Origin of the sequence: Novosphingobium capsulatum NBRC 12533 (assembly GCF_001598375.1) — a bacterium.
Classification (GTDB): Bacteria; Pseudomonadota; Alphaproteobacteria; order Sphingomonadales; family Sphingomonadaceae; genus Novosphingobium; species Novosphingobium capsulatum.
Map to the genome: position 1 here is coordinate 1 of NZ_BCYV01000004.1, position 57,671 is coordinate 57,671.

The following is a 57,671-nucleotide window of genomic DNA, read 5'->3' on the forward strand; positions in this document are numbered from 1 at the left end:
TCGGCCTTGGCCGCCATCGTTATTCCAACCCGGGCGACCTTGGCCGCCGTTGTTGTTCCAGCCGGGACGGCCTTGGCCGCCGTCGTTGTTCCAACCGGGCCGGCCGGGGCCACGATCCCCGCCGGGCGCATTGCCCTGCCAACCGGGCTGCGGCGGCTGGCCAGGCTGCGGCACGGCATGGCCGCCGCGCCAGCCACCGGGCTGGCCTTGCCAGCCGCCTTGCGGACCACGCGGGGCCTGCTGGGGCGCCTGCTGCTGGGGCTGCATCTGCGGCATCGGGCGCGGTTGCCCGCCACCCTGGAAACCGCCCCCGCGCGGTTGGCCACCGCCGGGGAAGCCGCCGCCATGCGGCTGGCCACCGCCACGGTTTTCACCGCCGCGGTGATCGCCATGATCATCGGCAAAGGCCGTAACAGGAACGGCGGCTGCCAGCGAGGCAACGGCCAGCGCCGCGCCGATCTTCGTTGTCCATTTTCTACTGGCGGCCATGGCCGTCTCCCTTTCGAACGTGTTTTCAGGAAATGTCGCGCGATGGCATTGGTTTCCCATCACTTGCCAATAGTGATAGAGCATTGCCGCTGTCACATCGCTGAACCGAATGGATAGCCCGCCGTTCATATTGGTAACGCCGTTGATAAAACGGCCCAATCGTTCATCTTTGCAATCTCGCATTGTCCGCGCCACACCATCACTATGAATAATCTGGATGAAATTCTTGGCGATGCCCAGGCGCGGCTCGATGCCGTCGTCGCCGATCGGCATGCGGCCATGCATTGTCCCGTGGTGGGCACACCCGATGGCGAGATGCGGATCATGGTATTGCGTGCAGTGGCACCTGATTTGGCAGCGCTGCGTTTTCACACCGATGCACGCAGCCCCAAGGTGGCGACGATCGCCCGATACGGCCGTGCCAGCGTGCTGGCCTATGATCCGGCGGCGCGCGTGCAGTTGCGCCTGGCCGGGTCGGCACGGATCGAGCAGCACGGCGCCTTGGCCGATGCCGCCTGGGATGCTGCGGCGGTGTTCAGCCGCCGCTGCTATCTGGCCACGCATGGCCCGGGCGCACCGCTGGCAGAGGCAGGCAGCGCGCTGCCTGCCGATCTGCTGGGCCGCCGGCCAACTCTTGAGGAAACCGAGGCCGCGCGCGATGTTTTCGCGGTGCTGGTGATGGAGCCTGATACGCTCGACTGGCTCAGGCTGGACGCGCAGGGCGGGGTGCGTGCGCGCTTTGAGCGCGGGGAGCAGAGCTGGGTGGGGAACTGGGTGGCGCCTTAGTGGCGCTTGGGTTCCACCACCCCCAAACCCCCTCCTCTGAAGAGGAGGGGGCTTTTAGATCAGCGTCTTAACTCCCCCTCCTCTTCAGAGGAGGGGGGCGGGGGGTGGTGCGAAACCTAACGCAGCCTGATCAGCGCGTCAGCTTCTTGTACGCCAGGCGCGTGGGACGATCGGCCGCATCGCCCAGGCGGCGGCGCTTGTCTTCTTCGTACATGGCAAAGTTGCCTTCGAACCATTCGACGTGGCTGTTGCCTTCGAACGCCAGGATGTGGGTGGCCAAGCGATCGAGGAAGAAGCGGTCGTGGCTGATGACCACGGCGCAGCCGGCGAAGTTTTCGATGGCTTCTTCCAGCGCCGCGAGCGTTTCCACGTCGAGGTCGTTGGTCGGTTCGTCGAGCAGCAGCACGTTGCCGCCCTGCTTGAGCATCTTGGCCATGTGCACGCGGTTGCGTTCACCGCCCGAGAGCTTGCCGACGTTCTTCTGCTGGTCCTGGCCCTTGAAGTTGAACGCGCCGACATAGGCACGGGTCGAAGTGTCGAACCCGTTGACCTTCATGTAGTCGAGCCCGTCGGAGATTTCCTCCCACACGTTCTTCTTGGGATCGAGATGGTCGCGGCTCTGGTCGACATAGCCCAGGCGCACGGTCGAGCCGATGTCGATCTCACCGGTGTCGGGGGTTTCCTGGCCGGTGATCAGCTTGAACAGGGTCGACTTACCCGCGCCGTTCGGCCCGATCACCCCCACGATGCCGCCGGGCGGCAGCATGAACGAGAGGTTTTCGAACAACAGCTTGTCGCCATAGGCCTTGGAAATGTTCTTGGCCTCGATCACCTTGCCGCCCAGGCGCTCGGGCACCTGGATGACGATCTGGGCCTTGCCGGGCGAGCGGTTTTCCTGGCTGGCGACCAGTTCCTCGAACTTCTTGATACGCGACTTCGACTTGGTCTGGCGGCCCTTGGTGCCGGCGCGGATCCATTCGAGTTCGTCGTTGATCGCCTTCTGGCGGCCGGTCGCCTCGCGGTCTTCCTGCTCCAGGCGCTTGGCCTTCTTTTCCAGGTAGGTCGAGTAGTTGCCTTCGTAGGGGAAGTACTTGCCCCGGTCGAGTTCGAGGATCCAGCCGACCACGTTGTCCAGGAAGTAGCGGTCGTGGGTGATCATCAGCACCGCGCCGGCATATTCCTTGAGATGGTTTTCCAGCCATTCGACGCTTTCAGCGTCGAGGTGGTTGGTCGGTTCGTCGAGCAGCAGGATCGACGGCTTTTGGATCAGCAGGCGAGTCAGCGCGATGCGGCGCTTTTCACCGCCCGAGAGGCTTTCCACCGACCAGTCGCCCGGCGGGCAGCGCAGCGCTTCCATCGCGATTTCAAGCTGGTTGTCGAGCGTCCAGCCATCGACCGCGTCGATCTTGCCCTGCAGGTCGCCCATTTCGTCCATCAGCGCGTCGAAATCGACGTCTTCTGGCGGATCGGCCATGATGTTGGAAATCTCGTTGAAGCGATCGACCAGGTCGGCCACTTCGCGCGCGCCTTCCTTGACGTTTTCCAGCACGGTCTTGGTGGGATCGAGCTGCGGCTCCTGCGGCAGGTAGCCCACGGTGATGTGCTCACCCGGCCATGCTTCGCCCGTGAAGTCCTTGTCGATGCCGCCCATGATCTTCATCAGCGTGGACTTGCCGGCGCCGTTGGGGCCGACGATGCCGATCTTGGAGCCCTGGTAGAACTGCAGGTTGATGTTGTTGAGCACCGGCTTTTGCGCGCCGGGGAAGGTTTTCGTCATGTTCTTCATGACGTAGGCGTATTGGGCGGCCATCTGAGGGTCCTTGCGCGAGACAGAACGTTTGGCAAAACGTGCGAAATTGTCCCGCGCTCTACAGGGCGCGCCCAAGTTGGGCAAGCACTTGGGGATGCCCGGCGCCAGGCTGGTCAAGCGGTGAGACAGGCGATGTCCGCAGGCGGGGTTGCCTCACCAGCCAGGCCCAGCGCTGCCGCGTCGAGCACTTCCCAGGTCTCGTTGGCGCGGCAACGGATCGTCGCTGCGGGCAACTGCCGCGAGGTGGCCTGGGTGCGTAGCGCCTGAAGCGGCACGCGCTCGACCGAGCACAGCATATCGACCAGAAAGGCCCGGCGCTGGCCGGCCATGCCGACCACCACCATGATCGCTTCGTCCACGGCCGCGGTGCGCGAGCAGCCAAGGCGCGCGGCGAGATCGAGCACGGGCGTTGGCCGGTCGCGATGCAGGAACACGCCCGATAATGGAAATTGCCCGGCCAGCGGCAAGAGCGGCTGTTCGCCCGGCAGCACCGCTTCCACTGCGCCCAGCGGCAGGGCATAGCGCGCCTCGCCCAGGCGAAAAGTGAGCCAGGCATTGGCCGTGCTGGTGGTGCCGGTGGCAGCGGGCAATCCGCGCAGGCGCTGGTGCCCATCGGTATCCTCGGGCGCGACCGGCACCTGCATGGCTGCCACTTCTGCCAGGCGCGGATCGCCGGTAATCGCCGTCGCGGACAGGTGCAGCACCGGCTGGCCGCCCAGGTCGACCAGGGCATGGGCGCCGCCAGTGCCGGCAATGCCGATCGCACCCAGCGCGGCGCCGGCATGGCGCGGCAATTGGCGGATGTCGTCCACCCCGTCGATCAGCAGCGCGGCCCGGGCGCGGGTGCCGGCTGCGCTATCTGCCGGGCCGACGTGGATGACCACGGCGGCGCTGCGCCCCGGCGTGCGGCCGAGGCTGCCAATGCCGGCCAGGCGCAGGGTGTCGACCGCCGGCACAGCCACGCCGTTCCACGCCAGCGACCCCACCCACAGCGCGTTGGTCACCGGTGGCGGAGCAAGGGCGGATTCGGGCAGCGTGGCGACGATGGCATGGGCATCGAGCGCCAGGCGCTGCCCACCGGCGCGGAACACCAGGCAGGTCACCTTGTCACCCGCGCCATGGCCCAGGCGGTGTTCCTGGCGCTGCCCGGCAAGGCTGTCGGGCACCAGGGGCAGGCCCGGCATGGCGGCGAGTTGCGCGGTATCGAGCACGACCCCGCGCGTGTCGCCGTGCAGGAAGCCAGCGGCGGCAAGACGGTGGAGCGGCGCGTCGTCAGGATAGTGCAGGGCGCCCAGCGCGCTTTCGGGCAGGCGGGCAATGCCTTCGATGCAATCGAGCAGAAGGCCGGTAACGCCGCCTTGGTGCCGCACGATCGCGACGATGCCATCGTGCACGCATGCCGGGGCCAGGCCCAGCATCAGCCCCATGTCGATGACGGGGATGATCGCCCCACGCACCGCGATGGCCCCGGCCAGATCGGGCCGGGTGATCGGAAAGGGCAAGAGCTGCGCCGGCCGGGGTACCACCTCGCGGATCGCTGCGGTCGCCATCGCCAGCGTGATGCCGGCTACCTGCAACAGGCCATAGAGGCGCGAGGTTGCGGCTGGCCCGGCCGGTTCAGGCGGGGTCATGGGCGGCGGCGGCCAGTTCCTGGATCAGGGTGACGATGTGGCGCGCCACCTCGTCCTGGGCCAGGGCAGAGCGGGTGATCACTTCGATCGCAGAGCTGGTGTCACCCACGCTGGCGGCGATCGCACTGAACGCGCTTTGTGCAGCCTGGGCGCGCTCGGTGCCCATGCCGATGCGCACCAGGCTTTCCTCGATCAGCCGGCTGATATCGCGCGCAGCGGTGCTGCTGCGTTCGGCCAGCTTGCGCACCTCGCCCGCCACCACGGAAAAGCCGATGCCATGCTCGCCGGCGCGCGCTGCCTCGATCTCGGCGTTGAATGCCAGCAGGTTGGTCTGCCCCGCGATTTCGGAAATGACGCGCACGATCTCGGCAATCCCGGTGGCCGATTTCTGGATCAGTTCGATCGATTCGAGCGCAGACTTGAGCGCCACGCCGCCTTCATCAGCCTTCGTCTCGGTCAGATTGGCCAGCTTGTTGGCGGTTTCGGTGCTGCGGTTGATTTCCTCGATGGTGCGGCCGAGGCGATCGGCCACGCCGGCGGTTTCCTGCGATCGCGCGGCGATTTTCTGCTCCAGGCGCACCTGCTCGGTCACGTCCGTAGCGTATTTGACGATGCGGCGCGGCTTGCCGCGCAGGTCGAGCACGGGATTGTATGTCGCCTGGATCCACACATCGCGGTTGTGCTTGCCCACGCGGTGAAACCGGCCCGACTGGAATTGCCCCTGGTTGAGCGCAATCCAGAAATCGGCATATTCGCGGGTGCGGACAAATTCGGGCAGGCAGAACATCGCGTGATGCTGGCCCAGGATCTCGCGCGGGGAATAGCCCATGACCGACAGGAAATTGTCGTTGGCGCTGACCACGTTGCCATCCAGATCGAATTCCACCACGGCCATGGCGCGGTCGATCGCTTCCAGCTTGGCTTCGTATTCGGCGGTGGACAGGCGCTCGGCGGTGATATCATAGGCAATCTTGAGCACCCGCTCCAGCTTGCCATCGGCACCGCGGATCGGGGTGTAGGAGGCGCGCACCCAGATATCCGTCTCGTTCTTGCCCACGCGCTTGTAGGCGCCATGGCACACCTGGTCGCGGCGCAGGTCGGCCCACAACTCGCGATAGGCATCCGAGGCGGCCGTGTCCTTGTCGCAGAACAGCGTGTGCGACTGGCCCATCACCTCGGCCAGGGTATAGCCGGTCAGCTTGAGATAGTTTTCGTTGGCGGCCACCACTTCGCCATCCATGGTGAATTCCACCAGGGCCACGGCGTGATCGAGTGCGCCGAGCTTGGCCTGCGCGTTGAACCGCGCCAAGCCATCGCGGCTGATGTCGATGCCCACCGCCAGGATGCGCGTGGGCAGCCTTTCGGCGGTATCGAGACGCGTGAACGCCAGGCGCACCCACACCGGCGGACGATCCTGCACCGCCAGGCGCAGCGCGGCAACCTGGCCCTGGCCATCGGTCAGGCGCTGCCAGAAGGCCGGCTCCGTGCTGGGGTCCTGCAAACCCTCGTGGCAAAGATTGTGATAGCGCCGCCCGACAAGGTCTTCGGCCGGCTCGCCCAGCAGATGGGCAAAGTTTTCGTTGGCGCCGATGATCACGCCGTCGCCGGTGAACTCGCACAGCAGCAGCGCGCGTTCGATCGCGTCGTTGCGCTGCACGGTCGCGTTTTCCTGCGCGCGCTTGCGATCGGTGGCGGAAATCGGTGTCTGGTCCGTCATGGCCTGAAAACCCCCAGTTCAAAACCCCATCCCCGGGGGTCGCGCGCGTTGTGCCGTGTGGGTGGTGGTGTAACCAGGCCATGGTTGATCGCGCTTGTCCCCGCGCCTGCGCATTGCCACGCAGTATCGGCCACAGGATGCCATGCGCAATTCCGGGCTTGATTATGTCAATTGAATAAGTAGACAAACAGGGCAAATGCCCAGCGACCAGAGGATGCCATGAGCGACACAACGCCAGAAACCCGCACGCCCCGTCCCGAAACCCTGGCCCTGCATGCCGGCTGGCGTGCCGATCCGGCCACCGGCGCGGTGGCCGTGCCAATCTACCAGACCACCTCGTATCAGTTCGACAGTACCGAGCAGGCCGCCAACCGCTTTGCCCTCAAGGAACTCGGGCCAATCTATACGCGGCTGGGCAATCCGACGACCGACGTGCTGGAACAGCGGGTGGCGGCGCTGGAGGGCGGGGCCGCTGCGGTGGCCGTGGCATCGGGCCAGGCGGCCTCGACCTATGCCGTGCTCAACCTGGCGCGGGCGGGTGACAATATCGTCAGTTCCACCGATCTCTACGGCGGCACCTGGAACCTGTTTGCCAACACGCTCAAGGATCTGGGCATCGAGGTGCGCTTTGTCGATCCGGCCGATCCGGAAGGGTTTGCCCGCGCGACCGACGACCGTACCCGCGCCTATTACGCCGAAAGCCTGCCCAATCCCAAGCTGGTGGCCTTTCCGATTGCCGAAGTGGCGGCAATCGGGCGCAAGCTGGGTGTGCCGCTGATCGTCGACAATACTGCCGCCCCGCTGCTGATCCGCCCGTTCGACCATGGCGCGGCAGTGGTGGTCTATTCCTCGACCAAGTATCTGGGCGGGCATGGCACCTCGATCGGCGGCCTGATCGTGGATGGCGGGAATTTCGCGTGGGACGAATTTCCCGAACGGCAGCCGCTCTTCAACCTGCCCGATCCCAGCTATCACGGCGCGGTGTGGGCGCGCGACATCAAGCCGCTGGGGCCGATCGCCTATGCCATCCGCGCCCGCGTGATCCTGCTGCGCGACATGGGCGCGGCGCTGTCGCCGTTCAACGCGTTCCAGCTAATCCAGGGGATCGAAACGCTGCCGCTGCGGATCGAGCGGCACAGCCAGAACGCGGCGGCGGTGGCGCAATGGCTTTCCGGCCATGCCAAGGTAACGCGCGTGATCCATCCCTCGCTGGCCCAGGGCCGCGCGGCAGACCTGGCCGCGAAATATCTGCCGCACGGGGCAGGGGGGCTGGTCGGCTTCGAACTGGCCGGTGGTGCCGATGCCGGGCGGGCGTTCATCGATGCACTCAAGCTGTTCTACCACGTTGCCAATATTGGCGATGCGCGCAGCCTGGCGATCCATCCGGCGTCTACCACCCATTCCCAGCTTTCTGCCGAAGAGCAGGCCGCTGCCGGGGTCAGCCCCGGTTATGTGCGCCTGTCGATCGGCATCGAGCACATCGACGATATCCTGGCCGATCTGGAACAGGCACTGGCGGGGGCGTGAATCGCATGTTTTGAACAGGCTGGCGGTTGACTTCGCAGGGGGGCGCGCAAATGTGGCGCACCCCCAACTCCTTCCGGGATTTGCCGATGCGCTCGTTGACCGCCCGCCTTTCTGCCGCCGCCGCCGTTCTCTCGCTTGCGCCCGCCATGGTGCCCACCCTGGCCCACGCCGCGGCGCCTGCACCCGATGTGGCCTGGGATCTGGTGCGCGACCTGACCACGCAGGTCGGCCCGCGTCCCGCTGGCAGCCCGGCCGAGGCCCGCGCCCGCGAGTGGGCCGCCGCCCGCCTCAAGCAGCTGGGCTTCCAGAACGTGGCAATCGAGCCGTTCACCATGCGCGCCTATCGCCGCGGGATCGACAAGGCCGAACTCGTCGGCTTTGCCGCGCAGCCGCTGGCGATCACCGCGCTGGGCTATTCCGGCGCCACGCCCGAGGCGGGCATCACCGCGCCGCTGGTCTACTTCCCCTCGCTCGCCGCGCTGGAAGCGGCGCCCGATGGTTCGCTGTCCGGCAAGATTGCCTTTATCGATCATGCCATGGCGCCAACCCAGGATGGCAGCGGCTATGGCCCCTATGGCAACGTGCGGCGCAAGGGGCCGGGCGTGGCCGTGGCCAAGGGCGCGCTGGCGGTGGTGATCCGCTCTGTCGGCACCGACAAGCACCGTAACCCGCACACCGGGGTGATCAGCTGGGCCAAGGGCGTGAAGCCCATTCCCGCCGGCGCTGTTTCAAATCCCGATGCCGATCAGATTGCGCGGCTCGCCGCCACCGGCCAGCCGCTCAAGCTGCACCTGACGCTGACCGGCCAGATCATCGACAATGCGCCTTCGGGCAACGTGGTGGGCGAATTGCCAGGTCGCGATCCTTCGCTGCCGCCGGTGCTGGTGGCGTGCCACCTCGATAGCTGGGATCTGGGCACCGGGGCGATCGACGATGGCGCCGGCTGCGCCATCGTGGCTGGCGCGGCGCTGGGCGCGCAGACCAGCGGGCCCGATGGCGGCAAGCCGCTGCGCACGATCCGCGTGCTGTTTGCCGGTAGCGAGGAAGTGGGCGGCTTTGGCGGCGAAGCCTATGCGCAAAAGCATGGCAAGGAGCCGCATGCCCTGGCGATGGAAAGCGATTTCGGCGCAGACCGGGTATGGCGGGTGATCACCAATTTCGCTCCGTCAGCCGATGCGGTGAAGGCGCGCCTGCTGGCCGCGCTCAATCCGCTGGGCGTGGTGCCGGGCGATGGCACGGCCAATGGCGGCGAAGATGTGGGCGCGATCATTGCCGCGCAAAAGCTGCCGGTGGTGGACCTGAACCAGGACGGCACCCGCTATTTCGATCTGCACCACACGCCCGATGATACGCTGGACAAGATCGATCCGGCCACGTTGGCGCAGAACGTGGCCGCCTGGCAGAGCACGCTAGCGATCATCGCCAACGAGCCTGGGCCGATCGCCGCGCGTTAAGCAGCGCGCGCTGGCCCGCCAGGGCGGTGATCAGCCTGCCTGGTCAGCCCTGGCGGACAAGCGTTTCGGGGAACAGCACCACGGTGGTTACGCCGGGATTGGCCGCCCCGTCGGCGCCGCTGCGCACGCGGTGGCTGCCGCCCAGCTGCGCCACCAGCCCGGCAATGATCGCCGTGCCCAGTCCGCGCCGGGTGCGCACGCCACCCGGGATATGATCGGCCGGATCGGTGGCCGGCATGCCGCGGCCATTGTCTGCCACGGTCAGGCACAGCCGGGCATCATCGACCCGTTCCAGCCGCACGTCGATGCGCCCGGGCTGGCCAGGCGCAAAGGCATGCTTGAAGCTGTTGGCGAGCAGTTCGGTCAGCAGCAGCACCAAAGGCAGCAGGCGGCCCACCTCTAGCCGCACATCCTCGGCCACCACGTCCACGTCCACCGCATCGGCATCGGCCATTTCGCGCGCCAGGTTCACGGCTGAGGCCAGGATTTCGCTGATCGGCTTGGTCTGCACGGCCGGATCATAGAGCTGGCGATGCACCCGGCCCATCATCTCGATGCGCTGGTCCGCGCGATCGATCAGCGGCAGCGCGAGCGCGGGGTTGCGTTCGATCTGGCGTCGCTGCAGCCGCAGCATCGAGGCGACAGAGGCCAGGTTATTGGCCACGCGGTGCTGCAATTCTTTGAACAGCAAGGCTTGGTTTGCCGCCATCTCGGCCAGGCGCGCTTCGCTTTCCTCCAACTGCCGCTGGCGGCGGGTGAGGCCATCGATCAGCACGATGTCTACCGCCACCACGCCGGTGTAGAACAGCATGGCCGTGGCAACCTGGGTGTTGATGGCAAAGCTGAATTCGGGCGGCACGAAAAAGTACCACGCCGCAAGGCCACTCAATATGGCGCAAACCATGCCAGGGCCGCGCCCGGCAATGAACGTGGCGATGATGACCGCAGGAAAGAACGTCAGGAACGGAAAGCCGGGCGGAAACAGATCATCGGCCACCCAGCGCAGCGACAGCGCGAGCACGAACAGAAGCACGCCCACGGTATAGCGGGTGGCAGGTCTGCAGGCTTGCAGGCCGCGGATGGACCAGAGCGGGGGGCGCGGCGCAGACGTCATTCCTTCCAGCATTGCCCGATGGCGCACCCCAGCGCAACCGTCGGCTCGACACGGCTGTCCAGCCCGTCCTAAAGGGCATGAGGCGTGGGCGATGGCCGCAGTGCATCACCGCGCGGCGCGCAAGTGGCATGGAGAGCATGGGATGGCAGAAGGCAACAGCGGGATCGGCGATGTGCGCGCAGCAGCACAGGCGCTCGCGCCCAAGATCGTGTCCTTGCGCCGCGCCATCCATGCCGAACCGGAACTGGGCCTGCACAACCCAGCCACGCGTGACAAGATCCGCGCCGCCCTGGCGCATCTGCCGCTGGAATGGGCGCAGGGGCCATCGACGACGGGATTGGTTGCCACCTTGCGTGGCGGGGCCGTGCCGGCTGGCGCGGATCGGCCCTGCGTTCTGCTGCGTGGCGATACCGACGCCTTGCCCATGCAAGAGGAAACCGGGCTCGATTTTGCCTCCACCATTCCCGGCGCGATGCATGCCTGCGGGCATGATACCCATGTCGCGATGCTGGCCGGTGCGGTGGAACTGCTGGCCGCGCGGGCGGAAGGCCTGGCGGGCGATGTGCGCTTCATGTTCCAGCCCGGAGAAGAAGGGCACCATGGCGCGCGCTTCATGATCGAGGATGGGCTGCTGGGCGATCCGCTGCCCGATGCGGCCTTTGCGCTGCACATCATGCCCAACAGCCGGCATGGCCTGGTGGCCGGGCGGACCGGCGCGCTGATGGCCTCGGCCGACCAGTTCGAGATCGTGGTGGAGGGGCGCGGCGGTCATGCCTCGATGCCGCACGATGCGCTCGATCCCGTGCCGGTGGCGTGCGAGATCGTGAGCGCGATCCAGGCCATGGTCACGCGGCGGTTCTCGGTGGCCGATCCGGTGGTGGCCACGGTGGCGCGGATCGAGGCGGGCAGCGCGCACAACGTGATCGCCGATCGCGCGCGCATGATCGGCACCTTGCGCACCCTGTCGCCCGGCAACCGCACGCGTCTGCGTGAGGCGCTGGAAACCTGTGCCACGCATGTTGCCGCAGCCCACGGCCTGACCGCGCAGGTCACGCTGCACGAAGGCTTTCCCGTGACGATGTGCGATGCCCGCGCAGTGGCTTTGGGCGAAGCGGTGGCCCGCGATCTGGCCGGGCCCGAGGCCTTTGTGCGGCTGGACCACGCCATCATGGCCGCCGAAGACTTTTCCTATGTGCTCGAACAGGTGCCCGGCGCCATGTTCTTCCTGGGCGTGGCGCATGAGGGGGCGGACTGGCGCCATGCCTGCGGGATCCATTCCACCCGCATGGTGGTGGATGAAGCGGCCCTGCCGACGGGCACCGCCCTGCTCGCCGGGTGCGCGCTGCGCTATCTGTCGCAGGGTTTTGCCGGTTTGCAGGTGTAGCGCAAAATTTTCGCTATCGCGGGGAACCGCTCCCGGCCCTGGCGCATTTTGCCGCCATTAAGTGGCATTCTGCCATGGGTCGAGAGAACATCAGGAACAAACGTTTGTCGAGTGACAGGGCAGATCAGGCGCCGGAGCGCCCGGACGAGGCCACGAAGGCGGGTGAAGCCGCGAGCGGCGACGACAGGGCGTTTTACGATGCCGGCGGCGCTGGGCAGTCTGCTGGCCCGCAACGTGCAAGCCAGGCCGGTGGCGCCTATGACGACAGCGCCGAACGGTTCCTTGCCAACCATCCTGACGATGCTTTTATCGGTGCCTCTGGCGTGCTGTTCGAGCAGGCCATGGCCCAGACCCGCATGGCCGTCTGTCTGTGCGATCCGCATACGCCCGACGCCCCGATCGTCTTCGTCAACCGCGCGTTCCGCTGGCTGACGGGCTATGAAGAACATGAGATCATTGGTCGCAACTGCCGCTTCCTGCAGGGGCCGGGAACCGATCGCAGCGCTGTTGCCCGTATTCGTCAGGCAGTCGAAAACGAAGACGTGGTGGTGGTGGAACTGCTCAATTATCGCAAGGACGGTTCAGCGTTCTGGAACGCGCTGCACCTGGGCCCGATCTATGACGCGCAGGGGCGCCTGATCTATTATTTCGGCAGCCAGTGGGACGTGTCCGACGTGCGCGCCGCCCGCGCCGACGAACGCCACGCCCGCGAATTGGCGCGCGAACTGTCGCACCGCATGAAGAACATGTTCGCGGTGATCGGCGGCATCGTCAACTTTACCGGGCGCAGCCGCGGAATCGAGGTTGAGGCGCGCGAGATCAACGATCGCATCCAGGCCCTGGGCCGCGCCTATGAAACCACGCTGGACGAGGCATCGAGCGGGTCGATCGAAGTCGGCCAGGCGATCCGTTCGGTGCTGTCGCCTTATGACCCGGATGGAAAGCGCATTCATTTCAAGGGCAACGGGTTACGCAGCGATTTCTCCGCAGTTTCCGTGCTTGGCCTGTCGCTCCACGAACTGGCGGTGAACGCGGCCAAGCATGGCGCGCTCAGCAGCGATGGTGGCGAGGTTACGGTTGCCTGGCAGAAGAACGGTTCCAGCGAGGCACCCACGATCGTGATCGACTGGATCGAACAGGGCGGGCCGGCGGTAAACCCGCCCGAAAACAACGCGGAGGCGCCCACCATGGGGATCGTCGACCGCATGCTGCACATGGCAAGGGGCAACATCATGCGTGACTGGCATCCCGATGGATTGAGGGCAAGGCTGCGCGTTCCCCTGCGCGAGGACGCAGTCTGATGGGCCAGTCGTGTTGCCCGAATGATGGTTGTCGCGTGCTGGTGCTCGATGACGAGCCCCTCATTCTGCTCGATCTGGAATTTGCGGTGGAGGACGCAGGTTGCGTTCCGCTGACCGCGCTTGAACTGGCCGAAGCGCTGGCAATTGCCGAGAGCGAGCACATCGTCGCGGCCATTCTCGATGTCTCGCTCGCTCATGGCCAGACCTGCGCGCCGGTGGCCAAGGCGCTGGCGGAACGTGGCGTGCCCTATGTCCTGCACACCGGTGATCTTGATCGCATGGATGAAGCCGTGCGCAAGCTAGGCGGCGTGCTGGTGCCCAAGCCCACACCGGCGGCGGTTGTCGTCAGCCGCGCCCTGGAAGGCGTGACGCAGCGCCAGGGTGCCTGAGCCTAGGCGTATCCGCGCTCTGGTTTAACCGCACGCAAGTTTTGCTTGGGCTGGTGTTTTTCCCGACCAGCCCCTATCTCGCGCGCCATCGGAAGGAGTTTCCATGGCGACGACGCACAAGACCCGCATGCTTATCATCGGTTCCGGCCCGGCAGGCCTGACGGCGGCCATCTATGGCGCGCGCGCCGGGATGGAGCCGATCGTGGTGCAGGGGCTGCAGCCCGGCGGGCAGCTGACCATCACCACAGATGTCGAAAACTATCCCGGCTTCCGCGACGTGATCCAGGGCCCCTGGCTGATGCAGGAAATGGAAGCGCAGGCGCAGCATGTCGGCACGCGGATGATGTGGGACACCATCACCGATATCGATCTGGCCGGCCCTCCGTTCCGCGCCGTGGGCGACAGCGGCGATATCTATGAAGCCGATACCCTGGTGATCGCCACCGGTGCCCAGGCCAAGTGGCTGGGCGTACCGGGCGAACAGCTGCTGTCGGGCAAGGGTGTTTCGGCTTGCGCCACCTGCGACGGGTTCTTCTATCGTGGCAAGAAGGTGGTGGTGATCGGCGGCGGCAACACTGCCGTGGAAGAAGCACTCTACCTCACCAACCATGCCGAGCATGTCACGCTGATCCACCGTCGCGACAGCTTGCGTGCCGAACGCATCCTGCAACAGCGCCTGCATGCCCATCCCAAGATCAGCGTGTTGTGGAACAAGGCCGTGGCCGCGTTTTCCGGCGATCCGATGGCTGGCGGCCTCAAGGCGGTGGAACTGGTCGATACGGTGACCGGCGAAGGCAGCCGCGTGGAAACCGACGGCGCGTTCGTCGCCATCGGCCATGCGCCGGCCACCAGCCTGTTTGCCGGCAAGCTCGCGCTCGATGAAAGCGGCTATATCGTGGTTGAACCCGGTACGCCCAAGACCGCCATCCCCGGCGTGTTCGCCTGTGGCGACGTGATGGACCACACCTATCGCCAGGCGGTGACGGCGGCGGGCACCGGCTGCATGGCCGCGCTCGACGCCGAACGCTTTGTGGCAGAGCTGGACTTTGCCACCGGGCAACTGACCCAGGCCTAATCGCCCAGCGCGGCAAGCACCTGGTGCAACAGCCATTCCGGCGCATCGGCAAAGGAATGGCTGGTACCAGGGTGGCCGATCACGCGTGGATCGGCGCCCCAATGGCTGGCAAACAACTGCGCCGTGCGATCACCCTGCGCCAGCAGGATCGTGACCTTGCCGCAATAGCTGGCCAGCGCGGCGCGCATTTCTTCTGCCAGCGCTGAAGCCGCCTGGGGCGCGGCGGCGGTGCGCAGCCCGCCCGCCAGCTTGCCCAGCGCCACCTTGCCGGCCAGCAGGCGGGCCCATTGGCGCGGATCGGCCAGGCGGCGCAGATAGTGGCGGCGCAGGGCGGCGGCAGAATGAACCGGCGCCTTTTCATTTTCTCCGCCCACCGTCCAGGGATTGGCCAGGATCAGCCCGTCGAGGCCGGGCAACGTGGCGGCATGGAGCATCAGCGCGCTGGCGGCATCGCAATTGCCCAAGGCGACCACGCGCTTCACATGTGGCGCGGCGGCGCGGAATGCGGCCAAGGCGGCGGCAATATCGGGGCCACTGGCCCGAAAACCCCGGTTTTCGCCTTCGCTATCGCCCACGCCGCGCCGGTCGAAGCGGAACACCGGCACGCCTTCGCGGGCCAGTGCGGCGCCAAGCCAGGCCTGGCCGCCCCAGGCGCCACTGCGAATCTCGTTGCCGCCCGATACCAGCAACAGGCCGCTGGCGCCGCTGGCCAGGCCCATGTCGAGCGTGCCCAGCAACTGTGCGCCCTCGCACGAAAAAGGGATGACGCTACGGTTCATGCCGCCAGGTCTGTCACGATCCGCGCGGCCAGCGCGGCGGCGAGCGCGGGGGCCGGGGCCGGTTCCTGGCGCAGCCACGGCGCTGCACCGGTCACGCCCAGATCGCCGACCGCGAGCACCTGATGCCCTTCGCCCTGGCTGCGCGCGCCGTGAAGCCCGGCGATCAGCGCCGCGCCACAGCGGTAGCCGCCCAGCATGATGCCTGTGGCCCGCCCGGTTTCCAGCAGCGTGGTGGCGGTGGTGTCCTCTCCCTGTGCCCGCGCAGCGAGCATGGCGGCGCGCAGCAGCGGGCGCAGCACGGCATCGCCATCGAGTGGCGCCAGCGCCCAGCCGGGCAGGGTGGGTGGCGCGACCAGTGCCCCGCCGCGCAGCGCCAGGACATGGCTGGCGGAGAAATGACGCGCCGCCGCCGCCATGGCCGCGCGCCAGGCGTTGAGGCTTTGCGCGGAAAAATCCTGCACGCTTTCGCCGCAGCCGGGCAGATCGGGCAGCATCGCTGCCACGCCCGCCGCGCCCAGATCACGCAGCAACGTGGCGAGCATGGCCCGCGTGCGGTTCATTTCATCAAACAGCGGCGGCACGATCAGCAGCCGCGCCAATGGCGCAGCGCCATCGGTGGCCAGGGCCCATTCGCCGTCCGCCCCCGATCCGGGGCAGGGCCAGCGCAGCGGGCCGAGCGGTTCAGCCACGGCCCTGCTTGCGCGCGACGAAGGCCAGCAGCGCGCCATAGGTTTCGAGCAGATCGCCGTCGATCTCATCCTCTTCGAGGATGAAGCCGAAGCTGTCTTCCAGCGCGGTGAAGAGGCCCGCCACCGCCATCGAATCGAGTTCGGGCAGCGCGCCGAACAGCGGCGTCTGTGCCGTGAACGCGGCCACCCGCGCCGGGGCCAGCCCCAGCACATCGGCGAGAAGCGCGCGCAGATCGGCGTCGAGCGAAGCGGGAAGCGTGTCGGTCATGCCTGGCGCCTTACCCATCGCCCGGCGGCGGGGCAAGCAGCGCGCGCCCGGCCAGGCGGCGGGCCAGCCCACGCGCCAGCGCCGGCCAGTGGCGCCATGCTGTGGGATGCTGCGCGCGCAGCCGCCAGCGGGTGCGGGTTTGATCCATCCAGTCTGCCTTGTAGGGATCATCGCCCGTGCCGAAATCGATCGCCGCGACGCGATCATGGTCGATCACGTGGGCAAACAGCGCGGCCGACAGCAGCGTTCCAGGCGACGCGGCGCGCGCATCGTCGCGGTGGGCGAGCTTGTGGATGAACGCGGTGCCGTGCTCCACACTCCACAATTGCGCGGCCACCGGCTGCCCGTCGATTGTTGCCAGGCCCAGCCGCAGCGCGCCGGCCGCGCTTTCGGCCTGGGCAAAGGCGCGCAGCAGCGCGGGATCGCCCTCTGCCGGTTTCCAGCTGGCGGCATAGACTGCCTCATAGGCGGCCCAGTCGGCCGGATCGAAGCGGGTGGCGACGCGGCACTCCACCACCCCGCGCGCGCCCTTGCGCCGCACCGTGGCGCGCAGGGCGCCGGGGCGGGTGGCCCACCACTGGGCAAAATCCTGTCCCCAGAGCACGAGGTGCCGGTTGACGTGGGCCGGTTCGACCGTGGCAATCCAGCCAGCGGCGCGGAATGCGCGCGCCATCCAGCCGGCCTCTGGCGCGGGCAGCGGGGCAAAATCGATCGCGCCGTGGCGCGCCAGATCGCGTGCGATGGCGGCCAGCAGCACTTCGGCGCGATCGGCCGTGGTGGTGAGCGGGCGCGCCCAGAAACTGTACCAGTTGGTGCAGGCGGCAAGCCCCTGGGGCGTTGCCAGCAGGGGCAGGGCAAGCAGCGCGCCTTCCCCGTGGGCCGCCAAGCCCGGCTCTTCCGCCACGGCCAGGAACGCACGCCCCGGCGCACGGGCGGCAATCAGGTCCAGCCAGTCTGCCCGGTCAAACGGTCCGCCAACAGCCCCGCGCGCCATCAGCGCGGCAAGGCGCGGATGGTCTTGCACTTGGGCAAGTTCGGCATGATAGACCCGGCAGGCCACGCTTTGCCTGGTTCCCTTTCCTTGTTCCGTCAGGAGTGCCGTGACGCCTTTGCCCGACCCTGCCGTTCACCCGCTGGACCATCTTGCCCTGCGCGGCAAGCGTGATGCGCCCGCGCTGGTGCTCAAGGATGAGGTGCTTAGCCACGAGGGGTTAAATCGCCGTGTAGGGCAATTGGCGAGTTGGCTGGCAGCGCAGCCGGGAGTAGAGCCAGGGGCGCGGGTGGCGACGTGGCTGGGCAAGGGACTGATCGCCTGCATCATGCCCTTGGCGGCGGTGCGCGCGGGGCTGGTGCATGTGCCGATCAACCCGGTGCTGCGCCGGGCGCAGGCCGCGCATATCCTGGCAGACAGCGGTGCGGCGCTGCTGCTGGGCAATCTTGGTCGGCTGGAAACCCTGTTGCCTGGCGATGCCGCAGCCGCCACCGCCCATGATGAAGTGGCGGTGCTTGCCGCGCTCGATGCCCAGCAACCGATGCCACCCTCGGCAGCGCCGCCGCACAGCCTGGCGGCGATCCTCTATACCAGCGGTTCCACCGGCAAGCCCAAGGGCGTCATGCTCAGCCAGGCCAACCTGTGGCTCGGCGCGATCAGCGTGGCGCATTACCTGGGGCTTGCGGCCGACGATCGCGTGCTGGCGGTGCTGCCGCTGGCGTTCGATTATGGCCAGAATCAGTTGCTGTCGGCCTGGGCGGCGGGGGGCTGCGCCGTGCCGCTCGATTACCTGATGCCGCGCGATGTGGTGCGCGCCGTGACGCGCCACGGCATTACCACGCTGGCCGGGGTGCCGCCGCTGTGGCTGCAACTGATCGAATGCGCCTGGCCGGATCACGCCGCGCAAACCCTGCGCCGGCTGACCAACAGCGGTGGGGCGCTCACCCCCGATCTGGTGCGGCGCCTGCGCACGCTGTTTCCCGCCGCGCGCCTGTTTGCGATGTATGGCCTGACCGAGGCGTTCCGCTCCACCTATCTCGATCCAGCGCTGATCGATGCGCACCCCACCGCGATCGGCACGGCGATTCCCTTTGCCGAGGTCATGGTGGTGAGCGATGCCGGCACCGCGGCGGCCGACGGGGAAGAGGGCGAACTGGTGCACGCCGGGCCGCTGGTGGCGCAAGGCTATTGGCAGGATGATGCGCGCACGGCCGAGCGCTTTCGCCCGGCGCCGGCTTTTTCGCAGATGGGCGGCGTCGCGGTGTGGTCTGGCGACAGGGTGCGGCGCGATGCCCAGGGGCTGCTCCATTTCGTGGGCCGGCGCGACGCCATGATCAAGACCTCGGGCCACCGCGTCAGCCCGCAAGAGGTGGAGGAGGCCGCGCTTGCCACTGGCCTTGTGGCCGAAGTGGTGGCGCTGGGCCTGCCCGATGCGGCGCTGGGCCAGGCGATCCACCTGGTCTGCCGTGCCACGCCCGGCGCGGGGGAAGACGATGCCGCGCTGCGCGCCGCCATGGCCCAGGATGTGCCGGCCTTTATGCTGCCGCGCGCGGTGCACTGGCGCGCGGCGCTGCCGCTTTCGGCCAATGGCAAGCATGATCGCGCCGGGCTTTACGCCGATCTTTACCATGCCTTGACTGGCAGGGCATAAGACCCCGGCAGATGAAACCGCTTGGCCCCATTCCCCCGCATTTCCCCGTCCAGGGGGCAGACCTGATGATCGCCGGGCGCCCGGCGCGCGCCTGGGCGCAGGAGCACGGCACGCCGCTGTTTGTCTATGACGCGGCCGTGGTGCGCGCGCGCGTGGCAGAACTGCGTGCCGCGCTGCCGCCGGCCGTGCGGCTGCACTACGCGGTCAAGGCCAATCCCTTTGGCCCGCTGCTGGCGCTGCTGGCGGGCCTGGTTGACGGGTTTGACATCGCCTCTGCCGGGGAACTGGCGCTGCTCGCCGCACAGGGCATCGATCCGGCGCGCGCCGGGTTTGCCGGGCCGGGCAAGCGCGATGCAGAGATTTCCGCCGCGATCGCCGCCGGTGTCACGCTGCATTGCGAATCCGCGCGAGATGTGGAGCGTGCCCTGGCGCTCGGCGCAGAGGCAGGGCAGCGGCCCCGCCTGGCGATTCGCGTCAATCCCGATTTCGACCTGCGCGGTTCGGGCATGAAGATGGGCGGCGGCGCGCGGCCCTTTGGCGTGGACGCGGAAAATGTGCCGCCGCTGGCCCGCCGCATCGTGGCCGCCGGGGCAGACTGGCGCGGTTTTCACATCTTTGCCGGCAGCCAGGCGCTTGATGCCGAGGCGGTGATCGCCACCCAGGCCGCGACGCTCGACCTGGCGCTGCGCCTGGCGCAAGAGGCGGGCGTACCGCTGCCGGCGCTCAATCTGGGCGGCGGTTTTGGCATCCCCTATTTCCCGGGCGATACGCCGCTCGATCTGCCCGCCGTGGGCGCGGCTCTGGCGCAGGAGTTGGAGCGCCACGCCGCGCAGCTGCGCGACACGCGGCTGGCGGTGGAACTGGGCCGCTATCTGGTGGGAGAGGCCGGCGTCTATCTGGCGCGGGTGATCGAACGCAAGGAAAGCCGGGGTGAGGTGTTCCTCGTCACCGATGGCGGGCTGCACCACCAACTGGCTGCCAGCGGCAATTTCGGCACCGTGGTACGGCGCAACTATCCGCTGGCGCTGGCCACGCGCATGGATGCCCCGGCCGATGAGGTGGCCAGCGTGGTGGGGTGCCTGTGCACCCCGCTCGATCGGCTGGCAGACCGTGCGGCCTTGCCTGTGGCGGCCGAAGGCGATGTGGTGGCGGTGTTCTGTGCCGGTGCCTATGGCGCCACGGCGAGCCCGGCGGCGTTTCTGGGGCATGGTCCGGCGACGGAAATCCTGGCGGAAAGCGCCGCACACACGGTGGGTTAATCTTTGCCCGGGCACCCGTCCCGAATTGGGACCGGGCGACCAAGCGCCTTGTCGGGAAAGCCCGTTGGCAACAAGGATAACCGTATCTTCACCCTTTTTGTCGATAGCCGATGATGAAGGTCGCAGGTCTCGATGGTCCCGATAGGGGACACTACGTGGGCCGGCGCAAGAGCCAGACAAAGGAATCGATTGCGATGCCGTTCCATTCCGGCCCAGCCCTGAACGCCGCACGGCCCGCAGGCCCGCGCAGGCGTCTTGCCCGCCTGGGCCTGGGAACGGCGTGCCTGTCGCTGATGCTCACCGGTTGTGCCGGCGGCGCCCATGGCCCGCAATTGCCGCCCGCCGCGTTCGTGGCGCTGCAGGAAGGTCCGGGCGAGGAATACGTGATCGGCCCGCTCGATGAATTGACCATTTTCGTGTGGCGCAACCCTGAACTGGGTGCCTCGGTGCAGGTGCGGCCCGATGGGCGCATCACCACGCCGCTGATCACCGACATGCCCGCCGTGGGCAAGACGCCCTCGATGTTGGCCGAGGATATCAAGCTGCAGCTGTCGCAGTATATTCAAGAACCGATCGTCTCGGTGATCGTCAACAAGTTTGCCGGCACGTTCAGCCAGCAGGTGCGCATCGTGGGCGCCACCGAAAAGCCGGCCTCGATCCCCTATCGCGCCAACATGACGCTGCTCGATGCGATGATCGCGGTGGGTGGGCTTTCGGAATATGCCGCCGGCAACCGCGCGCGGCTGGTGCGGTTTGACAAGACCACCGGCAAGCAGACCGAATATGCCGTGCGCATCGGTGATCTGTTGCGCAAGGGCGATACCAAGGCCAATGTCATGCTGATGCCCGGCGACGTGATCATCATTCCCGAAAGCACGTTCTGACGATGGCGCGGGGGCACCACACCAGGCCGGCACCGCACCTGCGGGAGCGCGGCGCGGCATGACCAACATTCTCGATGAAGTGCGCATCGCGCTCTATGGCATCTGGCACCGCCGCTGGCTGGCGTTGGGCGTGGCCTGGCTGGGCTGGCTCGTCGTGGCGATGGTGCCCAATTCCTATGAATCCAAGGCGCGCATCTTCATCCAGATCGATGATGTCCTGTCCGACCAGATCGGCATCGGCGGCAATGCCAAGCAGGATATCGAGCGGGTGCGCCAGACGCTGACCAGCACGGTCAACCTGGAAAAGGTGGTGCGCGCCACGCGCCTGGGCGACAAGGTCACCAACGACAAGCAGATGGAATCGGCCGTGGCTGGCCTGGCCACGCAGATCAAGGTGGTGAGCCAGCAGGACAACCTGTTCGAGATCAGCGCCACGTCGGGCCGTGGTTCCTATACCGATGCGCAGAATGCCAAGCTGGCGCAGGACGTGGTGCAGAAGATGATCGACATCTTCCGCGAGGAAAACCTGGCCGGCGGGCGCGGCGAGATGACCGACAGCCTGGCCTTCATGGACCAGCAGCTGGCCGATCGGCAGAAGGACCTGGAAGCGGCCGAGCAGAAGCGGCAGGAGTTCGAGGCGAAGAACGCCGCGCTGATGCCGGGCACCGGTTCGGTCACGGCCAAGCTGGAAGGCGCGCGCACCGAATTGCGGGGGGTGGAATCCGATCTTCTGGCTGCGCAGAGCGCGCTCGCCTCGATCAATGGTCAGCTTTCCGGCACGGCGCCCACGATCACCATTCCCGGCGCGCAGGGTGGCGCCCATGGCGCTTTGGCCCAAGCGTTGGCAGACCTGGCCTCGATGAAGGCGCGCGGGCTGACCGACAGCCATCCCGATGTCCTGGCGGCCAAGGCGCAGATCGCCAGCCTGCAGCGCCAGGCCGCCGCCGAAGGCAAGAGTGGCGGCACGCCCAACCCGGCCTATGCCTCGCTGCAGTCGATCAAGGCTGATCGTGAGGCCAGCCTGGTGTCGCTGCAATCGCGCAAGGCCTCGTTGCAACAGGAAATCGGCCAGCTTACCGGCCAGCAATACAGCGAGCCGGCGGTTGCCGCCGAAGCGGCGCGGATCAACCGCGATTACGATGTGCTCAAGGACCAGTACGACAAGCTGCTGCGCGATCGCGAGCAGCTGCGCCTGCGCGGGCAGGTGGAAAGCGAGCACAACTCGGTCAAGTTCGACGTGATCGATCCGCCGAGCACGCCGCGCGGTCCCTCTGCGCCCGATCGGCCGCTGCTGCTGATGCTGGTGCTGGTCGTCGGGCTGGTGGCGGGCTGTGGTGCGGCGTTTGCCATGGCGCAGCTGCGTTCGAGCTATGCCACCACCGGCCAGCTGGAGCGGGCCACGGGCATGATCGTGCTGGGTTCGGTGTCGCTGACCCAGACCGCTGCGGCGCGGGCGCGGCAGTGGAAGCAGCTGAAACTGTTCGGTGGTGCCACGGCCGGCCTGGTGCTGGTATTGTTCGTGCTGCTGGCCGTGGAATTCATGAAGCGGCGGATGGTGGCATGAGGGTGCAGGACATGACGGACCAGAGCAACACGCCCCAGCCGCCCAAAGATGGGACGCCGCCAGAAGGCGGAACGCCGCAGGATCGGCCGCGCAAGGCCAGCCCCTCGCTGATCGAGCGGGCGGCCGGGACGTTCGATTTCCGCCAGCACTTGCGCGCGCCTGTGCTGCCGCCCGTGCCGCCGGCACCTGCCGCTCCGGTGGCTGCGCCGCCAGCGCCCGCCGCTCCGATGGCCGAGCCGGTTCAGCCCGAAGTGCCTGCGCCCGAAGCCGTAGAGCCAGCACCCGCCGCCCCGTTCGCACCAGAGGGCGCGCAGGTGTTCGTTCCGGCCAGTGCCGATACCGCGCCGGCTGATCCCGGCACGCCGGCGCCCTTTGCCAATCCGGCGCTGGAGGGCATTCCCTCGCGCCAGCGCTTCAAGAAGGCGCCGCAGCCGATCGATCGCCGCCTGCTGCGCGAGCAGTGCCTGATCGAGCCGGAGGGCCAGGTCAGCGCGCTGTTGGAAGAGTTCCGCATCGTCAAGCGGCAGCTGCTGTTGCAGGCCGCCGATTCGCGCGCCGGCCGCACGGCCCGCCATGGCGAGCGCATCCTGGTGTGTTCCGCCCATCCGGGCGAGGGCAAGACGTTCTGCGCGGTGAACCTGGCGCTGTCGATCGCGGCGGAGAAGGACAACGAAGTGCTGCTGGTCGACGCCGACTTTGCCAAGCCTTCGGTGCTGTCCACCCTGGGGCTGCCGGGCGGGCCGGGGCTGATGGATGCGCTGGCCGATCCCGAGGTGATGGTGGAGGAATGCATCATTCCCACCGATATTCCCGGTCTTTCGGTGCTGCCGGCGGGCAACCAGACCGGCTCTGACACGGAATACCTGGCCTCGGTCCGCACCCGCGCGATCCTTGACCGGCTGACCGCGCAGTCGCCCAACCGCATCGTCATTTTCGATAGCCCGCCGGCGCTGGCGGCTTCGCCGGCATCGGAACTGGCCATGCACGTGGGCCAGGCGGTGATGGTCGTGCGCGCCGACGTAACCGGCGAGGCTGCGCTGCGCGATGCCGTCGGCATCCTGTCGGGCTGCGCGGACATCAAGCTTCTGCTCAACGGCACGCGGTTTTCGCCCACCGGGCGGCGCTTTGGCACCTATTACGGATACAAGGAATGAAACGCGCGCGTTCCCTTATCCTGGGCGGCCTGCTGGCTGGCTCTTGCCTGGCGGGCGCGACGGCGGCCGAGGCACAGGTTCTGCCCTATCAGGTCGGCAGCGACGATCGCCCGGCTGCGCCTGCCGGTGGCGGCAGCGATGGCCACGGCAGCGCACGCGGCGTGGGTTCGGGCGTGCGCACCACGATCCGTCCCTATCTGGAAGTGACGCAGAACCTGCTGGCGCAGATCACGCCGGGCAACGACGTGGTGACCTATACCGCGCTGGCCGCCGGGGTGGATGCCACGCTGGCCGGGCGTCGCACCCAGGGTCAGATTTCGGTGCGCTATGAACGTCGCTTTGTCGAAAAGGGGCAGGTGGGCGATTCCGACACGATTTCGGGCCTGGCGCGCGTCTCGCACCAGTTGATCCCGCGCACGCTGAGCATCGACGCTGGCGCGCTCGCCGCGCGCACACGGGTGGAGGCCAATGGCTCCGCCTCGCTCAATCCGCTGTCGGTCAACGATGCGATCAGCCAGGTCTATTCGGTCTATGCCGGACCGAACCTGACGACCCATGCCGGCGACGTGGCGATCAATGCCAACTACCTGGCCGGCTATACCAAGCTGACGCAGAAGAACGCCTATCAGCCTGCCGCTGGGCAACCGCGCATCGACCTGTTCAACCATTCGCTGATGCAATCGGCGCAGGTTTCGGCCGGGACCAAGGCCGGCACGGTGCTGCCGGTCGGCCTGGTCGCCAGCGCCGGGTGGGACCGTGAAGATATCTCCAACCTCGATCAGCGCATCGACGACAGGCGCGCCGGCGTGCAGGCCACGCTGCCGGTCAGCCGCACGGTGCAACTCGTGGGCGACGTGGGCTGGGAGCATATCCGCGTGTCCTCACGCGATGCGCTGCGCGATGCCAGTGGCAACCCGGTGATCGGCAGCGATGGCCGCTATGTCACCGACAAGAGCCAGCCGCGCCGCATCGCCTATGACAGCGACGGGCTGACCTGGGACGTGGGCGTGATGTGGCGGCCGAGCCGGCGCACGTCGCTCTCTGCCTTCATCGGCCGGCGCTATGACAGCACGACCTATTTCGGCAGCTTCTCCTATGCGCCCAACACGCGCAGCTCGCTCAACATCTCGGTGTTCGACGGCATTTCCGGTTTCGGATCGAGCCTGTCGAACGCGCTGCGCCAGGTGCCGACCGATTTTGCTGCGGGCGGCGCGACCGGCTGCGGCATCGGGGCGACGGGCGGTTCGTGCGTCAACGGCGCGCTGTCGTCGGTATCGTCCTCGGTCTTCCGCCAGCGCGGGGTGAGCGCGACCTATGGCTTTGCCATGGGCCGGCTGCGCCTGGGCGTTGGCGCGGGCTATGTCCGCCGTCGCTTCATTGCCGCGCCGGGCACGGTGCTGGCCCAAGCCAATGGCACGGTGGACCAGAATTGGTACGTGACTGGCGGGGTTTCGGGCCAGTTGGGCCGCGATGCCAGCTTCAGCGTGGCGGTTTACGATGCCTGGTACGATAGTGGCACCGCGCTGTTGGGAACGACCAATTCCTATGGCATTTATGCATCTTACTATCGCCGCCTGGCCGATCGTCTCACCGCAACGGCTTCGGTTGGGCTTGACGGGGTGAGCCGCGATCTGGCTGCGGACCAATTGGAAGCGACAGGCCTCATCGGCCTGCGCTACACGCTTTGACGGTTCTGGAGGCGTAACGCCGATGTACGATGACTTTTACCGCCTTTCGGCCCGTCCGTTCCAGCTGACGCCCGATCCCGATTTCTATTTCGAAAGCGCCACGCACAAGAAGGCGCTGTCATACCTGGGCTATGGCCTGGCGCAGGGTGAGGGCTTCATCGTCATCACCGGCGAGGTGGGCGCGGGCAAATCGACCCTGGCGGCGCACCTGCTGGCCAGCATCGACCGCGCGCAATTGACCGCCGCGCAGATCGTGACCAGCAAGCTTGATGGCCAGGAACTGGTGCACATGGCCGCGCGCGCGTTTGGCCTGGATGTGGCGGGCCATGACAAGGCCGCCGCGCTGGCCCGGATCGAGGCGTTCCTGCATGACGAGGCCCGCGCCGGGCGGCGCTGCCTGCTGGTGGTGGACGAAGCGCAGAACCTGAGCGTGGAAGCGCTCGAGGAGCTGCGCATGCTGTCGAACTTCCAGCTGGGCGCGCATCCGCTGTTGCAGATCCTGCTGCTGGGCCAGCCCGAATTCCGCACGCTGCTGCAGCAATCGCCCCGGCTGGAGCAGTTGCGCCAGCGTGTGATCGCCACGCACCACCTGGCGCCGATGGAGCCCGAAGAAGTCGGCCCCTATGTCGAGCATCGCCTGGTGCGCGCGGGATGGAACGGCAACCCGGCGTTCGAGCCGCGCTTCTTTGCCGATCTTGCCCGCGCCAGCGGCGGCGTGCCGCGCCGGGTGAACCAGATCTTGAGCCGCGTCTTGCTGGCCGGCGCCCTGGAGCAGGCGAGCCGGATCGAGGCCGGGCTGCTGCATGCCGTGCTGGATGACATGGCGTCTGACAGCGCCGTTTCGGTGGAAAGTGCGCCGGCGCCCGCCGCTGCGCCGTCTGTCATGCCCGAGGCGGCATCGTCGCAGGCACTGGGGCTGACGGCAGATACCTTCCACGGTGAAGGGCAGGGCCAGGCCAAGCCCGAGGGCGACGGCAGCCGCACCACGCGCCACGATTTCGATCTCGCCGCGATCGAGGCGGCCATGGCCAGCCGCGACGAGCAGATCGCCGAACTGCAGCAGGCGGTGATCGAAGTGGCCGAAATGCGCGCGGCCCACGGTGACGAAGCCGCTGCGGCACAGGCCGATGGCACGGCGCGCACCGAGGCGCTGGAAGCCGCGCTGAGCGATGCCGCCGCGCGCATCGGCGTGCTGGAGCATCGCCTGGCCGAGCAGGAGCAGGCCATTCGCCACGTGCTGACCATGCTGATCGAATGGTTCGAGACTGACCGCCCCAAGCGCGCGGCCTGAACGAAAGCAGCCCATCCATGTCTGCGCCTGTCATCAATGGCCTGTCGGTCGATGTTGAGGAATGGTTTCAGGTTGGCGCCTTTGAAAAGGTGATCGACCGCGCCGCCTGGGATGGGCTGGATTCGCGGGTGGAGCGCAACGTCCAGACCATTCTGGCGATGTTTGCCGCTGCCGGCGCCAAGGGCACGTTCTTCACGCTGGGCTGGGTTGCGCAGCGCCATCCCACGCTGGTGCGCGCCATTGCCGATGCCGGGCACGAGGTGGCCAGCCACGGCTGGGATCATCAGCGTGTATTCACGATGGACGCGGCACAGTTTGCCGCCGATCTGGCGCGCGCGCGCGATGCGTTGGAACAGGCGAGCGGGCAGGCCGTGACGGGCTATCGCGCACCGAGCTTTTCGATCGATGCACGCACGCCCTGGGCGCACGAAGTGCTGGCGCAGGCCGGCTATGCCTATTCCTCTTCCGTGGCGCCGATCGTTCACGATCACTATGGCTGGCGCGAGGCGCCGCGCTTTGCATTTCACCCTGTGCCGGGCAGTGCCCTGCTGGAAATTCCGGTGACGACGGCCGAAGTGGCCGGGCGGCGCATGGCGGCGGGTGGTGGCGGCTTTTTCCGCCTGCTGCCCTATGGCGTGTCATCCTGGGCGGTGCGGCAGGTCAATGCTGCTGGGCGCCCGGCGGCGTTCTATTTCCATCCCTGGGAAATCGATCCCGATCAGCCGCGCCGCGCCGATGCACCCTGGCGTTCGCGCTTTCGCCATTACACCAACCTTTCGGCCATGGCCGGCAAGCTGGAGCGGCTGCTGCGTGATTTTTCGTGGGGGCGGATGGACGCGGTGGCGCGGGCCGAAGCTGCCTGGGTGGCCAGCCGTGACGCCGCGCTGCCCGCAGCGGCGGCGGCATGAACGCGCCGTTCCGCCTGGCCGCGCCGCAAGTGCGCGAGGCGCAGGCGGCCGACCTGGACGCCTATGCCCGTTTTCTGAGCGGGCAGGATCAGGCGACCGTTTTCCATGATCCGCGCTGGCTTGATGGCGTGGCGCGCGGCAGCGGCCATGCCAGCCGCCTGCTGCTGGCCGAGCATGCCGGCGTGATCGTCGCGGCGCTGCCGCTGCATGCCGTATCGTCATGGCTGTTTGGGCGGGCGCTGGTCTCGACCGGCTTTGCCGTGGGCGGCGGGGTGGTGGGCGACGAGGCCGCCGCGCCCGCGCTGATCGGCGCCGCGCAGGATCTGGCGCGCCAGCTCAACAGCCCGACGATCGAGCTGCGCGGTGGGGTGTTGCCGCAAGGCCCGGATTGGCATGTGAAGCACGACAGCCACGCCGGCTTCGTCATGCCGCTGGCGGCGGACGATGCCGCGCAATTGCAGGCCGTGCCGCGCAAGCAGCGCGCCGAACTGCGCAAGGGCCTGGCGCAGCCGCTTGAAATCCGCACCGGCAACAGCGCGCAGGATCGCGCCTGGCACTATCGCGTCTATGCGCAATCGGTGCGCAACCTGGGCACGCCGGTGTTCCCACGCCGGTTGTTTGCCAGCGTGCTCGATGCCTTTGGCGATGATGCCGATATCCTGACGGTGCTGCACCAGGGGCAGCCGGTGGCGAGCGTGCTCAGTCTTTATCACCGTGGCGCGGTGATGCCCTATTGGGGCGGCGGGGTGTTTGCCGCGCGGGCCCTGCGCGCCAACGACGTGATGTATCACGCGCTGATGAACCACGCGCGGCGGCGCGGCATGACGCACTTCGATTTCGGCCGCTCCAAGGTAGATTCGGGCGCCTATCACTTCAAGCGCAACTGGGGCTTCGTGCCCCAGCCGCTGTCCTATGCACAGTGGACTGCCGATGGGCAGGCCCCGCGCGACGTCAACCCGCTGAGCCCGCGCTACCAGGCCAAGATTAGCTTGTGGCAGAAGCTGCCACTGCCCGTGGCCAACCTGATCGGGCCGCTGATCGCGCGCGGACTGGCCTGACGGACATGGGCGAAATCCTGTTCCTTGCGCACCGCATCCCGTTTCCGCCCGACCGGGGCGACAAGATCCGCTCGCACCACATCCTCAAGGCCCTGGCTGCGCTGGCGCCGGTGCACGTGGCGTGTCTCGCCGACACTGCCCAGGACATGGCGCACGAAGCGGAACTGGCGGCCGTGGCGGCAAGCCATTGCCTGGTGCGGCGGCGCGGATCGCTGATCGGCGCCGGGCTTTCGGCCGTGCTTTCTGGCCGGCCGATCAGCCTGGCGGCATTCGCTTCCACCCGGCTGGCGCGCTATGTGAAGCAGGTGCTGGCGACGCGGCCGATCTCGACGATCTTCGTGTTTTCCGGGCAGATGGCGCAATATGTGCCGGCCTCGTTCCAAGGCCGGGTGGTCATGGACTTTGTCGACGTGGATTCGGCCAAGTTCGGCCAATATGGCCGGCGCCCTGGGCTTGGCGCGCCGGTCTATCTGCGCGAGGCGTGGCTGCTGCGCCGCTATGAGGCGCGGATTGCGCGGCGCGCCACCACCAGCCTGCTGGTGAGCGAAGCCGAGGCCGATCTGTTCCGCAGCCGCCTGGGCCGGGGGCCGATGCCCGATGTGCGCGCCTTGGGCAATGGCATCGATACCGCGCTGTTCGATCCGGCGGGTATTCCGATGGCGCCCGAACTGGTCATGGGCGGGCCGCAGATCGTGTTTACCGGGCAGATGGACTATCCGCCCAACGTTGAGGCGGTGGTCACCTTTGCACGGCAGGTCATGCCGCTGATCAAGGGGCGCTTTCCCGGCGCGCAGTTCAATGCAGTGGGCCGCGCGCCGACCGCGCCCGTGCTGGCGCTCGATGGCGTGAACGGCACGCGGGTAACCGGCGCGGTGCCCGATGTACGGCCCTGGCTTGCCGGGGCTGATCTGGTCGTGGTGCCGCTGAGCCTGGCGCGCGGGGTGCAGAACAAGGTGCTGGAGGCGATGGCCATGGCCCGGCCGGTGCTGCTGACCCCGCAGGCCGCCACCGGCATTGCCGCCATGGATGGGCGCGACTTTGCGATTTCGCCGGCCGACCCGGAAGAACTGGCGGCACGCGCTGTGGGCTTGCTGACCGACACGGTCCGCGCCGATGCCCTGGGCCGTGCCGCCCGTGCGTTCGTCATCGCGCAGTGCGGGTGGGACAGGGTGCTGGCGCCGTTGCCTGGCTTGGTTGGCCTTGATCGCCGGTTTGGCCGCCGTGCGGCTTGAAAACCCCTCCGTCGGGCCTGCGGCCCGCCACCTCCCCACGAGTGGGGAGGATCACGTATCCTCGCTCGCTGTGCGCGATGGAGCGGCCACCGGTGTTGTGCCGTGGGCGATGCTGGGCTTGTGCTGGCTGGGCCTGATCGGGCTGTTTCGGGCCGACTGGGCGGCGATGGCGGGGCAGTGGTGGGACAGTTCAACCTATAACCACATCCTGCTGGTGCCGGCGATCCTGGCTTGGTTGGTGTCGATGCGCTGGCCGGCGCTGCAGCAGATCGCCCCGCAGGGCTGGTGGCCGGGACTGGTGCTGTTTGCCGGGGCGGCGTTCCTGTGGATGCTGGGGGACTTCGCCGGTTTCTCCTTGGTGACGCAGGCAGCTTGCGTGTTGATGTTGCAGGCCAGCTTCCTGGCAATCATGGGGCCGCGCCTGGGGGCGGCGCTGCTGTTTCCGTTGGCCTATATGCTGTTCCTGGTGCCGTTCGGGGATGAACTGATCCCACTGCTGCAGATCGTGACGGCGCGGATCGTCATGGTGCTGCTGCACCTGGTGGGCATTCCCGCCGCGCTCGATGGCGTGTTCATCACCACGCCGGCCGGCTATTTCAAGGTGGCCGAGGCCTGTTCGGGGGTGAAGTTCCTGATCGCCATGGTCGCCTATGGCGTGCTGGTGTGTCAGGTGTGCTTTCGCCGCTGGCCGCGCCGCATCGCGTTCATGGCCATGGCCCTGATCGTGCCTATCCTCGCCAATGGCGTGCGTGCCTGGGGCACTATCGTGATTGCCGGTTGGCGCGGTATCCAGTTTGCCGCCGGGTTCGATCACGTGTTTTATGGCTGGGTGTTCTTTGCCGTGGTCATGGCGCTGACGATGCTGGCCGGCTGGCCGTTTTTCGATCGGGCGCGGGATGATCCGCCGGTGTCGGTAGCCGCCATCCTGGCCGATCGACGCCTGGCCTGGGCGGCGCGGGCACGCGTGGGGCAGGGGCTCGCGCTGGGTGTGCTGGCCGTTATGGCGCTGGCGTTCGTGGGCTGGGGCGCGGCGGCCGGTCGCCTGGCTGCGCCACTGCCAGCCCGTATCGACCTGCCGGCCGTTCCCGGCTGGCACCGCGTGGCAGCGCCGGGCGACTGGCCCTGGCAGCCGCGCCATGGCGGCGCCGATCATCGCCTGCTCGGGCGCTATGCCGATGACCGGGGCCACGTGGTGGACGTCTCATTCGCGCTCTATGCCGGGCAGGGCGATGGCCGCGAGGCGGGTGGTTTTGGCGAAGGGGCCGTGCCGCCGGGCAGCGGCTGGGCCTGGGAAAAGCCAGCGTCGGGCATCGCGGGTGGCAAGGGTGACATGATCCAGGCGCCTGGTCCGGTGCACCGCCTGGCGATGACCTGGTACCGTACCGATGGCTGGCTGGGCAGCAGCAACATGGCGCTCAAGCTGTGGAACATTGCTGACCGGCTCTTGCTGCGCGCGCAGCCCACGGCCACGCTGATCCTGTCGAGCGAAGACAATGCCGGGGCGCCCGCCGCGCCGGCCCTGGCCGCTTTCGTGGCGGCCACCGGGCCGCTGGATCGCTGGATCGATACCGTTTCGCGCGGGCAATAGGGGGCTGGTTTTCAAGGCATGTGCGGCATTGCGGGGATCTTTCACACCCAGGGGATGAAGCCGGTCGATCCGGAGCGGCTGCGCGCCATGGGCGATGTGATCGCGCACCGCGGCCCCGATGGCCATGGCGTGTGGACGGCGCCTGGCGTCGGCCTGGGCCACCGCCGCCTGTCGATCATCGACCTGGCCGGATCGCCCCAGCCCATGGCCAGCGCCGATGGCGCCGCTGTGCTGGTGTTCAATGGCGAAATCTACAACTACCAGGAACTGCGCCGCGAATTGGCGAGCCTTGGCGCGCAGTTCCGCACCGATGGCGATAGCGAGGTAATCCTGGCCGCCTGGCAGCAGTGGGGCGTCGATTGCCTGGCGCGGTTCAACGGCATGTTTGCCTTTGCCCTTTATGACCAGCGCGCCCGCACGCTGTTCCTGGCGCGGGACCGGCTGGGGGTAAAGCCGCTGCACATGGCCACGCTGGCCGATGGCAGCGTGATATTTGGATCGGAACTCAAGCAGTTGCTGGCCCATCCGATGCTGCGGCGGACGATTGATCCGCTGGCGGTGGAGGATTACCTCGCCTGGGGCTTTGTGCCCGATGGCCGCGCGATCCTGGCCGGGGTGGAAAAGCTGCCGGCCGGGCATTACCGCCTGCTGCGTCATGATGCACCGCCGCCGCCCAGCGTGCGCTGGTGGGATGTCTCGTTTGCCGAGCGGGACAAGGCCAGCCAGAAGGACCTCGAAGCGCATCTGCTGCACCGGCTGCGCAAGGCGGTCACCTCGCGCATGGCGGCCGACGTGCCGCTGGGCGCATTTCTTTCGGGCGGGGTGGACAGCTCCACCGTGGTGGCGCTGATGGCCGAGGCCAGCCGCGACCCGGTCAAGACCTGCGCGATCGGTTTTGACGTGGCCGCGCTTGATGAAACCAGCTGGGCCGGCGCAGTGGCGCAGCGCTTTGCCACGCAGCACCATGCGCGCACGGTATCGTCCGACGATTTCGAGCTGGTCGACCGGCTGGTGGCGATGTTTGACGAGCCCTTTGCCGATGCATCGGCGCTGCCCACGTTCCGCGTGTGCGAGCTGGCGCGGCAGCATGTTACGGTGGCGCTGTCGGGCGATGGCGCGGACGAGGCCTTTGCCGGCTATCGCCGTCAGGTGTTCCATCACCGCGAAGAGCAGGCGCGCGCGCTGGTGCCGGCGGGGCTGCGCCGCCCGGTGTTCGGTGCGCTGGGCCGGTTCTATCCCAAGGCAGACTGGGCGCCGCGCCCGCTGCGCGCCAAGGCCACGTTCCAGAGCCTGGCCGAAGATGGTGAAACCGGCTATGCCCGCGCCTTGGCGGTGACCGCGCCAGAGGCGCGCGCCGCGCTGTTCAGCCCGGAGTTCCTGCGGCTGCGTGGCGATTACCGGGCTGAGACGCCGCTGATCGACCTGATGCGTCAGGCGCCGGCGCGCAGCGGGCTTGACCGCGCGCAATATGCCGATCTCAAGTTCATGTTGCCCGGCGATATCCTGACCAAGGTCGATCGCACCAGCATGGCTGTGAGCCTGGAGGCGCGCGAGCCGCTGCTTGACCACCGCCTGATCGAATTTGCCGCCGGCCTGCCCGAGGCGATGCGCGTGCATGGCGCCACCGGCAAATGGCTGATGAAGCAGACTATGCGCCGCTATCTGCCCGATGATGTGCTGTTCCGGCCCAAGATGGGCTTCGTTACGCCGATCGCCGCCTGGCTGCGTGGCCCGCTGGCGGGCGCAGCGCGCGCGATCGCCACGGGCGGCGCACTCACCCGCACCGGCTGGTTCGATGCCACCCGCATCGCCACGCTGGCCGAATCGCATATCGCCGGAAGGGCCGATAACAGCCGCGTCCTGTGGCAATTGCTGATGCTCGACCGCAGTTTGGCGCGGCTGGATACGGCTTTGTCGTCATAGCCTTGGCGGGCACATGGTGCCCTGCCTGTTACCATCGGTGGTAAACGGTAAGGTGATCTAAACCATTTCGGACTAGCCCCGTAGGGTAATCCAACTGCGCCGATGGTCCATGCGAAAGTTTCTACGATCACCGATCGGAATATCGCTGCTGCTGAGCCTGGCGCTGTGCCTGCCTTGGCTGGGCTTTGGCGACATCGTTGCGCACCTCTATTGGAACACTGTTTTTCGTGGCGGCCGAGAGCTGGCGCCCCGGTCCATCGTCGTGCTGTCGATGGACGATCTGCCGGTTTTGGGAACACGGGAACAGGCAGAAGTCCTCGCGAAAGTGCGGCGGTATATGCCGCGCACCGTCTTTTTCGATACCAAGGTGCCCTTTGGCATAAACCGCGGCGATGACGCCCAGCTGGTGTCGGCTATCGACAGTTTTGGCGATGACATCGCCTTCGTCGCTCGTGCCGACCAAATGGGCAGGTTTGAGGCCGACGCGTTTCATTTCCCCAGCAAAGACCTGGCGCGCAAGCACAAGATCGTAGTTTCGGCATGGAACGACAATTTCATGCATGTGGCCGAATATGGGCCATATTCCGTCACTCTCGGCGGACGGGTTTATCAGTCCACGGCCGCGGCTTTGGCGGGCCTACGCGACGCGCCGAGAGCCGGCTCCATCTATCCTGACTATTGGGTTGATCCAAATTCCATCCAGACGATCGCCGCCGCCGACCTCATGGCCGGAAAGATCGAACCCACTGCCTTGAGCGGCAAAACTGTTGTCGTCTCCGCGTCAGGCCAGGGGTCGTTGGTGCGATATTTCGGGCGCGGTGTGGTTCGCCCGATTGCGTATGACATCGCCGGCGCAGCGGCGCTGGAAAAGCCGATCATGTGGAACATTACGTTTATCCCACTGTTCGGTATCGTGGTCTGCCTGGTCGTGTTTGGGCATCGGGCGCCATCGCGTTTGCGCAAGGCGCTGTATTACGGTGTCGCGGTGATGATCACGTTGGCGCAGCCTGCCATCTTGCGCAATGCGGGGATCATTTCTGACCCCAGCGCAAGCCTCCTGTTCATCATCACGTTCAGCGCAATCCGAGGCTGGCAAAAGCGGATTCGGCGCGTTCAGCACACCAGTGTCTCCGGGTTGCCCAACCTTTTGGCAATGTCGTCAGCCAACCTGGGTATCGGGTCTGACGTAGTGGTTGCAGTCGTCGCCCGGTATGAAGAAATCCTGGCGACACTCCCGCGCGAATTGCATGGCGAATGCGCCAACCAGATCGCGCGGCGCCTGTCGGTTGGATCGGGGGCTGGGCAGATCTATCATGGTGACGGCGGGCATTTCGCGTGGTGTGAAGAAGCGCGTCCGATCGATGTGCAACTCAACCATTTGCACGGTCTGCGCGCGCTGTTTTCTGCGCCGCTGCAGATCGGCACGCATACCTTCGATACCAACATCCACTTCGGCCTTGATCGCAACGAAGGGCTTGATGCGCTAACCCGTATCAACTCCGCTCTCGCCAGCGCGAACGAGGCGTTGACCAACGGCCGTCCGGTGGAAGTGTTCGAGGCGCACCGACTGGCCGAGGCGCCTTGGGAACTGTCATTGCACGCGCGCATCGACGAGGGGCTGCGCAACGGCGACATCTGGTTGGCGTTCCAGCCACAGTGGGATTATCGCACTGGGCGCATTTCCGGCGCCGAGGCGCTGATCCGCTGGAACCACCCCACGCGTGGCTACATCGCGCCCGATGCCTTCATTCTCCAGGCCGAGCGGGCAGGGCGCATCGACGCGCTGACCTATTGGGTGCTGGAAGAGGCCATCACTGCCGCGCAAGCCGTCAATGCCCTGGGCTCACGCTTTCAGATGAGCATCAACCTGTCCGGGCAGATGGTGGATAAGCCCGATCTGGTCGAGAATTTCCGTGAGATCGTCACGCGCCGTGGCATCGACCCTGGCTTGCTGACGATCGAGATCACCGAGACATCAGGCATGAACAACCGGAGCGATGCGGTGCGCAACATGTCGCGCTTGCGTGATCTGGGTTTTCGCCTGTCGATCGACGATTTTGGCACGGGTGAAGCCAGCCTGGCCTACCTGGCCGATCTGCCCAGCGACGAACTCAAGATCGACCGGCGCTTTGTCTCGCGCTTGCTCAGCAGCGACCGTGACCGTGCGATCATCACCAGCACGATCGGTTTGGCCCATGCGCTGGGCCAGGCGGTGGTGGCCGAGGGCATCGAGGACGAGGCGACGTTCCACCTGCTGGCGGCGCTCGGCTGCGATCATGCCCAAGGCTATTACCTCAGCAAGCCCCAACCATTTGACGTGATGTTCCGCGATTACCAGGCGCGCCTGATGCGGCACAGCAGGGCTGTCTGATCCTCCCAGCCACCTAAGGCAGCGTTCCCGTCTCCCTTGCCTGGGCGCATCAGGTGTCCTCATTCTACTCCCGACTCGAGCGGCCTTGTTCGCGCGATCGGCGCCTATCCCATTGGTAAATCTTGTCTCGCTGCGCTTAAGGGCAAGCCCTGGCTGGCTCATCGGCGCGCGGGCACCTCCGGTTGCACAATTCCCTGCAAATCTATGGGCTTGGCTGTTCCGAAACGGGACGGCTGCAACGGTTTGCGCCGAATTTGCAATTGTTTACTTCTTGTTAACCAAGGAGCTTAGTGATATTCAAAGGCCTCTAACCGTGGATGGAGGTTTTTATGTTGGTTCGTTGGCTGTTCGGCTAATGCCGATAAAGGAATGCGCTGTGGATCTGGAAAATTCCTAGTTGATGCTCCAGTCCGGCAGCTCATCCTATCAAAAGCAAAAGCCCGCGATGAATAATCGCGGGCTTTCGTATTTTCGGGATATGTAAATTTTTCTTCGGTCAGGTTCACTCGTTGCCGTGGCCAAGGGCCAGATAGTCCTGGCTTTGCATTTCCATTAGTCGACTGATGGTCCGATCGAATTCGAACCGGCCATCGCCCGATTCGTAAAGGTTAATGGGCTCGGCATCGGCCGTCGCGATCAGCTTGACCTTGTGTTCGTATAGCGCGTCGATCAGCGTCACGAAACGCGCCGCCTCGTTGCGTTGTTCCGGCCCCAGGCGGGGGATGCCGACGATGATTACCGTGTGATAGGCATGGGCGATCGCCAGGTAATCCGACGCGCCGCGCGGCTGCGCGCACAGCCGCTTGAAGCTGAACACGCCGACGCCCTTGAGGCTCTTGGGAACATGCAGCGTGCGTCCGCCGCCCAGATCGAGATCGGCGCTGGGCACGTTGGCGCTGTCTTCCGGGGCAAAGTCGGTCATGCGGAAGAACGCCTCGCGCACTGCTTCGGTGGCTGCCGGGCCATTGGGCACGTGCCATGTGCCCACGCCCTGCAGGCGCTGCAAGCGATAGTCCACTGGGCCATTGAGCGCGAGCACGTCGAGCCGCTCTTCCACCAGCGCGATGAACGGCAGGAAATGCTCGCGGTTGAGCCCGTTCTTGTACAGCTCTGACGGAGCGCGGTTGCTGGTGGTGACGATGACCACGCCGTGTTCCACGATCAGGGCGGTGAACAGCCGGCTCATGATCATGGCGTCGGCGCTGTTGTTGACCACCATTTCGTCAAAGCACAGCACGTGGCATTCGGCCGCGATGCTGGCCGCCACCGGCACGATCGGATCGCCGCTTTCGCTCTTGCGCGCCTCGCGCAGGCGCGCGTGCACGTCGAGCATGAAGGCGTGGAAATGCGCGCGGCGCTTGGCGGTGACGGCCAGGTTATCGTGGAACAGGTCCATCAACATCGATTTGCCGCGCCCGACGCCACCCCACATGTAAAGCCCGCGCGGCACAGGCGCCTGCTTGCCACGCAACAGGCGGCCGAACAGGCCGGGGGCTGGCGGCGGGTTTTCCAATTCCTGCTGCAACTGGTCCAGGCGGTTGGCAGCGGCGGCCTGCTCTGGATCGGGGCGCAATTCGCCCGAGGCGACGAGTTGGGCATAGCGCTGGGAAATGCGGGTCATGATAAAGCGACGGGCCTTGGGAAAAGCGAAACGCCGGCCGGGGGAACCGGCCGGCGTTCGGGAATGACGCGAAGGGAAAAGGCCAAACCTGGCGCGTCAGATCGCGCGCTCGGCCTGCATCTTCTTGATTTCGGCGATGGCGCGTGCGGGCGAAAGGCCCTTAGGGCACACGTTAGCGCAGTTCATGATCGTGTGGCAACGATAGAGGCGGAAGGGATCTTCCAGCTCGTCGAGGCGCTCGCCGGTCATTTCGTCGCGGCTGTCGGCCAGCCAGCGATAGGCCTGGAGCAGGATTGCCGGGCCGAGGAACTTGTCGGAGTTCCACCAATAGCTGGGGCACGACGTGGAGCAGCACGCGCACAGGATGCATTCGTAAAGGCCATCGAGCTTTTCGCGCTGTTCCGGGCTCTGCAGGCGCTCCTTGCCCGAGGGCGTGGGCGACACGGTCTGCAGCCAGGGACGGATCGAGGCATATTGCGCGTAGAAGTGCGTGAAATCGGGGACGAGGTCCTTGATCACCTGCATGTGGGGCAGGGGGGTGATGCGGATTTCACCCTTGAGGTCTTCGATCGCGGTGGTGCAGGCCAGGCCGTTGCGGCCATTCATGTTCATCGCGCACGATCCGCAGATCCCTTCTCGGCACGAACGGCGGAAGGTCAGCGTCGGGTCCTGCTCGCCCTTCATCTTGATCAGCGCGTCGAGCACCATCGGGCCGCACTGTTCGAGATCGATCTCGAACGTGTCGTAGCGCGGGTTCTCGCCGCTGTCTGGGTCATAGCGATAGACCTTGAACTTCTTGATCTTGCCGTTGGTGGCGGCCGCGTGGTGGCGCGCCTTGCCGGTGATCGTGGAGTTCTTGGGGAGCGTGAAAGTCGCCATAAAACCGGGTCCTGCTGCACTGGGCCGCTGGCCGGCAAGGCCAAGTCGGCTTCAACGAGTCGTCCTTAGCGCAAACGCAGCATGGGGCAAGGGGAGAAAGCCGGTCTTGCCCCATGGTATGCTTGCCCGGAAATGCAGGAGCGCGGGCGGTGGTGCGCACCGGGCACGGCGGCAAGTAGCAATCTCATCCGTGTTGGCATTATTTGCCGGGCCGCAGGATGGACTATCGCATGCAATCCGCATAACTCTGAAAACATTCGGATTAGGGGGCAAGATGCGGAACGGGGGAATGGTGGCGGCGCAACGGCTGGGGGCAGGCGTTGCGCGGTCGGGATCGGTGCTGGCACTGGCGCTGGCGACAAGCATGATGGCTGCTGCCCCGGCTGCGGCGCAGACTGCGGCAACGCCGGCATCGGCTCAAGCCTCTGCTGCTCCTGCACAGAAGGCGGCGTCTGCCCCTGTGCTCGATGCAGACGCGTTTGCCCAGATTCCGTTCTTTGCAGATGGGGCGCTATCGCCTGATGGGCGGCGCATTGCCGGTAAGTTCGGCATGGGCGGCACCCAGGTGATCGGCATTCGCAACTTGTTCGATCCCCAGGAAAAGCCGATGAACCTGGCTGTGCCCGACCAGACCGAGGCCGATTGGGTGCAGTGGGTTGGCGATGATTATCTCCTGGTGAAGCTGCGCGCGCTGCTGCCGATGCCGGACTCGGCCGACCGCACCTATGTCAGCCGGCTGATCTCCATCGAACGCAAGACCGGCAAGGTCACGCGGCTGTTGTGGACGCTCGCCGGCCAGAATGTCGCCGACGTGATCTGGGTTGCCCATGACGGCACCCCTGAAATCCTGCTGTCCGCGCAGCATTCGATGTACCTGGACGAAGGGTTCTTCCCGTCCGTGCACCGCGTCAATCTGGCCACCGGGCGTGAGCATGTGGTGCAAAGCTCGCGCGACGGCGTGCTGAGCTGGCAGGCGGACGGCAACGGCGTGGTGCGCAGCGGGGTTTCGGTGACCAAGTCGGGCCGGATGTCGCAGTTGTACTATCGCGGTGCCGACCCAAGCCAGCAGTTGCGCACGATCGACCGCGCCAGCAGCAAGGCCCACGAATCCCTGCTCGATCCGATCCTGTTCGTGCCCGGCACGGACAACGCTATTGCCGTTTTGACGGGTGATGATGGACGCGACCGGCTCTATGAAATCAACATGCTGACCCAGCAGACGGGGCGCGTGCTGTTCGAGGCGCCGGCCGGCACCGAAATCGCGCGCACGCTCCTGTCGCAAGACCGCTCTGCCGTGCTGGGCGTGACGACCTCTGACATGCCCGATCGCGTGCACTGGCTGGACAAGGACATGGCCGACCTTCAGGCCGCGTTCGACAAATCGGTCGAGCCGCAGAAGGTCAGCGTCGAGATTTCCAGCCTGAGCGCGGATCGCCGCGCCATGCTGTTGACTCTGGCCCGGCCCGACAGCCCCGGCGCGCTCTATTACTTCAGCCTTGATGGCGGGATAATGCAACGCGTTGCCGTGTTCAACGACAAGCTCAAGCAGGTGCCGGTTTCGCCGGTCAAGACCGTGCATTACAAGGCCCGCGATGGTTTGAGCATTGAGGCAGTGGTGACCACGCCCAAGGGGCGCGAGGCACACAATTTGCCCGTAGTCATGCTGCCCCATGGTGGCCCCTGGGCGCAGGACGTGGCAAGTTGGGACTATCTGGCGCAGTATATCGCCAGCCGGGGTTATCTGGTGATCCAGCCCAACTTCCGTGGCTCCACCGGCTATGGCGCCGATTTTCTGCACAAGGGCTGGGGGCAGATGGGCCTGGCGATGCAGGATGACATCACCGATGGTCTGGCCTGGGCCGTGAGTGAAGGCTTGGCCGATCCCAAGCGGGTGTGCATCGTCGGCGCATCCTATGGCGGCTATGCCACGATGTGGGGCCTGGCCAAGGACCCCGATCTCTATCGCTGCGGCGTTTCGATCTCGGGCGTGGCCAGCCTGCGCCGCGAGGTGAACGACTTCGGCAACGATTACATGGAAGGCAAGTATTCCGACGCTTGGAAAGCGATGGCGCTTGATTTCGCGGCGGTTTCTCCGCTCAATGCGGTAGATCGGATCAAGGCGCCGTTGCTGCTGATCCATGGGCGCAAAGACGTGACCGTGGCGGTGAGCCATTCCGATGCCATGGCCGGCCGGATGCGCGCGGCGGGCAAGACGGTGGACTATGTAAGCCTGCCCAAGGCCGATCACTATTTCACCCGGCTTGATGATCGCAAGGCGATGCTTGACGCGATCGGGGCGTGGCTGGCCAAGTACAACCCGTCGTAATTCCGATCATCCGGCCTTGTGGCGGGCTTCGGCCCGCTGCTTGACCACGGCCAGGACATTGTCCTGGATATCGCCGAGCAGCAGTTCGCCCCACCAGCGTGCGTAGAGATTGACGTGGGTCATCGCCACGTAGTTGGTGGTCAGCGTCAGCCGTGTCGTCCCATCGGGCAGAGGTGTCAGGCGATAATCGCCAGTGTCGATCTTGAGGAACGGGCCGTCGGGCGCGATGTGCTCGTCGGTGTGGTGCTGGAGCGAGCTGTTGGTGAAGGCAAAGCGCCAGGCCAGCCGGTGGCCGGGTTGCCACGCGGTCACCCGTTCCTGGAAATCGATGCCCTCGCTCCAATAGGCCGTGCGCACGCCACCCACGCCGGGGCGATCGAGCACCGTGGCGCGAGGACGGGGCAGGCCGAGCACGCTTTGCGAAAAGGTCCAGCGGCCTTCGTCTTTGCCGATGTGGGTGTTGCTGACGGCATAGGGCCAGATTTCGGCGGGGCTGGCGTTAACAATGACCGAGCGGGTCAGCGTCACTGTATCGTGCGGGACGGGGATCTGGCTTTCAACGCTGCCCGCCAGCAGCGGCAGGAATAGCAAGGACGCGTGGAAGCTCGCCGCATCGTCACGCCGACGGCGCATCCTGCGCACTGAGAAGGCGCCAATCAGCCCGAAGATCAGCCAGATCGGTGAGAGCATTACCAGGCAGATAATGCCTTCGCCCAGGAACGCGGCCGAGCCAAAGATTGCCAAGCCCACCAGGATCGGTGGCACCGATACATAGAAATTCCTCGAGCGGGTGCCGGCCGGATCGCCGACATAGCAGATCAGCGCACAGAGATAGGCCGGAAATACGGCGAGAAACCACAGGCTGGCAAAGGCTTGATTGCCCGCCCGGCTGGCGCTCATCAGCAAGTAGGCGCTCAGCGCGATGACCAGCGCCAGGGAAAAGCCAGCGATGATCCGGCCCTTGAGCAGGGCGACGGGGGCGCGATCGTCTTGAGGTTCGGCGGGCATGGCTGGGACCTTTTCTATGTTCAGGCAATTCTGAAACGAAAGAAATCGGTATATGGGTAAGATGGTAGCCACGGCCCCGCCGCCGTGGCCGTTGTGCGCGGTGACGGGGTCAGGTCTGGTCGGTTTTGCTGCCGCCGCGCCCGCTGACAAAGCGCAGCAGGCTGACAACCTTGGCGCCCATGCGGATCAGCGTCATGATCTGGGCAGGTGGGACGTTGAGCATCTGCTGATACCAGCCATCCACCGTGTTGACGAAATCGTGCATCGCCACCAGCCGCTGGCGCACCTTGGCGCTGATGCGCGGGTCATCGATATCCTGCATCGCCGCGCCGATTGCCGCGACCATGGGATCAATCTCGCGCGCCTTGCGACCCTGCGCCACTTTGGTGGCCATCTGCCAGAGATCGGCCTCGGCCTCGTAATGGTCGCGGCGATCGCCCAGTACCGGCACCCGGTGGATCAGTTTCCACGCGAGCAGTTCCTTGAGGCTGTTCGACACGTTGGAGCGCGCCATGTTTAGCTTTGCCGCGATGTCTTCGGCCGTCAGCGGGCGTTCCGACAGGAACAGCAGCGCCTGGATCTGCGCGACCGAGCGGTTGACGCCCCATTGCGTGCCCATGTCGCCCCAGCGCAGCACGAACTGCTCCACCGAAGGGGGAAGGCGATCCGAGTCGTTTGATATTTCTGTCATGACAGAAATATCTGTCAGATGTGCTTCTTGGTCAAGGCACTTGGTGATCTTTGTCGTAGGCCATGAAAAAGCCCGCCCCGGCACTGCCGAGGCGGGCTTTTTTCAGAGCCGCAAGGGCCTCTGGCGATCAGGCGCCGAAGGTGCGCTGCCACCAGCCACGGCGCGGCGAAGCGCCGTCTTCGCCATCGGCTGCGGGCTGTTCGCCGGTATCGCTTTCGCCAGCCGCGTCAGCATCTGCCGGCGCAGCCGCAGCGGGTGCCACTTCGGGGGCAGCGTCCACGCTTGCTTCCGCGGGTGCTTCAGCAACCTTCTTCTTGCGCACGCGCTTGGGCTTGGCAGGCGCTTCGGCAGCCGGAGCCTCGGCAGCAGGCGCTTGCGCGGCGGTGGCCGGTTCGGCGGCCGCTTCGGCCGGAGCGTCGGCGACCTTCTTCTTGCGCACGCGCTTGGGCTTGGCAGGCGCTTCGGCAGCCGGAGCCTCTGCAGCAGGCGCTTCGACGGCAGGTGCCGGCTCGGCGGCGGCTTCGGCAGGAGCCTCTACCACCTTCTTCTTGCGGACGCGCTTGGGCTTGGCCGGGGCTTCCTCGGCGGGCGCTTCGACGTCTGCTGCCACGGCCGGTTCAGCGGCAGCGGCTGCTGCCACCGGGGCCGGTTCGGCAGCGGGGGCGTCAGCGATCACCGGCTCGGCGTCGGCGGTCTCACCGTCTTCGCCCTGGGCCTCGGCAGCGTCATCGCGCTGGCCACCGCGACGGCGGCGGCTGCGGCGGCGGCGCTTGCGCGGGCCACGGTCATCGTCGGCTTCGGCCTGGCCTTCGGGAGCGCCGTCCTCGTCGCCAGCATCAGATGCGGCTTCCACCACATCGTAGGCCGCGTCTTCAGCATCGCTGCCTTCGGCTTCGTCGGTGTCATGCTCGTCACCGGCTTCGCCCGAGGTTTCGTCACGGCGATCGCGGTTGCGGCCACGACGGCGCTTGCGGCGCTTGCGACGGCCATTGCTGTCGGCTTCGCCCCTGCCTTCGCCACGGCTTTCCTCGCGCTCGCTGCGTTCCTCGACGACGTCTTCCTCGTCCTCGTAGGTGTCCTCGATCACGTCGTCTTCTTCAGGTTCGACGATGGGTTCGAAGCGCGGCACGAATTCAGGCTTGGGCCCGCGCGAGGCAACGCGCATCTTGGCGCCTTCATTCTCGCCCTCGGGGATCACTTCCACGGCCACGCCATAGCGCATTTCGATCTCGGCAAGATCGGTGCGCTTGGTGTTGAGCACGTAGATCGCCGCTTCCTGGCTGGCGTAGAGCGTGATGATGCTGCCTTTGCCCTTGGCGGCTTCATCCTCGATCATGCGCAGGGCCGAAAGGCCGGCGGACGAGGCGGTGCGCACCAGGCCCGAACCATCGCAGTGCGGGCAGGCGCGGGTGGTGGCTTCGAGCACGCCGGTGCGCAGGCGCTGGCGGCTCATTTCCATCAGGCCGAAGCCGGAAATGCGACCCACCTGGATGCGCGCGCGGTCGTCCTTCAAGGCGTCCTTCATCGCCTTCTCGACCTTGCGGACGTTCGATCCGTATTCCATGTCGATGAAGTCGATGACGACCAGGCCGGCCATGTCGCGCAGGCGCAACTGGCGGGCAATTTCGCGCGCGGCTTCCAGGTTGGTGGCAACGGCGGTCTGCTCGATGCCGTGTTCCTTGGTGGAGCGGCCCGAGTTGATGTCGATCGAGACGAGCGCCTCGGTCGGGTTGATCACCAGGTAGCCACCCGAACGCAGCTGAACCACGGGATCATACATCGCCGAAAGCTGGTCTTCGGCGCCATAGCGCTGGAACAGCGGCACCGGATCGGCATACTGGCGCACCCGCTTGGCGTGGCTGGGCATCAGCAGCTTCATGAAGTCCTTGGCGGCGCGGTAGCCCGCTTCGCCCTCGACGACCACTTCCTCGATATCGCGGTTGTAGATGTCGCGGATGGCGCGCTTGATCAGGTCGCTGTCGGAATGGATCAGCGCCGGGGCCGAAGAGTGCATCGTGCGCTCGCGAATCTCGTCCCACAGGCGGGCGAGATAGTCGAAATCGCGCTTGATCTCGGGCTTGGTGCGCTGCAGGCCGGCGGTACGGACGATGCAGCTCATCGAGCGGGGCAGTTCCATTTCGGCGATGATCTGCTTCAGGCGCTTGCGGTCAGAGGCCGAGCTGATCTTGCGGCTGATGCCGCCACCGTGGCTGGAATTGGGCATGAGCACGCAATAGCGGCCCGCCAGGCTGAGATAGGTGGTGAGCGCTGCACCCTTGTTGCCGCGTTCTTCCTTGACGACCTGGACCAGCAGCACCTGGCGGCGCTGGATCACGTCCTGGATCTTGTAGCGGCGGCGCAGGGCCATGCGCTTGGCGCGCAGCTCTTCGGCTTCCTTGCTCTGGCCACGGCCCTGGCGGCGCGGACGGCGCTGGCGGCGGCCGTTGTCGCTGTGCGATTCTTCGCCATCGGCGGCGTCTTCGGCTTCATGGTCAAAGCCGTTTTCGACTACGCCGCCTTCGATCGTGGCGACCTGGTCCTTTTCCGAGGTATCGACCTCGGTCACGCCCTGGCCGTCTTCGAAGTTGCCGTCGTCGTAGCCGCCTTCGTAGTCGGCGCCGCCTTCATAATCCTCGTCGTCGCCATCTTCGGCAGCGCGCAGGGCGGCTTCTTCCTCGGCGTGGGCGGCCTCTTCGGCCAGCAGCGCTTCGCGATCTTCCTTGGGGATCTGGTAGTAATCCGGGTGGATTTCGCTGAACGCCAGGAAGCCGTGGCGGTTGCCGCCAAAGTCGACAAAGGCCGCCTGGAGCGAAGGCTCTACGCGGGTAACCTTGGCGAGGTAGATATTGCCCTTGATCTGCTTGTGATCAGCAGATTCAAAGTCGAATTCTTCAATACGATTGCCCTTGAGCACAGCCACCCGGGTTTCTTCCTGGTGGCGCGCATCGATCAGCATGCGCTGGGTCATTCTGTTGTCTCCAGCCGCGCGGCCGCGGGACATTGCCCGGGAATTTCGTGCGGTTTCTTGTGGTGAGGCAAAGGCCTGGCGTGCGGCCGTGATCCTTTTGATGAAGGAGGCCGGGCCAGTGGCGCTTTGCAAATGCGGGTTTGCCGGATCGGAGCATGGGCAGGCTGCCATGTGGCAAGGCCCTGCGATGCTCGCCGCCCGGCGGCGGTTGGTGTGCGTCTGCGGTGGCGAAGGCGTGCAACGATTGCCCTGCGTGGACGCCCCGGTTTGCAAGAAAGTTTGCAGCAGTGCCGGGGTATTCGTGCGTGCCGGCATCCGTCCAAAGCACAAAGGCCCCGGTGGGGCGCTTTGGCTGGAACGGTACGCGGCTCTTCATCACGGCATCAACCTCAAGCGCGGGCGAGGGTGGCGTATCTGCCTTGTCCCTTCCTGCCCGCCAGGACCAAGCCCGACTGCGTCATCCCCCTGCCATTGGCGCATCGGCCGTGGGCGTTGCTGCCTGGGCGCTCATCAAGGCGCGGCGGCAACGCGGCGAGGGACGCAGCAAGTCAAACTGCTCCGTGTGATGGGTGCTAGCACCCCAATCGCAAAGCGGCAATTAAAACCGTGTCCCGAAACCCTCCGGCATTTCACGGGGGTGGCAAGGGCCTGTCCAAGAGCCCAAGCTTGCGTCGATTGGGAGGCGGCGCGGTTTTGCGCTGGACCACTGCCCCGGCAGCGCGGCATAGGCAGCGCAATCATGGTAAAGCCTTCGCCCGAATTGATACCGCAGCGCCTGGTGATCGCCGCGCTGTTCGTGGTGCCGCTGCTGGTGCTGGCGGTATGGGCGCGGGTCATGCTGGGCATTGGCGCGGGCGGCGCCTGGCGCGATCCCGCCTATGTCGTGCATGTGGCGCTGCCCGATGGCACGCGGCCGATCGATCTGCCGCCGGTATTGGGCCCGGCCGATGCCAGCCGCCCGCTGGTGGTGATCGACGCTGGCCATGGCGGCCATGATCCGGGCGCGAGCGGCGAGGGCACCTTGCGCGAGAAGCAGTTGACCCTGGCCCTGGCGCTGGCGCTGCGTGATGCGCTGCTCGCCCAGGGCCATGTTCGCGTGGCGCTGACGCGCAGCGACGATCGCTTTCTTGCGCTCGAAGAGCGGTCGGGAATTGCCCAGCGCCTGCACGCCGACCTGTTCCTGTCGATCCACGCCGATTCCGCGCCGAGTGCCGATGCCGGCGGCGCCACCGTCTACACCCTGTCGGATCGCGGGTCTGACGCGGTGGCCGATGCCCTGGCGCGGCGGGAAAACAGTGCCGACATGGTAAACGGCGTCGCGCTGCAGGGGCGTTCCAGTGCGGTCAATTCCATCCTGGTAGACCTGTCGCGGCGTGAGATGCGCACGCGCTCCATCCATCTGGCCGATCTGATCCTGCGTGAAGGGCAGGGGGCGATCCGGTTTCATGTCGACCCCCGGCGCGAGGCGGCGTTCGTGGTGCTCAAGTCGCTCGATCTGCCCTCTGCGCTGATGGAAGCCGGCTATATCAGCAACCACGCCGATGCTGCCGCGATGACCGACAAGGCCTGGCGCGATCGCTTTGCCAAGGCCGTGGCCGGCGCCATCGCGATCTTTCTGGCGGAACAGGAAAGCCGGCCGCTGGGGGCGTAGCGCGGAAACGCCAGGGCGCATTTGCGCGATAGGCACTGGTGCGCCGTCAAAGCCCCGTGCTAGAGCGCGGCCACGATGGCCGACGACCTGCCCCCGATCATTGCGCGCGGCGATGCGCCCGAACCTGACCGTGAACCCGAGGGGGAGCCTGATGGCCGCCGCTTCCGCATTCGGCGGGGCGGAAGCTTGGCCAGCCGCATCAAGGGCCTGTGGCAGCGCTCCAAGTGGCTGCGGCGCGCGGGCTGGCTGGTTCTGGTCCTGCTGATCCTGCGCGGTCTGCTGTGGGTGACGGTGGAGCGCACGCTGCCCTCGGCCGACACGCTGCTGACCTATCAGCCGCCCTTGCCGACGATGGTGCGCGGCGCCGATGGGCAGATCGTGTCGAGCTATGCCCGCGAGCGGCGGGTGCAACTGCGCTTCGTCGATTTTCCGCCGCAGCTGATCAACGCGTTCCTGTCGGCCGAAGACAAGTCTTTCTGGAGCCACGGTGGTGTCGACCTGACGGGCTTGGCTGGTGCCGTCGTGGACTACGCTACCAAGCTGGGAACGGGCGCCCGGGCGCGTGGTGGGTCCACCATTACCCAGCAGGTGGCCAAGAACATCCTGATCGGCAACGAATATTCGGTAACGCGCAAGCTCAAGGAAATGCTCCTGGCGCGGCGCATCGAAAGCGTGTTGACCAAGCAGCAGATCCTGGAGCTTTATCTCAACGAAATCCCGCTGGGCCGCCAAAGCTTTGGCGTGCAGGCGGCAGCGCGCGCCTATTTCGACAAGGACGTAGGCGACCTGCAACTGCACGAAGCCGCGTTCCTGGCGATTCTGCCCAAGGCACCGGAAACCTACAGCCGCGCCAAATTTGCCGAAAAGGCCATTGCCCGCCGCAATTGGGTGCTGGACCAGATGGAGAAGAACGGCTGGGCCAGCGCCGCCGATGTGGCGCAGGCCAAGGCACAGCCGCTGGGCTTGGTCCCGCGCCGGACCGAAAACTACACCGCTGACGCCGGCTATTTCCTCGAGGAAGTGCGCCGCCAGTTGATCGACCAGTTTGGCGAGCAGGCCAAGGACGGGCCCAACAGCGTCTATGCCGGCGGCCTGTGGGTGCGTACCTCGCTCGACCAGCAGTTGCAGACTGCGGCGCAGGATTCGCTGCGCGCCGGGCTGCTGCGCTATTCCGCCGGGCGGGCGTGGCACGGGCCGATCGCGCATATCGACATGGACGACAGCGACTCCGGGAGCTGGCAGACGCAGCTGATCAACAGCAACCTGTCGATCCGCTATCTCGACTGGCGCGTCGCGGTGCTGATCTCGCGGCGCGGATCGAGCGGGCAGGTGGGCTTTGCCGATGGGCAGACCGGCACGCTCTATGGCGTGCCCGATGCGATGAAGGCGGGTGACGTGATCACCGTGGCCCCGGCCGGCAACGGCACTTGGGGCCTGCGCGTGGTGCCCGAGGTTTCGGGCGGCATGGTGGTGGAAGACCCGCAGAGCAGCCGCATCCTCGCCATGCAGGGCGGGTTCGACGCGCGCCTCGGTTCGTTCAACCGCGCCACCCAGGCGCAGCGCCAGCCTGGCTCGACGATCAAGCCGTTCGTCTATGCCACGGCGCTCGACAACGGCATGACGCCGGCCTCGATGGTCGTCGATGGCACGTTCTGCGTCTATCAGGGGGCGGCACTGGGCCAGAAGTGCTTCCGCAACTTCGGCAACGAAGGCGGATCGGGCAGCCACACCATGCGCTGGGGTCTTGAGCAGTCGCGCAACCTGATGACCGTGCGCGTGGCCAACGACATCGGCATGGACAAGGTGGTGCGCACGATCAAGAACGTCGGCATCGGCGATTACCAGCCCTATCTGTCGATGGCGCTGGGTGCGGGCGACACCACGGTGACACGCATGGTCAATGCCTATGCCGCGCTGGCCAATCACGGGCGCCAGCGCGACGCAACGCTGATCGACTATGTCCAGGATCGCAACGGCAAGGTGATCTGGCGCGCCGACAACCGCGCCTGCACCGGCTGCAACATGCCGCGCTGGGACGGCACGGCGATGCCGCGCCTGCGCCCGGCGGGCAAGCAGGTGCTTGATCCGCGCACGGCCTACCAGGTGGTGCACATGCTGGAAGGCGTGGTGGTGCGCGGCACGGCCGAAACGCTGCACGATCTGGGCCTGCCGCTGTTCGGCAAGACCGGCACGACCAGCGGACCCACCAACGTGTGGTTCGTGGGCGGATCGCCCGACATCATCGCGGGCGTCTACATGGGCTATGACCAGCCGCGCAGCCTGGGCGGCTATGCCCAGGGCGGGCGAATCGCCGCGCCGATCTTCAAGCAGTTCGTGCTGGCCACGCGCCCGCGCTGGGCCGACATTCCGTTTACCGCGCCGGCCGGGGTTTCCATGGTCAAGATCGATCGCGTTTCGGGCAAGCGCGTGTTCGGCGGCACGCCGCAGGACAATGACCGCAAGGCCTCGATCATCTGGGAAGCATTCAAGCCCGATACCGAGCCACGGCGCACCGTGCAGCCTTCGGAGATCACCGCCAAGGAAGCCGTGCTCGATGCGCTGCGCAAGGCGCGTTCGGCGCGCGGCGCCAAGGCCGCGCCGGCTGCGCGGCCGGCCGGCAGCAACTTTGTGGAGGACCAAGGGGGCATCTATTGAGGGGGGCGGCGCTGTGCTAAGCCTTCCGGCCATGAACACGCGCTCCCCCCTTGCCGCGTTGGCGGCCTTCGCTCTTTCCCTCACTCCCATGGCCGCCGCGCACGCCGCGCTGCCGCAGGGCGCCCGCGCGCCCGATTTCTCGGCGCAGGGTGCGCTGGGCGGCAAGCCGTTCAGCTTCAACCTGAAGAAGGCGCTCAAGCGCGGGCCGGTGGTGCTCTATTTCTATCCCAAGGCCTTTACCCAGGGCTGCACGATGGAAGCCCACGCCTTTGCCGATGCCACGGCCGATTTCGCCCGCGCCGGTGCCACCGTGATCGGGATGTCGAACGATGACATCGCCACGCTGACCCGCTTTTCGACCGAGGAATGCCGCGACAAGTTTGCCGTTGCCGCCGCCAGCCCGGCCGTGGTCAGGGCCTATGACGTCGATTTGCAGCAGGGTGGCAAGTCCACCGGGCTGACCACGCGCACCAGCTATGTCATTGCGCCCGATGGCCGGATCACGCTGGTTCATTCCGACATGGACTATCGCGACCATGTCAGGCTGACGCTGGCCGCCGTGCAGGCGATGCACCGCCGCCACGGCTGATCGCATTTGCGCGTGGGCCCCGTCGGCAAAACACCCGAAGCAATCGGGCGTTTCCCGGCGGGGCCCCAAGCGCACACCTTTACAAACGAGCCGGCTTCGCTAAGCGGCCAGTTCGTTTGTATGGAGTAAGACCGTCATGCGTGCCGAAGGGCAGGCTCATATCGACCGCATCGAGGCCGCACTCGCATTGGTGCGCAAGTTCCTCGACTGGGACCGCGCGGTGCGCCGGCTCGACGAACTCAACGCCCGTGTCGAGGATCCCAAGCTGTGGGATGATCCGAAGAAGGCCGAAGCCGTGATGCGCGAGCGTCGCCGGCTCGATGCCTCGATCGGCACCGTCAACCAGATCGGCCAGGAAATGGCCGATGCCATCGAGTTCGTCGAACTTGGTGAAGTGGAAGGCGATGACGAGACGATCGCCGAAGGCCTCGCCACATTGGCCGCGCTGGCCAACCGCGCCGATGCCGACAAGGTCCAGGCGCTGCTGGCTGGGGAAGCCGATGCCAACAACGCCTATCTTGAAGTGCACGCCGGTGCCGGCGGCACGGAAAGCCAGGATTGGGCGGAAATGCTCCAGCGCATGTACACGCGCTGGGCCGAACGCCACGGCTATAAGGTGGACCTGGTGGATTACCACGCTGGGGAAGCGGCCGGGATCAAGAGCGCCACGCTGCTGATCAAGGGCGAGAACGCCTATGGCTATGCCAAGACTGAAAGCGGCGTGCATCGTCTGGTGCGCATCAGCCCCTATGACAGCTCGGCACGGCGCCACACCTCGTTCAGCTCGGTCTGGGTCTATCCCGAGATCGACGACAACATCGAGGTGGAAATCAACCCGGCTGACCTCAAGATCGACACCTACCGCGCCTCGGGCGCGGGCGGGCAGCACGTCAACACGACGGACTCGGCGGTGCGTATCACCCACGTACCCACCGGGATCATCGTGGCGAGCCAGAACGACCGCAGCCAGCACAAGAACCGCGCCACCGCGATGAACATGCTGAAAGCGCGCATCTATGAGGCCGAACTGGCCAAGCGCGAAGCGGCTGCATCGGGCGAATATGCCGCCAAGACCGAGATCGGCTGGGGTCACCAGATCCGCTCCTACGTGTTGCAGCCCTATCAGCAGGTCAAGGATCTGCGCACCGGTGTGGTCAGTACGAATCCCACCGACGTGCTCGACGGTGCGCTTGATCCGTTCATGGCTGCGGCGCTGTCGCAGCGCGTGACTGGTGAAAAGGTTGCGGTGGACGACGACGATTGATCGTTTCTGCCGGTTTGGAGAGGATTTTTGCCCTTTTGACGCGGCATTTCGCCGCGTCAAAAGGGCAAAAGCACGAGACCGGACTTTCGCTGGACGGCGTTTCGCCGTAAAACAGCCTATTCGGGTTTTTCATGTCCGGTCAGGCGCGCCGCGCACGGACGATCGCAAGGGATCGATCGGCCGTGCTGCGCTACAAGCCGGAAAACGCCACGCGCACGGGCGCGTCGAAGGAATGATATGTCTGCGTTCAAGGGGTTGAAGCCTATCCTCTATGGCGGCCGCGAAGTTTGGCCACTGGTGGAAGGCGGCAAGGGGGTTGCTGCCACCAATCACATGAGTTCCGGCGCCTGGGCCGCGGCGGGGGGAATCGGCACGGTCAGCGCGGTCAATGCCGACAGCTATGATGCCGAAGGCAAGATCATTCCGCAGGTCTACAACGCCCTCACGCGCAAGGAACGGCACGAAGAACTGATCCGCTATGCCATTGATGGCGCGGTAGAGCAGGTGCGCCGCGCCTATGACATCGCCAGCGGCAAGGGCGCGATCAACATCAACGTGCTGTGGGAAATGGGCGGCGCGCAGCAGGTGCTCGAAGGCGTGCTGGAGCGCACCCGCGGCCTGGTTTCCGGCGTGACCTGCGGGGCGGGCATGCCCTACAAGCTGTCGGAAATCGCCGCGCGCTTCAACGTCAGCTATCTGCCGATCGTGTCTTCGGGCCGCGCGTTCCGCGCCCTGTGGAAGCGCGCCTATCACAAGGTGGCGCACCTGATGGCGGCGGTGGTCTATGAAGACCCGTGGCTGGCCGGTGGGCACAATGGCCTGTCGAACGCGGAAAACCCGCGCCAGCCCGAAGATCCCTATCCCCGCGTCAAGGCGCTGCGCGACACGATGCGCGCCGAGGGCGTGAGCGATGACGTGCCGATCGTGATGGCCGGCGGCGTGTGGTTCCTGCGCGAATGGAACAACTGGATCGACAACCCGGAATTGGGCGCGATCGCCTTCCAGTTCGGCACGCGCCCGCTGCTGACCGAAGAAAGCCCGATCCCCCAAGCGTGGAAGGACCATCTGCGCACGTTGGAGCCGGGCGACGTGCTGCTGCACAAGTTTTCGCCCACCGGTTTCTATTCCTCGGCGGTGCGCAATCCGTTCCTGCGTTCGCTGGAAGCGCGTTCCGAACGCCAGGTGCCCTATTCCAAGGTGGCTGCGGGCGAGCACACGGTGCAACTCGACGTGGGCGTCAAGGGCAAGAACTTCTGGGTGGCGCCGGCCGACCTGGCGCGTGCCCGCGAATGGTTCGGCGCCGGTTTCACCACCGCGCTGCGCACGCCCGATGACACGGTCATCTTCGTCAACCCCGAGGAACGCGACGAAATCCGCAAGGACCAGGCCGATTGCATGGGCTGCCTGTCGCACTGCGGGTTCTCGTCGTGGAAGGACCACGACGATTACACCACCGGGCGCCTCGCTGATCCGCGCAGCTTCTGCATCCAGAAGACGCTGCAGGACATCGCCCACGGTGGCGATATCGACCAGAACCTGATGTTTGCCGGCCATGCTGCCTATCGCTTCAAGCAGGACCCGTTCTATTCCAACAACTTCACCCCCACGGTGAAGCAGCTGGTGGATCGCATCCTGACCGGCGACTGATCGCCATCAGGCCAAGCCATTACGAAAAAGCCCGGGATCACCCCGGGCTTTTTTATTTTGAGGGCAATGGCTTGCGCGTGGTTGTTCAGTCCTGCTGCAACATGGCCTCGCCATGGCAGGTCGCGTCCAGGCCGGCCATTTCCTCGTCCCGCGTCACGCGCATGGGCAGGGCCATCGACACCATCAGCGCGGCAATCGCGGTGGCGATCGCGCTCCACGCAGCGACGGCCACCACGCCCACGGCCTGGCCCACCACCTGGTGCGCCAGGGTCATGCCCGGGCCGTAGCCGGTGCCGCCGAGCGCGGGGTGGAGAACCAGCGCGGTGAGCATCGTGCCGGCAATGCCGGTCATGCCCTGGCCGGCAAAGACACCCAGCGAATCGTCGATCTGGAGATGGCCCTGAACCAGGCGCGCGGTGCCCTTGGCGACGAGTGTCGCGACAAGGCCCAGCACCACGGCCATGCCGGGGCTGGTATAGGCCGCGACCGGGGCGATCAGGGCCAGGCCAGCCAGCGCGCCGCGTGCCAGCCCGGTGGGGCCGGGACGTGCGCCGCCGAGGCGATCGAGCAGCAGCCAGGCCAGCGCAGCCGTCGCGATGGCCACGTGGGTGTTGATAAGCGCCATGGCGGCATCATCACCCGCGGCCAGCGCGCTGCCTCCGGCCAGCGCCAGGCTGCCCAGCCAGACCATCGCGCCGCCCACCAGGGTCAGCAACGGAAAGCCACCGCTGCGCGCAGCAGCCTGGGCAAAGCGTTCACGCCGGCCCATCAGCAGCGCCACGACCAGCGCCGAGACTCCGGCGCTGGTGTGAATGACCAGTCCTCCGGCATAGTCCACCGTGCCAAGCCGCGTGGCGAGCCAGCCGCCGCCCCAGATCCAGTGCGCGATCGGCGCATAGACCATCAGGCTCCACAGTGCGCAAAAGCCCAGCACCCAGCCAAAGCGGGCGCGATCCACCCAGGCTCCGATCATCAGCGCGGGGGCGGCGAGGGCAAAGACCATCTCGAACAGGGCATAGGCGCTTTCGGGCACCAGGGTATCGGCGCGCACGTTGCCCAGATCGATCAGCATCCAGGCACTGCCGCTGCCGAGCCAGCCATTGCTGACCGTGCCGAACGCGAGGGTATAACCCACCACGATCCACAGCAGGGAAACCAGCGCGGTGACCGCCACGGTCTGCGTCATGACCGAGAGCATACTCTGCGTCCGCACGCGCCCGGCATAAAACAGGCCGATGCCCGGCAGCACCAGCAGCAGCCCGAGCAGCGTGGCGGCGAGAAGCCATGCGGTATCGCCGCTATCGGCGGGGTCGAGCCCGGCATCCTGGGCATGGGCAAGGGTTGGAACCAGCAGCAGGGCCAGCGCGGCCAGGGCGCGGGCCCCGTGATGTCGCAACGAATCGTTCATGGCGCGGCACCTTAGGCCCAAGTCTTTGACAAATCCGAAATGGTTAGCGGCGCGGTGACCAAGCGCCGCTAGGCCCAGCCTTCTATCACTTGATCGGGCGGGCGATGGCCATCGGCCCAGAAGCGGATATTGGCGATGACCTTGTCGCCCGAGGCGAGCCGCCCTTCGAACGTGGCGCTGCCCATGTGCGGCAGCAGGACCACGTTGGGCAACTGGCGCAGGCGCGGATCGACCTGGGGTTCGTGCGCGAAAACATCGAGTCCGGCGCCGCCGATCGCCCCGGCCTCGAGCGCGGCGATCAGCGCGGCTTCCTCGATCAGTTCGCCGCGCGCGGTGTTCACCACATATGCGTGCCGCTTCATCATCGCGATGCGCCGCGCATTGATCAGATGGTGGGTTTCGCTCGTGTGCGGGCAATGCAGCGACAAAATGTCGGCGGTGCGCACCAGCGTGTCGAGATCGGCCTCATAGCGCGCGCCCAGCGCTGCCTCTGCCGCCGGGGGCAGGCGGTGGCGGTTGTGATAGACGACCGCCATGCCAAAGGCGCGGGCGCGCAGGGCCACGGCCTGGCCGATTCGCCCCATGCCGATGATGCCCAGCATCTTGCCGCCCAGGCGGTGACCCAGCAGGCTGGATGGCGACCAGCCTTCCCAGGTCTGTTCGCGGATCACGCGCTCGCCATCGGCCAGCCGGCGCGGCACCGAAATGATCAGTGCCATGGTCATGTCGGCGGTATCGTCGGTGAAGACGCCGGGCGTGTTGGTGACGATGATCTTGCGCGCACGCGCGGCGGCGAGATCGATATGTTCGATGCCTGCGCCGAAATTGGCGATCAGGCCAAGGCCGGGGCCGGCCGCCGCGATCAGATCGGCATCGATCGCATCGGTGACCGTGGGCACCAGGACATGCGCCTGCGCCACGGCATCGCGCAAGGCCTGTCGTGACATGGGGCGATCATCGGCATTGAGCATGACGTCGAACAATTCGGCCATGCGCCGCTGCGTTTCGGGCAACAGGCGACGGGTCACGACGACGCGGGGCTTGCCGTCGATACGGCGCGTGAGGCGCAAGTCTTGCGGGCGGGCGTGCTGGCTCATCCCCACTATGGCTATGCGCATGGGGTGGTGGTGGTCAAGCAGGACCAAGGGCGATATCCGATCGGGACCCGAATTTGTCGTGGCATTCGGGCTGGGCCAGGCGGGTGATCGCCGGCCGCAGCCATGCAGGCTGTTGCCCTTGCCGGCCAATGCTGTATCGCACCAGAGATTGCACGTCCGGGCGGGGGCGGCAGGAGAAGTCTTACCGTGATCCAGTTTCGCTTTATCATCCGTTCGGCCGCGGCGCTGGCACTGGTTGCCGGTGCGGTGGGCTTGGCCGGACGGCCGGCGCATCTGCACGCCGCCGATGATGGCAACAGCCCCTATTGGGCGTCGCTATCCAAGGACCAGACCAACATGCGCGTGGGGCCTGGGCGCGAATACCGCATCAATTGGGTCTATGTGCGCCGTGGCTTGCCGGTAAAGGTCTTGCGGGTGATGGGTGGCTGGCGCCTGATCGAAGATCCCGATGGCGCGCGCGGCTGGGTGCTGGCGCAGTTTCTCAGCCGCAATCGCGCCGCGCTGGTCAAGGGGGCGATTACGCCGATCCGCGCCAACAAGGATGGTAGCGGCCCGGTGCTGTGGCGCGCGGCGCCTGGCGTTCAGGCCGCGCTGGGCGATTGCCGTGATGGCTGGTGCCCGGTTGATGTCGGCGGGCGCCGGGGCTTTGTGGCGCAGGATGCGCTGTGGGGCGCGGGGACGCCTTGAAGGCTGCGTTTTCTTAGGTTTTCACCACCCCCCAACCCCCTCCTCTGAAGAGGAGGGGGCGGAAGATTTCATCCGCTTTTAGACCAGTTCGACGGCGAGGGCGGTGGCTTCGCCGCCACCGATGCACAGGCTGGCCACGCCCTTGGTCTTGCCGTGGCGCTTGAGCGCGGCAAGCAGGGTGGTGACGATGCGTGCGCCCGAGGCGCCGATCGGATGGCCCAGCGCGGTGGCGCCGCCATGGACGTTGACCTTGTCGTGGCTGATGCCAAGGTCATGCATCGCGAACATCGCCACGCAGGCAAAGGCTTCGTTCACTTCGAACAGTTCGACGTCGTCGACGCTCCAGCCGGCCTTGTCGAGCACCTTCTTGATCGCACCGACCGGGGCGATGGTGAAGTCCTTGGGTTCCTGGGCATGGGCGGCCAGGGCCACGATGCGCGCCACGGGCTTGAGGCCCTTGGCATCGGCCACGCTCTGGCGGGTAAGTGTAAGGGCTGCCGCGCCGTCCGAGATCGACGAGGACGTGGCCGCGGTGATCGTGCCGTCCTTGGCAAAGGCGGGCTTGAGCGAGGGAATCTTGTCGGGGCGGGCCTTGCTCGGGGCCTCGTCGGTATCGACCGTCACTTCGCCAGCGCGGGTCTTGACCGTGACGGGGGCGATTTCCTCGACAAAGGCGCCATCGGCGATCGCGGCCTTGGCGCGGCGCAGCGATTCGATGGTGTATTCGTCCTGGTTTTCGCGGGTCAGGCCATAGTCGTTGGCAGTATCCTGGGCGAAGGTGCCCATGGCGCGGCCGGCTTCATAGGCGTCTTCCAGGCCATCGAGGAACATGTGGTCATAGGCCGTATCATGGCCGATGCGCGCGCCCGACCGGTGCTTCTTGAGCAGGTAGGGGGCGTTGGTCATCGATTCCATGCCGCCGGCAATGGCGAGGTCGATGCTGCCGGCGGCCAGGGCCTCGGCGGCCATGATCACCGTCTGCATGCCAGAGCCGCAGACCTTGTTGACCGTGGTGGCCTGGGCCGACTTGGGCAGGCCGGCCTTGATCGCGGCCTGGCGGGCGGGTGCCTGGCCCAGGCCGGCGGGCAGCACGCAGCCCATGTAGACCCGCTCCACGTCGGCGCCGTCCACGCCGGCGCGCGCGACGGCGGCCTTGACCGCGGTGGCGCCGAGATCGGTTGCGG

44 protein-coding genes and 1 pseudogene (1 of these 45 running past the window's edge) are annotated in these 57,671 nt (G+C 66.5%); 27 read left to right on the forward strand and 18 right to left on the reverse strand.

What is annotated here, in order from left to right; genetic code table 11:
* A pseudogene (locus SCA01S_RS01030) lies at window positions 1–489 on the reverse strand (hypothetical protein); the annotation flags it as partial.
* Window positions 490–693: 204 nt separating this feature from the next.
* Between SCA01S_RS01030 and SCA01S_RS01035 the strand changes: the two are divergent.
* A complete protein-coding gene (locus SCA01S_RS01035; protein ID WP_062782036.1) occupies window positions 694–1,275 on the forward strand; it encodes a PNPOx family protein in 582 nt (193 codons plus the stop codon).
* Window positions 1,276–1,405: 130 nt separating this feature from the next.
* On the opposite strand, the gene ettA is transcribed toward SCA01S_RS01035, so the two are convergent.
* From ettA to SCA01S_RS01050, 3 genes are all read right to left on the reverse strand, one after another.
* On the reverse strand, window positions 1,406–3,085 hold the full coding sequence (gene ettA, locus SCA01S_RS01040) for an energy-dependent translational throttle protein EttA (protein WP_022675635.1): 1,680 nt from the start codon (window positions 3,083–3,085) through the stop codon (window positions 1,406–1,408).
* Window positions 3,086–3,198: 113 nt separating this feature from the next.
* Entirely contained in the window at window positions 3,199–4,716 is a 1,518-nt protein-coding gene (locus tag SCA01S_RS01045) for a chemotaxis protein CheW (protein WP_062782039.1), read from the reverse strand.
* Entirely contained in the window at window positions 4,703–6,433 is a 1,731-nt protein-coding gene (locus tag SCA01S_RS01050) for a methyl-accepting chemotaxis protein (RefSeq protein WP_062782041.1), read from the reverse strand. Before SCA01S_RS01050 ends, SCA01S_RS01045 begins: the two co-directional genes overlap by 14 nt.
* Window positions 6,434–6,652: 219 nt before the next feature.
* Here SCA01S_RS01050 and SCA01S_RS01055 point away from each other — a divergent pair, with 219 nt between their 5' ends.
* Complete coding sequence (locus SCA01S_RS01055; protein WP_054132206.1) at window positions 6,653–7,960, forward strand: O-acetylhomoserine aminocarboxypropyltransferase/cysteine synthase family protein; 1,308 nt, start codon at window positions 6,653–6,655, stop codon at window positions 7,958–7,960.
* A gap of 86 nt (window positions 7,961–8,046) precedes the next feature.
* Window positions 8,047–9,414 (forward strand): M28 family peptidase, encoded by a 1,368-nt coding sequence (locus tag SCA01S_RS01060; RefSeq protein ID WP_062782044.1) that lies wholly within the window; start codon window positions 8,047–8,049, stop codon window positions 9,412–9,414.
* A gap of 43 nt (window positions 9,415–9,457) precedes the next feature.
* Here the strand turns inward: SCA01S_RS01060 and SCA01S_RS01065 are convergent, their stop codons facing one another.
* Window positions 9,458–10,528, reverse strand: a complete 1,071-nt coding sequence (locus tag SCA01S_RS01065; RefSeq protein ID WP_062782047.1) for a sensor histidine kinase — start codon at window positions 10,526–10,528, stop codon at window positions 9,458–9,460.
* 142 nt (window positions 10,529–10,670) lie between these two features.
* On the opposite strand from SCA01S_RS01065, the gene SCA01S_RS01070 reads away from it, so the two are divergent.
* The 4 genes from SCA01S_RS01070 (at window position 10,671) to trxB (ending at window position 14,677) form a co-directional block, all read left to right on the forward strand.
* Window positions 10,671–11,912, forward strand: a complete 1,242-nt coding sequence (locus tag SCA01S_RS01070) for a M20 metallopeptidase family protein (protein ID WP_062782248.1) — start codon at window positions 10,671–10,673, stop codon at window positions 11,910–11,912.
* 104 nt (window positions 11,913–12,016) lie between these two features.
* Complete coding sequence (locus SCA01S_RS01075; protein WP_022676193.1) at window positions 12,017–13,213, forward strand: PAS domain-containing protein; 1,197 nt, start codon at window positions 12,017–12,019, stop codon at window positions 13,211–13,213.
* Entirely contained in the window at window positions 13,213–13,602 is a 390-nt protein-coding gene (locus SCA01S_RS01080) for a response regulator (protein ID WP_022676194.1), read from the forward strand. The genes SCA01S_RS01075 and SCA01S_RS01080 overlap by 1 nt, the downstream gene beginning before the upstream one ends.
* Before the next feature lie 103 nt (window positions 13,603–13,705).
* Complete coding sequence (gene trxB, locus SCA01S_RS01085; RefSeq protein ID WP_062782050.1) at window positions 13,706–14,677, forward strand: thioredoxin-disulfide reductase; 972 nt, start codon at window positions 13,706–13,708, stop codon at window positions 14,675–14,677.
* On the opposite strand, the gene SCA01S_RS01090 is transcribed toward trxB, so the two are convergent.
* The 4 genes from SCA01S_RS01090 to SCA01S_RS01105 are packed head-to-tail and all read right to left on the reverse strand — an operon-like array spanning window position 14,674 to window position 17,473.
* Complete coding sequence (locus tag SCA01S_RS01090) at window positions 14,674–15,456, reverse strand: hydrolase 1, exosortase A system-associated (protein WP_062782053.1); 783 nt, start codon at window positions 15,454–15,456, stop codon at window positions 14,674–14,676. The two genes, trxB and SCA01S_RS01090, sit on opposite strands and share 4 nt — an antisense overlap.
* The gene (locus SCA01S_RS01095; protein WP_157088823.1) at window positions 15,453–16,145 is read right to left on the reverse strand and encodes an alpha/beta hydrolase family protein; all 693 of its coding nucleotides are present in this window, start codon (window positions 16,143–16,145) and stop codon (window positions 15,453–15,455) included. Before SCA01S_RS01095 ends, SCA01S_RS01090 begins: the two co-directional genes overlap by 4 nt.
* On the reverse strand, window positions 16,138–16,413 hold the full coding sequence (locus SCA01S_RS01100) for an acyl carrier protein (protein WP_054132212.1): 276 nt from the start codon (window positions 16,411–16,413) through the stop codon (window positions 16,138–16,140). The genes SCA01S_RS01095 and SCA01S_RS01100 overlap by 8 nt, the downstream gene beginning before the upstream one ends.
* 10 nt (window positions 16,414–16,423) lie before the next feature.
* A complete protein-coding gene (locus SCA01S_RS01105; RefSeq protein WP_245652403.1) occupies window positions 16,424–17,473 on the reverse strand; it encodes a GNAT family N-acetyltransferase in 1,050 nt (349 codons plus the stop codon).
* A 40-nt stretch (window positions 17,474–17,513) separates the two neighbouring features.
* Here SCA01S_RS01105 and SCA01S_RS01110 point away from each other — a divergent pair, with 40 nt between their 5' ends.
* The 13 genes from SCA01S_RS01110 (at window position 17,514) to SCA01S_RS01170 (ending at window position 35,975) form a co-directional block, all read left to right on the forward strand.
* The gene (locus tag SCA01S_RS01110; RefSeq protein WP_062782056.1) at window positions 17,514–19,055 is read left to right on the forward strand and encodes an acyl-CoA ligase (AMP-forming), exosortase A system-associated; all 1,542 of its coding nucleotides are present in this window, start codon (window positions 17,514–17,516) and stop codon (window positions 19,053–19,055) included.
* A gap of 11 nt (window positions 19,056–19,066) precedes the next feature.
* Window positions 19,067–20,314: a pyridoxal-dependent decarboxylase, exosortase A system-associated gene (locus SCA01S_RS01115; RefSeq protein ID WP_062782059.1), complete on the forward strand. Its 1,248-nt coding sequence runs from the start codon at window positions 19,067–19,069 to the stop codon at window positions 20,312–20,314.
* A gap of 293 nt (window positions 20,315–20,607) precedes the next feature.
* Complete coding sequence (locus SCA01S_RS01120) at window positions 20,608–21,198, forward strand: XrtA/PEP-CTERM system exopolysaccharide export protein (RefSeq protein ID WP_231627739.1); 591 nt, start codon at window positions 20,608–20,610, stop codon at window positions 21,196–21,198.
* Between the two features lie 58 nt (window positions 21,199–21,256).
* Window positions 21,257–22,762 (forward strand): XrtA system polysaccharide chain length determinant, encoded by a 1,506-nt coding sequence (locus SCA01S_RS01125; RefSeq protein WP_062782062.1) that lies wholly within the window; start codon window positions 21,257–21,259, stop codon window positions 22,760–22,762.
* A gap of 11 nt (window positions 22,763–22,773) precedes the next feature.
* Window positions 22,774–23,916, forward strand: coding sequence for an AAA family ATPase (locus SCA01S_RS01130; RefSeq protein WP_062782256.1), 1,143 nt, complete (start codon window positions 22,774–22,776; stop codon window positions 23,914–23,916).
* Window positions 23,913–25,604, forward strand: a complete 1,692-nt coding sequence (locus SCA01S_RS01135; RefSeq protein ID WP_062782065.1) for a hypothetical protein — start codon at window positions 23,913–23,915, stop codon at window positions 25,602–25,604. The genes SCA01S_RS01130 and SCA01S_RS01135 overlap by 4 nt, the downstream gene beginning before the upstream one ends.
* A gap of 22 nt (window positions 25,605–25,626) precedes the next feature.
* The gene (locus SCA01S_RS01140; protein ID WP_062782068.1) at window positions 25,627–26,895 is read left to right on the forward strand and encodes an XrtA/PEP-CTERM system-associated ATPase; all 1,269 of its coding nucleotides are present in this window, start codon (window positions 25,627–25,629) and stop codon (window positions 26,893–26,895) included.
* 17 nt (window positions 26,896–26,912) lie between these two features.
* Window positions 26,913–27,803 (forward strand): XrtA system polysaccharide deacetylase, encoded by an 891-nt coding sequence (locus tag SCA01S_RS01145; protein WP_062782071.1) that lies wholly within the window; start codon window positions 26,913–26,915, stop codon window positions 27,801–27,803.
* Entirely contained in the window at window positions 27,800–28,861 is a 1,062-nt protein-coding gene (locus SCA01S_RS01150; protein ID WP_062782074.1) for a FemAB family XrtA/PEP-CTERM system-associated protein, read from the forward strand. Before SCA01S_RS01145 ends, SCA01S_RS01150 begins: the two co-directional genes overlap by 4 nt.
* Window positions 28,795–30,093 (forward strand): TIGR03087 family PEP-CTERM/XrtA system glycosyltransferase, encoded by a 1,299-nt coding sequence (locus SCA01S_RS01155; protein WP_327195827.1) that lies wholly within the window; start codon window positions 28,795–28,797, stop codon window positions 30,091–30,093. The genes SCA01S_RS01150 and SCA01S_RS01155 overlap by 67 nt, the downstream gene beginning before the upstream one ends.
* A complete protein-coding gene (gene xrtA, locus SCA01S_RS01160) occupies window positions 30,062–31,681 on the forward strand; it encodes an exosortase A (RefSeq protein ID WP_245652404.1) in 1,620 nt (539 codons plus the stop codon). Before SCA01S_RS01155 ends, xrtA begins: the two co-directional genes overlap by 32 nt.
* A gap of 18 nt (window positions 31,682–31,699) precedes the next feature.
* Window positions 31,700–33,604, forward strand: coding sequence for an XrtA/PEP-CTERM system amidotransferase (locus SCA01S_RS01165; RefSeq protein ID WP_062782083.1), 1,905 nt, complete (start codon window positions 31,700–31,702; stop codon window positions 33,602–33,604).
* Window positions 33,605–33,875: 271 nt separating this feature from the next.
* The gene (locus SCA01S_RS01170) at window positions 33,876–35,975 is read left to right on the forward strand and encodes an EAL domain-containing protein (RefSeq protein ID WP_245652405.1); all 2,100 of its coding nucleotides are present in this window, start codon (window positions 33,876–33,878) and stop codon (window positions 35,973–35,975) included.
* A 287-nt stretch (window positions 35,976–36,262) separates the two neighbouring features.
* Here SCA01S_RS01170 and SCA01S_RS22035 read toward each other — a convergent pair whose 3' ends face one another.
* The 3 genes from SCA01S_RS22035 to SCA01S_RS01180 form a co-directional block, all read right to left on the reverse strand.
* Window positions 36,263–36,481: a hypothetical protein gene (locus tag SCA01S_RS22035; protein WP_157088824.1), complete on the reverse strand. Its 219-nt coding sequence runs from the start codon at window positions 36,479–36,481 to the stop codon at window positions 36,263–36,265.
* A complete protein-coding gene (gene zapE, locus SCA01S_RS01175; protein ID WP_022675960.1) occupies window positions 36,478–37,596 on the reverse strand; it encodes a cell division protein ZapE in 1,119 nt (372 codons plus the stop codon). Before zapE ends, SCA01S_RS22035 begins: the two co-directional genes overlap by 4 nt.
* A gap of 96 nt (window positions 37,597–37,692) precedes the next feature.
* Window positions 37,693–38,475, reverse strand: coding sequence for a succinate dehydrogenase iron-sulfur subunit (locus SCA01S_RS01180; protein WP_022675959.1), 783 nt, complete (start codon window positions 38,473–38,475; stop codon window positions 37,693–37,695).
* A gap of 274 nt (window positions 38,476–38,749) precedes the next feature.
* Between SCA01S_RS01180 and SCA01S_RS01185 the strand changes: the two genes are divergently transcribed.
* Complete coding sequence (locus SCA01S_RS01185; protein WP_167542855.1) at window positions 38,750–40,801, forward strand: alpha/beta hydrolase family protein; 2,052 nt, start codon at window positions 38,750–38,752, stop codon at window positions 40,799–40,801.
* Between the two features lie 6 nt (window positions 40,802–40,807).
* Here the strand turns inward: SCA01S_RS01185 and SCA01S_RS01190 are convergent, their stop codons facing one another.
* From SCA01S_RS01190 to SCA01S_RS01200, 3 genes are all read right to left on the reverse strand, one after another.
* Window positions 40,808–41,809 (reverse strand): SRPBCC family protein, encoded by a 1,002-nt coding sequence (locus tag SCA01S_RS01190; protein ID WP_062782089.1) that lies wholly within the window; start codon window positions 41,807–41,809, stop codon window positions 40,808–40,810.
* 109 nt (window positions 41,810–41,918) lie between these two features.
* A complete protein-coding gene (locus SCA01S_RS01195) occupies window positions 41,919–42,500 on the reverse strand; it encodes a GbsR/MarR family transcriptional regulator (RefSeq protein WP_022675956.1) in 582 nt (193 codons plus the stop codon).
* A gap of 127 nt (window positions 42,501–42,627) precedes the next feature.
* Window positions 42,628–45,468 carry an Rne/Rng family ribonuclease gene (locus tag SCA01S_RS01200; RefSeq protein WP_062782092.1) on the reverse strand — a complete coding sequence of 947 codons (2,841 nt, stop codon included), beginning with the start codon at window positions 45,466–45,468 and terminating at the stop codon, window positions 42,628–42,630.
* 739 nt (window positions 45,469–46,207) lie between these two features.
* On the opposite strand from SCA01S_RS01200, the gene SCA01S_RS01205 reads away from it, so the two are divergent.
* The 5 genes from SCA01S_RS01205 (at window position 46,208) to SCA01S_RS01225 (ending at window position 53,274) form a co-directional block, all read left to right on the forward strand.
* Window positions 46,208–47,119, forward strand: coding sequence for an N-acetylmuramoyl-L-alanine amidase family protein (locus SCA01S_RS01205; protein WP_062782095.1), 912 nt, complete (start codon window positions 46,208–46,210; stop codon window positions 47,117–47,119).
* 75 nt (window positions 47,120–47,194) lie between these two features.
* Window positions 47,195–49,774 (forward strand): penicillin-binding protein 1A, encoded by a 2,580-nt coding sequence (locus tag SCA01S_RS01210; RefSeq protein ID WP_084390713.1) that lies wholly within the window; start codon window positions 47,195–47,197, stop codon window positions 49,772–49,774.
* A gap of 31 nt (window positions 49,775–49,805) precedes the next feature.
* Window positions 49,806–50,363, forward strand: a complete 558-nt coding sequence (locus SCA01S_RS01215) for a peroxiredoxin (protein ID WP_022676314.1) — start codon at window positions 49,806–49,808, stop codon at window positions 50,361–50,363.
* Window positions 50,364–50,499: 136 nt separating this feature from the next.
* On the forward strand, window positions 50,500–51,627 hold the full coding sequence (gene prfB / locus SCA01S_RS01220; RefSeq protein ID WP_062782098.1) for a peptide chain release factor 2: 1,128 nt from the start codon (window positions 50,500–50,502) through the stop codon (window positions 51,625–51,627).
* Between the two features lie 237 nt (window positions 51,628–51,864).
* Window positions 51,865–53,274: an NAD(P)H-dependent flavin oxidoreductase gene (locus SCA01S_RS01225; protein WP_062782101.1), complete on the forward strand. Its 1,410-nt coding sequence runs from the start codon at window positions 51,865–51,867 to the stop codon at window positions 53,272–53,274.
* Window positions 53,275–53,359: 85 nt separating this feature from the next.
* Here SCA01S_RS01225 and SCA01S_RS01230 read toward each other — a convergent pair whose 3' ends face one another.
* Window positions 53,360–54,682 carry an ammonium transporter gene (locus SCA01S_RS01230; protein WP_062782104.1) on the reverse strand — a complete coding sequence of 441 codons (1,323 nt, stop codon included), beginning with the start codon at window positions 54,680–54,682 and terminating at the stop codon, window positions 53,360–53,362.
* 68 nt (window positions 54,683–54,750) lie between these two features.
* Window positions 54,751–55,779, reverse strand: a complete 1,029-nt coding sequence (locus SCA01S_RS01235; protein WP_062782107.1) for a 2-hydroxyacid dehydrogenase — start codon at window positions 55,777–55,779, stop codon at window positions 54,751–54,753.
* 207 nt (window positions 55,780–55,986) lie between these two features.
* Here SCA01S_RS01235 and SCA01S_RS01240 point away from each other — a divergent pair, with 207 nt between their 5' ends.
* Window positions 55,987–56,487, forward strand: a complete 501-nt coding sequence (locus SCA01S_RS01240) for an SH3 domain-containing protein (RefSeq protein ID WP_022676307.1) — start codon at window positions 55,987–55,989, stop codon at window positions 56,485–56,487.
* A gap of 78 nt (window positions 56,488–56,565) precedes the next feature.
* Here SCA01S_RS01240 and SCA01S_RS01245 read toward each other — a convergent pair whose 3' ends face one another.
* Window positions 56,566–57,671: the 3' portion of a thiolase family protein gene (locus tag SCA01S_RS01245; RefSeq protein WP_062782110.1), read on the reverse strand. It continues 91 nt past the right edge of the window; 1,106 of the gene's 1,197 nt are visible here — the last part of the coding sequence; its start codon lies beyond the right edge, outside the window; the stop codon is at window positions 56,566–56,568.

What these genes read in the sequence shown, in the direction of transcription:
- SCA01S_RS01130 (WP_062782256.1), top strand. Translation starts at nt 22,774, where the DNA reads ATGACGGACCAGAGCAACACGCCCCAGCCGCCCAAAGATGGGACGCCG.
- SCA01S_RS01120 (WP_231627739.1), top strand. Translation starts at nt 20,608, where the DNA reads ATGCTCACCGGTTGTGCCGGCGGCGCCCATGGCCCGCAATTGCCGCCC.
- SCA01S_RS01115 (WP_062782059.1), top strand. Translation starts at nt 19,067, where the DNA reads ATGAAACCGCTTGGCCCCATTCCCCCGCATTTCCCCGTCCAGGGGGCA.
- SCA01S_RS01215 (WP_022676314.1), top strand. Translation starts at nt 49,806, where the DNA reads ATGAACACGCGCTCCCCCCTTGCCGCGTTGGCGGCCTTCGCTCTTTCC.
- SCA01S_RS01185 (WP_167542855.1), top strand. Translation starts at nt 38,750, where the DNA reads ATGCGGAACGGGGGAATGGTGGCGGCGCAACGGCTGGGGGCAGGCGTT.
- SCA01S_RS01210 (WP_084390713.1), top strand. Translation starts at nt 47,195, where the DNA reads ATGGCCGACGACCTGCCCCCGATCATTGCGCGCGGCGATGCGCCCGAA.
- SCA01S_RS01230 (WP_062782104.1), bottom strand. Translation starts at nt 54,682, where the DNA reads ATGAACGATTCGTTGCGACATCACGGGGCCCGCGCCCTGGCCGCGCTG.
- SCA01S_RS01170 (WP_245652405.1), top strand. Translation starts at nt 33,876, where the DNA reads ATGGACGATCTGCCGGTTTTGGGAACACGGGAACAGGCAGAAGTCCTC.
- SCA01S_RS01090 (WP_062782053.1), bottom strand. Translation starts at nt 15,456, where the DNA reads ATGAACCGTAGCGTCATCCCTTTTTCGTGCGAGGGCGCACAGTTGCTG.
- SCA01S_RS01165 (WP_062782083.1), top strand. Translation starts at nt 31,700, where the DNA reads ATGTGCGGCATTGCGGGGATCTTTCACACCCAGGGGATGAAGCCGGTC.
- SCA01S_RS01060 (WP_062782044.1), top strand. Translation starts at nt 8,047, where the DNA reads ATGCGCTCGTTGACCGCCCGCCTTTCTGCCGCCGCCGCCGTTCTCTCG.
- ettA (WP_022675635.1), bottom strand. Translation starts at nt 3,085, where the DNA reads ATGGCCGCCCAATACGCCTACGTCATGAAGAACATGACGAAAACCTTC.
- zapE (WP_022675960.1), bottom strand. Translation starts at nt 37,596, where the DNA reads ATGACCCGCATTTCCCAGCGCTATGCCCAACTCGTCGCCTCGGGCGAA.
- trxB (WP_062782050.1), top strand. Translation starts at nt 13,706, where the DNA reads ATGGCGACGACGCACAAGACCCGCATGCTTATCATCGGTTCCGGCCCG.
- SCA01S_RS01180 (WP_022675959.1), bottom strand. Translation starts at nt 38,475, where the DNA reads ATGGCGACTTTCACGCTCCCCAAGAACTCCACGATCACCGGCAAGGCG.
- SCA01S_RS01200 (WP_062782092.1), bottom strand. Translation starts at nt 45,468, where the DNA reads ATGACCCAGCGCATGCTGATCGATGCGCGCCACCAGGAAGAAACCCGG.
- prfB (WP_062782098.1), top strand. Translation starts at nt 50,500, where the DNA reads ATGCGTGCCGAAGGGCAGGCTCATATCGACCGCATCGAGGCCGCACTC.
- SCA01S_RS01140 (WP_062782068.1), top strand. Translation starts at nt 25,627, where the DNA reads ATGTACGATGACTTTTACCGCCTTTCGGCCCGTCCGTTCCAGCTGACG.
- SCA01S_RS01050 (WP_062782041.1), bottom strand. Translation starts at nt 6,433, where the DNA reads ATGACGGACCAGACACCGATTTCCGCCACCGATCGCAAGCGCGCGCAG.
- SCA01S_RS01235 (WP_062782107.1), bottom strand. Translation starts at nt 55,779, where the DNA reads ATGAGCCAGCACGCCCGCCCGCAAGACTTGCGCCTCACGCGCCGTATC.
- SCA01S_RS01195 (WP_022675956.1), bottom strand. Translation starts at nt 42,500, where the DNA reads ATGACAGAAATATCAAACGACTCGGATCGCCTTCCCCCTTCGGTGGAG.
- SCA01S_RS01100 (WP_054132212.1), bottom strand. Translation starts at nt 16,413, where the DNA reads ATGACCGACACGCTTCCCGCTTCGCTCGACGCCGATCTGCGCGCGCTT.
- SCA01S_RS01055 (WP_054132206.1), top strand. Translation starts at nt 6,653, where the DNA reads ATGAGCGACACAACGCCAGAAACCCGCACGCCCCGTCCCGAAACCCTG.
- SCA01S_RS01070 (WP_062782248.1), top strand. Translation starts at nt 10,671, where the DNA reads ATGGCAGAAGGCAACAGCGGGATCGGCGATGTGCGCGCAGCAGCACAG.
- SCA01S_RS01145 (WP_062782071.1), top strand. Translation starts at nt 26,913, where the DNA reads ATGTCTGCGCCTGTCATCAATGGCCTGTCGGTCGATGTTGAGGAATGG.
- SCA01S_RS01080 (WP_022676194.1), top strand. Translation starts at nt 13,213, where the DNA reads ATGGGCCAGTCGTGTTGCCCGAATGATGGTTGTCGCGTGCTGGTGCTC.
- SCA01S_RS01225 (WP_062782101.1), top strand. Translation starts at nt 51,865, where the DNA reads ATGTCTGCGTTCAAGGGGTTGAAGCCTATCCTCTATGGCGGCCGCGAA.
- SCA01S_RS01190 (WP_062782089.1), bottom strand. Translation starts at nt 41,809, where the DNA reads ATGCCCGCCGAACCTCAAGACGATCGCGCCCCCGTCGCCCTGCTCAAG.
- SCA01S_RS01135 (WP_062782065.1), top strand. Translation starts at nt 23,913, where the DNA reads ATGAAACGCGCGCGTTCCCTTATCCTGGGCGGCCTGCTGGCTGGCTCT.
- SCA01S_RS01065 (WP_062782047.1), bottom strand. Translation starts at nt 10,528, where the DNA reads ATGACGTCTGCGCCGCGCCCCCCGCTCTGGTCCATCCGCGGCCTGCAA.
- SCA01S_RS01035 (WP_062782036.1), top strand. Translation starts at nt 694, where the DNA reads ATGAATAATCTGGATGAAATTCTTGGCGATGCCCAGGCGCGGCTCGAT.
- SCA01S_RS01150 (WP_062782074.1), top strand. Translation starts at nt 27,800, where the DNA reads ATGAACGCGCCGTTCCGCCTGGCCGCGCCGCAAGTGCGCGAGGCGCAG.
- SCA01S_RS01205 (WP_062782095.1), top strand. Translation starts at nt 46,208, where the DNA reads ATGGTAAAGCCTTCGCCCGAATTGATACCGCAGCGCCTGGTGATCGCC.
- SCA01S_RS01045 (WP_062782039.1), bottom strand. Translation starts at nt 4,716, where the DNA reads ATGACCCCGCCTGAACCGGCCGGGCCAGCCGCAACCTCGCGCCTCTAT.
- SCA01S_RS01125 (WP_062782062.1), top strand. Translation starts at nt 21,257, where the DNA reads ATGACCAACATTCTCGATGAAGTGCGCATCGCGCTCTATGGCATCTGG.